General features: G+C 58.2%; 50 protein-coding genes, 5 tRNA genes and 1 pseudogene (1 of these 56 running past the window's edge). 10 read left to right on the top strand and 46 right to left on the bottom strand.

Annotated features, from left to right (window positions below; translation table 11 throughout):
• Positions 1-1,320: the final stretch of an AAA domain-containing protein gene (locus tag ACYYKW_RS07405; protein ID WP_464989756.1), read on the top strand. 5,001 nt of this gene lie to the left of the window's left edge; only the last 1,320 of its 6,321 coding nucleotides appear in the window; the start codon falls outside the window, past its left edge; the stop codon is at positions 1,318-1,320.
• 27 nt (positions 1,321-1,347) lie between these two features.
• Here the strand turns inward: ACYYKW_RS07405 and ACYYKW_RS07400 are convergent, their stop codons facing one another.
• From ACYYKW_RS07400 to thrS, 14 genes are all read right to left on the bottom strand, one after another.
• Positions 1,348-2,070, bottom strand: coding sequence for a hypothetical protein (locus tag ACYYKW_RS07400; protein ID WP_073638904.1), 723 nt, complete (start codon positions 2,068-2,070; stop codon positions 1,348-1,350).
• Positions 2,067-5,357 (bottom strand): hypothetical protein, encoded by a 3,291-nt coding sequence (locus ACYYKW_RS07395; RefSeq protein WP_464989755.1) that lies wholly within the window; start codon positions 5,355-5,357, stop codon positions 2,067-2,069. The genes ACYYKW_RS07400 and ACYYKW_RS07395 overlap by 4 nt, the downstream gene beginning before the upstream one ends.
• Entirely contained in the window at positions 5,350-6,255 is a 906-nt protein-coding gene (locus ACYYKW_RS07390; RefSeq protein WP_029290731.1) for a hypothetical protein, read from the bottom strand. The genes ACYYKW_RS07395 and ACYYKW_RS07390 overlap by 8 nt, the downstream gene beginning before the upstream one ends.
• A 10-nt stretch (positions 6,256-6,265) precedes the next feature.
• Positions 6,266-8,830 (bottom strand): DEAD/DEAH box helicase, encoded by a 2,565-nt coding sequence (locus tag ACYYKW_RS07385; protein ID WP_464989754.1) that lies wholly within the window; start codon positions 8,828-8,830, stop codon positions 6,266-6,268.
• The gene (locus ACYYKW_RS07380; protein WP_464989753.1) at positions 8,818-12,120 is read right to left on the bottom strand and encodes an SNF2-related protein; all 3,303 of its coding nucleotides are present in this window, start codon (positions 12,118-12,120) and stop codon (positions 8,818-8,820) included. Before ACYYKW_RS07380 ends, ACYYKW_RS07385 begins: the two co-directional genes overlap by 13 nt.
• 507 nt (positions 12,121-12,627) lie before the next feature.
• Positions 12,628-12,704: transfer RNA gene (locus ACYYKW_RS07375), tRNA-Pro, on the bottom strand.
• Positions 12,705-12,793: 89 nt separating this feature from the next.
• A complete protein-coding gene (locus ACYYKW_RS07370) occupies positions 12,794-13,150 on the bottom strand; it encodes a MerR family transcriptional regulator (protein ID WP_003179985.1) in 357 nt (118 codons plus the stop codon).
• Complete coding sequence (gene ihfA / locus ACYYKW_RS07365) at positions 13,131-13,433, bottom strand: integration host factor subunit alpha (protein ID WP_002553164.1); 303 nt, start codon at positions 13,431-13,433, stop codon at positions 13,131-13,133. The genes ACYYKW_RS07370 and ihfA overlap by 20 nt, the downstream gene beginning before the upstream one ends.
• Positions 13,434-13,436: 3 nt before the next feature.
• Complete coding sequence (gene pheT, locus ACYYKW_RS07360; protein WP_464989752.1) at positions 13,437-15,815, bottom strand: phenylalanine--tRNA ligase subunit beta; 2,379 nt, start codon at positions 15,813-15,815, stop codon at positions 13,437-13,439.
• 26 nt (positions 15,816-15,841) lie between these two features.
• On the bottom strand, positions 15,842-16,858 hold the full coding sequence (gene pheS, locus ACYYKW_RS07355) for a phenylalanine--tRNA ligase subunit alpha (RefSeq protein WP_090282682.1): 1,017 nt from the start codon (positions 16,856-16,858) through the stop codon (positions 15,842-15,844).
• A gap of 109 nt (positions 16,859-16,967) precedes the next feature.
• Positions 16,968-17,324 (bottom strand): 50S ribosomal protein L20, encoded by a 357-nt coding sequence (gene rplT, locus ACYYKW_RS07350; RefSeq protein WP_002553161.1) that lies wholly within the window; start codon positions 17,322-17,324, stop codon positions 16,968-16,970.
• 27 nt (positions 17,325-17,351) lie between these two features.
• Positions 17,352-17,546 carry a 50S ribosomal protein L35 gene (gene rpmI / locus ACYYKW_RS07345; protein ID WP_002553160.1) on the bottom strand — a complete coding sequence of 65 codons (195 nt, stop codon included), beginning with the start codon at positions 17,544-17,546 and terminating at the stop codon, positions 17,352-17,354.
• A 60-nt stretch (positions 17,547-17,606) separates the two neighbouring features.
• The gene (infC, locus tag ACYYKW_RS07340; protein ID WP_169432615.1) at positions 17,607-18,158 is read right to left on the bottom strand and encodes a translation initiation factor IF-3; all 552 of its coding nucleotides are present in this window, start codon (positions 18,156-18,158) and stop codon (positions 17,607-17,609) included.
• Positions 18,158-20,080: a threonine--tRNA ligase gene (gene thrS, locus ACYYKW_RS07335; protein WP_090282681.1), complete on the bottom strand. Its 1,923-nt coding sequence runs from the start codon at positions 20,078-20,080 to the stop codon at positions 18,158-18,160. The genes infC and thrS overlap by 1 nt, the downstream gene beginning before the upstream one ends.
• Before the next feature lie 370 nt (positions 20,081-20,450).
• Here thrS and ACYYKW_RS07330 point away from each other — a divergent pair, with 370 nt between their 5' ends.
• Complete coding sequence (locus ACYYKW_RS07330; RefSeq protein WP_090282680.1) at positions 20,451-20,753, top strand: hypothetical protein; 303 nt, start codon at positions 20,451-20,453, stop codon at positions 20,751-20,753.
• Positions 20,754-21,043: 290 nt separating this feature from the next.
• Positions 21,044-21,256: a cold-shock protein gene (locus ACYYKW_RS07325; protein ID WP_003179963.1), complete on the top strand. Its 213-nt coding sequence runs from the start codon at positions 21,044-21,046 to the stop codon at positions 21,254-21,256.
• 73 nt (positions 21,257-21,329) lie between these two features.
• Here the strand turns inward: ACYYKW_RS07325 and ACYYKW_RS07320 are convergent, their stop codons facing one another.
• Entirely contained in the window at positions 21,330-21,647 is a 318-nt protein-coding gene (locus ACYYKW_RS07320; protein WP_090282679.1) for an I78 family peptidase inhibitor, read from the bottom strand.
• A gap of 168 nt (positions 21,648-21,815) precedes the next feature.
• Complete coding sequence (locus tag ACYYKW_RS07315; protein WP_090282678.1) at positions 21,816-22,118, bottom strand: hypothetical protein; 303 nt, start codon at positions 22,116-22,118, stop codon at positions 21,816-21,818.
• 129 nt (positions 22,119-22,247) lie between these two features.
• On the opposite strand from ACYYKW_RS07315, the gene ACYYKW_RS07310 reads away from it, so the two are divergent.
• Positions 22,248-22,466 carry a hypothetical protein gene (locus ACYYKW_RS07310; protein ID WP_093102778.1) on the top strand — a complete coding sequence of 73 codons (219 nt, stop codon included), beginning with the start codon at positions 22,248-22,250 and terminating at the stop codon, positions 22,464-22,466.
• Between the two features lie 35 nt (positions 22,467-22,501).
• Here the strand turns inward: ACYYKW_RS07310 and ACYYKW_RS07305 are convergent, their stop codons facing one another.
• The 8 genes from ACYYKW_RS07305 to ACYYKW_RS07270 form a co-directional block, all read right to left on the bottom strand.
• Entirely contained in the window at positions 22,502-23,530 is a 1,029-nt protein-coding gene (locus ACYYKW_RS07305) for a nucleoside hydrolase (protein WP_464989751.1), read from the bottom strand.
• Between the two features lie 32 nt (positions 23,531-23,562).
• Positions 23,563-23,967: a D-ribose pyranase gene (gene rbsD, locus ACYYKW_RS07300; protein WP_090282675.1), complete on the bottom strand. Its 405-nt coding sequence runs from the start codon at positions 23,965-23,967 to the stop codon at positions 23,563-23,565.
• Positions 23,964-24,881: a ribokinase gene (gene rbsK / locus ACYYKW_RS07295; RefSeq protein ID WP_464989750.1), complete on the bottom strand. Its 918-nt coding sequence runs from the start codon at positions 24,879-24,881 to the stop codon at positions 23,964-23,966. The genes rbsD and rbsK overlap by 4 nt, the downstream gene beginning before the upstream one ends.
• Positions 24,882-24,905: 24 nt before the next feature.
• Positions 24,906-25,925, bottom strand: a complete 1,020-nt coding sequence (locus ACYYKW_RS07290) for a LacI family DNA-binding transcriptional regulator (RefSeq protein WP_464989749.1) — start codon at positions 25,923-25,925, stop codon at positions 24,906-24,908.
• Between the two features lie 3 nt (positions 25,926-25,928).
• Entirely contained in the window at positions 25,929-26,906 is a 978-nt protein-coding gene (locus ACYYKW_RS07285; protein WP_090282672.1) for an ABC transporter permease, read from the bottom strand.
• Positions 26,903-28,456 (bottom strand): sugar ABC transporter ATP-binding protein, encoded by a 1,554-nt coding sequence (locus ACYYKW_RS07280; protein WP_464989748.1) that lies wholly within the window; start codon positions 28,454-28,456, stop codon positions 26,903-26,905. The genes ACYYKW_RS07285 and ACYYKW_RS07280 overlap by 4 nt, the downstream gene beginning before the upstream one ends.
• A gap of 56 nt (positions 28,457-28,512) precedes the next feature.
• Positions 28,513-29,469, bottom strand: coding sequence for a sugar ABC transporter substrate-binding protein (locus ACYYKW_RS07275; protein WP_093102793.1), 957 nt, complete (start codon positions 29,467-29,469; stop codon positions 28,513-28,515).
• Positions 29,470-29,670: 201 nt separating this feature from the next.
• Positions 29,671-30,117, bottom strand: a complete 447-nt coding sequence (locus tag ACYYKW_RS07270) for a hypothetical protein (RefSeq protein ID WP_090282669.1) — start codon at positions 30,115-30,117, stop codon at positions 29,671-29,673.
• A 349-nt stretch (positions 30,118-30,466) separates the two neighbouring features.
• On the opposite strand from ACYYKW_RS07270, the gene ACYYKW_RS07265 reads away from it, so the two are divergent.
• The 3 genes from ACYYKW_RS07265 (at position 30,467) to ACYYKW_RS07255 (ending at position 32,717) form a co-directional block, all read left to right on the top strand.
• Positions 30,467-31,555, top strand: a complete 1,089-nt coding sequence (locus ACYYKW_RS07265; RefSeq protein ID WP_093102799.1) for an asparaginase — start codon at positions 30,467-30,469, stop codon at positions 31,553-31,555.
• A 198-nt stretch (positions 31,556-31,753) separates the two neighbouring features.
• A complete protein-coding gene (locus ACYYKW_RS07260) occupies positions 31,754-32,023 on the top strand; it encodes a DUF1654 domain-containing protein (protein ID WP_090282667.1) in 270 nt (89 codons plus the stop codon).
• 4 nt (positions 32,024-32,027) lie between these two features.
• Positions 32,028-32,717, top strand: a complete 690-nt coding sequence (locus tag ACYYKW_RS07255; protein ID WP_093102802.1) for an endonuclease — start codon at positions 32,028-32,030, stop codon at positions 32,715-32,717.
• Between the two features lie 54 nt (positions 32,718-32,771).
• Here ACYYKW_RS07255 and ACYYKW_RS07250 read toward each other — a convergent pair whose 3' ends face one another.
• Both ACYYKW_RS07250 and ACYYKW_RS07245 read right to left on the bottom strand, forming a co-directional pair.
• A complete protein-coding gene (locus ACYYKW_RS07250; protein ID WP_464989747.1) occupies positions 32,772-33,683 on the bottom strand; it encodes a siderophore-interacting protein in 912 nt (303 codons plus the stop codon).
• Between the two features lie 86 nt (positions 33,684-33,769).
• Positions 33,770-34,135 carry an SPOR domain-containing protein gene (locus ACYYKW_RS07245; protein WP_090282664.1) on the bottom strand — a complete coding sequence of 122 codons (366 nt, stop codon included), beginning with the start codon at positions 34,133-34,135 and terminating at the stop codon, positions 33,770-33,772.
• A 249-nt stretch (positions 34,136-34,384) separates the two neighbouring features.
• Here ACYYKW_RS07245 and csrA point away from each other — a divergent pair, with 249 nt between their 5' ends.
• Positions 34,385-34,579 carry a carbon storage regulator CsrA gene (gene csrA / locus ACYYKW_RS07240; RefSeq protein WP_003179932.1) on the top strand — a complete coding sequence of 65 codons (195 nt, stop codon included), beginning with the start codon at positions 34,385-34,387 and terminating at the stop codon, positions 34,577-34,579.
• 225 nt (positions 34,580-34,804) lie between these two features.
• Here csrA and ACYYKW_RS07235 read toward each other — a convergent pair.
• Positions 34,805-34,930 (bottom strand): annotated as a pseudogene (locus tag ACYYKW_RS07235) (DUF2214 family protein); the annotation flags it as partial.
• Positions 34,931-35,335: 405 nt separating this feature from the next.
• Between ACYYKW_RS07235 and ACYYKW_RS07230 the strand changes: the two are divergent.
• Positions 35,336-35,866, top strand: coding sequence for a GAF domain-containing protein (locus ACYYKW_RS07230; protein ID WP_093106850.1), 531 nt, complete (start codon positions 35,336-35,338; stop codon positions 35,864-35,866).
• A gap of 126 nt (positions 35,867-35,992) precedes the next feature.
• Here the strand turns inward: ACYYKW_RS07230 and ACYYKW_RS07225 are convergent.
• Positions 35,993-36,069 (bottom strand) — tRNA-Val (locus tag ACYYKW_RS07225).
• A gap of 183 nt (positions 36,070-36,252) precedes the next feature.
• Here ACYYKW_RS07225 and ACYYKW_RS07220 point away from each other — a divergent pair.
• Positions 36,253-37,536: an NAD(P)/FAD-dependent oxidoreductase gene (locus ACYYKW_RS07220; RefSeq protein WP_093102807.1), complete on the top strand. Its 1,284-nt coding sequence runs from the start codon at positions 36,253-36,255 to the stop codon at positions 37,534-37,536.
• Positions 37,537-37,581: 45 nt separating this feature from the next.
• On the opposite strand, the gene ACYYKW_RS07215 is transcribed toward ACYYKW_RS07220, so the two are convergent.
• The 18 genes from ACYYKW_RS07215 to ACYYKW_RS07130 all read right to left on the bottom strand — a co-directional run bounded on the left by ACYYKW_RS07215 (position 37,582) and on the right by ACYYKW_RS07130 (position 57,180).
• Positions 37,582-38,553, bottom strand: a complete 972-nt coding sequence (locus ACYYKW_RS07215) for an XdhC family protein (RefSeq protein ID WP_464989746.1) — start codon at positions 38,551-38,553, stop codon at positions 37,582-37,584.
• Between the two features lies 1 nt (position 38,554).
• Positions 38,555-39,790, bottom strand: a complete 1,236-nt coding sequence (locus tag ACYYKW_RS07210; protein WP_464989745.1) for a c-type cytochrome — start codon at positions 39,788-39,790, stop codon at positions 38,555-38,557.
• A gap of 2 nt (positions 39,791-39,792) precedes the next feature.
• Positions 39,793-40,332 carry a (2Fe-2S)-binding protein gene (locus tag ACYYKW_RS07205; RefSeq protein ID WP_464989744.1) on the bottom strand — a complete coding sequence of 180 codons (540 nt, stop codon included), beginning with the start codon at positions 40,330-40,332 and terminating at the stop codon, positions 39,793-39,795.
• Positions 40,325-43,156, bottom strand: a complete 2,832-nt coding sequence (locus ACYYKW_RS07200; RefSeq protein WP_464989743.1) for a xanthine dehydrogenase family protein molybdopterin-binding subunit — start codon at positions 43,154-43,156, stop codon at positions 40,325-40,327. The genes ACYYKW_RS07205 and ACYYKW_RS07200 overlap by 8 nt, the downstream gene beginning before the upstream one ends.
• 474 nt (positions 43,157-43,630) lie before the next feature.
• Positions 43,631-43,707, bottom strand: a tRNA-Asp gene (locus ACYYKW_RS07195).
• A gap of 93 nt (positions 43,708-43,800) precedes the next feature.
• Positions 43,801-43,877 (bottom strand) — tRNA-Asp (locus tag ACYYKW_RS07190).
• 55 nt (positions 43,878-43,932) lie between these two features.
• Positions 43,933-44,008, bottom strand: a tRNA-Val gene (locus tag ACYYKW_RS07185).
• Between the two features lie 168 nt (positions 44,009-44,176).
• Positions 44,177-44,953, bottom strand: a complete 777-nt coding sequence (locus tag ACYYKW_RS07180) for an SDR family oxidoreductase (protein ID WP_464989742.1) — start codon at positions 44,951-44,953, stop codon at positions 44,177-44,179.
• Positions 44,950-46,161 (bottom strand): O-succinylhomoserine sulfhydrylase, encoded by a 1,212-nt coding sequence (locus ACYYKW_RS07175; protein WP_093102822.1) that lies wholly within the window; start codon positions 46,159-46,161, stop codon positions 44,950-44,952. The genes ACYYKW_RS07180 and ACYYKW_RS07175 overlap by 4 nt, the downstream gene beginning before the upstream one ends.
• Positions 46,162-46,234: 73 nt before the next feature.
• Positions 46,235-47,740 (bottom strand): amidophosphoribosyltransferase, encoded by a 1,506-nt coding sequence (gene purF / locus ACYYKW_RS07170; RefSeq protein WP_090282656.1) that lies wholly within the window; start codon positions 47,738-47,740, stop codon positions 46,235-46,237.
• 41 nt (positions 47,741-47,781) lie between these two features.
• Positions 47,782-48,342: a CvpA family protein gene (locus ACYYKW_RS07165; RefSeq protein WP_090282655.1), complete on the bottom strand. Its 561-nt coding sequence runs from the start codon at positions 48,340-48,342 to the stop codon at positions 47,782-47,784.
• 98 nt (positions 48,343-48,440) lie between these two features.
• On the bottom strand, positions 48,441-49,106 hold the full coding sequence (locus tag ACYYKW_RS07160) for an SPOR domain-containing protein (protein ID WP_464989741.1): 666 nt from the start codon (positions 49,104-49,106) through the stop codon (positions 48,441-48,443).
• Positions 49,090-50,397 (bottom strand): bifunctional tetrahydrofolate synthase/dihydrofolate synthase, encoded by a 1,308-nt coding sequence (folC, locus tag ACYYKW_RS07155; RefSeq protein WP_464989740.1) that lies wholly within the window; start codon positions 50,395-50,397, stop codon positions 49,090-49,092. Before folC ends, ACYYKW_RS07160 begins: the two co-directional genes overlap by 17 nt.
• Complete coding sequence (gene accD, locus ACYYKW_RS07150; RefSeq protein ID WP_090282652.1) at positions 50,394-51,314, bottom strand: acetyl-CoA carboxylase, carboxyltransferase subunit beta; 921 nt, start codon at positions 51,312-51,314, stop codon at positions 50,394-50,396. Before accD ends, folC begins: the two co-directional genes overlap by 4 nt.
• A gap of 206 nt (positions 51,315-51,520) precedes the next feature.
• Positions 51,521-52,144 (bottom strand): phosphoribosylanthranilate isomerase, encoded by a 624-nt coding sequence (locus ACYYKW_RS07145; protein ID WP_093102831.1) that lies wholly within the window; start codon positions 52,142-52,144, stop codon positions 51,521-51,523.
• A 63-nt stretch (positions 52,145-52,207) separates the two neighbouring features.
• Complete coding sequence (gene truA, locus ACYYKW_RS07140) at positions 52,208-53,032, bottom strand: tRNA pseudouridine(38-40) synthase TruA (RefSeq protein WP_047600206.1); 825 nt, start codon at positions 53,030-53,032, stop codon at positions 52,208-52,210.
• Positions 53,033-53,293: 261 nt separating this feature from the next.
• On the bottom strand, positions 53,294-55,960 hold the full coding sequence (locus tag ACYYKW_RS07135; protein WP_464989739.1) for a motility hub landmark protein FimV: 2,667 nt from the start codon (positions 55,958-55,960) through the stop codon (positions 53,294-53,296).
• A 209-nt stretch (positions 55,961-56,169) separates the two neighbouring features.
• Positions 56,170-57,180 carry an aspartate-semialdehyde dehydrogenase gene (locus ACYYKW_RS07130; protein WP_090282648.1) on the bottom strand — a complete coding sequence of 337 codons (1,011 nt, stop codon included), beginning with the start codon at positions 57,178-57,180 and terminating at the stop codon, positions 56,170-56,172.
• Between the last annotated feature and the right edge of the window lie 491 nt (positions 57,181-57,671).

Below are 57,671 nucleotides of genomic sequence, written 5' to 3'. Positions count from 1 at the left end.
CTTCAGATCAGCCAATTGTTCACCCACCCAAAGACTCTCGAAGCGGTGCTCTTCGGTTATCGAGTAACTACTGAAGGTGTCCGATTCCACATCGATAGTGCAGCCCTTTCTCGATTTGTCGATCATGAGATCGCGGCAATGAGCCCCGATAGTGAAGAGGGCAAGTGGTACCGTCTACAAATGCTGCGATACATCGTTCAGCGGCGTGCACGCAGCGTCGACATGAATAGCTATCAGGCCCAGCGAGCCGCTGAAATTATTGCGGCAGCAGCAGGTAACCCAACTCTGCGCAAGAAACTCCTACAACTGACTAAACTATGGGACAGGCGACGTGTCCGCGAGTTGTTCTTGCAGACCTATCAGGAGGTACTTCATCAGCACCCCTTGCTGTCCGAGCGCCGCACCGAACAGGTCGCGGAGGCTGCGGGTTCACAAGCCTTCCAAGATTTGCTGAGGGAAGTGTTCACCAACCTGGAGAACCCAGAACACTTTAAAATGTATCTGCGCAGCCTTGTGTTGCATAGTCTAGCGATTCGCCTTAAGCACGCTTTTGTTCTGCACGGGCGAGGGGACGAACGCCGTGTAGTCTGTCACGCTAAACTACCGATCCAGTTTGGCATGGCAGCAGACGATATCGTAACGATCGCCGAGAATGGTGAGTATGGAGATGGAACTACACGCACATTCGTGGGACGGTTGGATGATGCCCTCAAGGATCTTGCTGAGGGTTTCCTCACTGAATGTCCCAATGCAGCCGAAGATGCGCTACTAGCACGGGCATGGCAAATGAAGGAGAACCACCCTCAATGGAGACTCCTGAGCCCTCGGGATGCCACAACACTCGATAGTCTTAGGAGAGATCTTCGGCTAGCCGAAAGCGACGAAGTCCCATTCCATACTTTGCTACGTGTGTTGTACGGCGTTGAGTCAATCGGCGACTATGAGTTCGCCTATTACGATCTATGGAGTGAGGCTCGACATATTGAAGATTCGTTGCGAGAACAAATGGGGCGCCAACCCTCGACCTGGGAGTTAGTAAGTGCAGTTGTCGGACGTGCTCGGGAAGGATCTGGGGCAACCCCCACTACGCACGCTCTGCTGCATTGCTACGCCAGCATTGAGGACGCGAACCAGGAAGACAGCTTGTCAGCAGAAGCACGTCTCGCCGATCAGATTTATCGAATAAGTGGCCACCTGTGCGTCGATGGGTGCCAGGCATGCTTGCACACCGGCAGCGATATTATGCCCGCCGGTATAATCGAGGCCGCTGTTAGTCGCCGACTGCTAAAGAAATTCGTAGACGCGAACCTACGACAGTAGGCAGAGATGAAACCGAGGCATTGCCGCCTACGCGCTTAGGGAAATAGTTAGCAATCCGACCGCGTGATGTTGTTCAAGCCAGGGCAAAACGCTACCGTTAATACGTGACAAGGGTAGCGCGCCCTGGCTGATGTCTTGCAAGAACGCTAACACGGCTTCATCGGCACCAAAACTATCGAGTTCATCCCGCATAACTTGGCGCTCAGACCGTAAGCGTTCGACCTCGACGACAACCTGAGTTGCCGAACGTTTGCTTACCTCTTTTGCTTGACGTCCTAACATCTCCATGCGTTTTCCCAACTCTCTTGTCTCATCTACCTTGCTGAGGACAGCGCCAAGCGCCCCTATACTGGCGAACTCGCGCTGGATCATCCTTTCAAACGCTTGGTTCACTGCTCTTTGGAGAGCACCGATCTCTCGCTCAAGGTTCGATACGTGGTGGCGAACGTCAAGATAATCTTCACGACTATCGACGCCTGCCAACCGACTACCAAGCTGCTGAATGCACTTTAACTCCGTCCGCACTTCCTCAGGGAGATCTAGATACTTCGTGCACATGGCGAAGTAGACCTCAACTTCTCGAAGTAGCTCAACTAGAGACTCGCTTTGTACTACTTGCTCATATGCTTTAACTAATGCATTTCCAAAAAAGGTTCGTTCCTTTGCCGCCGGAATATCCTTCAGCAACACCTCCAGTTCCTCCAAAGGTGCGAGTTCGACATCTGTTGCGTTTTCGAGCACTAAATTCACGACATTTTCTCCAAGTCCGTAAGCATCCCTGCAGCAGAGTCCTGCACCTGCAGGCCAAATTGGCGCACCCGCGTAGAATCTCCGCTACTAGTTCCAGAAGTTCCAATAAACTCAAGGGCGTAGTCATAACTCCGCTTAATTGCGTTTTCTCCAAGTGTTAGCAGATCTCGAGCCTGCCGCATGTCGCCTGCTGGTGCTTCAATGCATTTCGCAAGTTTGTCAGCTAACCCTAGTTCCGGTTCGCTGCAATTATCCTCAAGAGAATCCAGCAGAAAGGCTTCTACTCGTCCAGCTGGAGAGCTTTCATTATCATCGAAAAAGTTATCGCTCTTGGCCTTAGTGTAGGCCCCCTTCCAGTCCTTGATTGCATCGGGCGCAGCCTGTGGCAATTGCTTACTAACTTCCACAAGTGCATGGTCGATCCTTTCGACGTGATCGCTCAGACTGCGACCGCGCATCATTGCGAACAGCGCCTGACCACGGTTCTTTAGCCGTTCGCCTTCGTACCGAGGGAGATCCTTTAGACGCCCATCAATCTCCTTAACCAAATCAATAACTTGTGCCATTGCATCTAGCCCTGGACCCACTTCCCGAGGCGTGGGGGAAAGCCGCAAGCTCTCCTGCATCTGCAGAAGAGCACGAACCACCGCACCAGCATCAGCCACGCCATAACCCCTCCCTTCTCCCTGACGCAGCGAGAGCGAAGACCGCAGATTCTCGCGCAGAAGTTTGTGATTTTTATCGGTTTTGGTAAGAACCTCGTTCCAGGAATTAACACGGTCCGTCGGGTTGGTAGTCGGACGGCCTTCATCGCTGAGCAAGCGAACAAATTGTTCAGCTAGCGGTTGATCTGGCTTGACGTCGCCACGGAGCCACGCCCTCGCCAGGAGTACTTGGGCGATATTGCCAGCCACCTGCCAAGGCTCCCCACTATCTAAAGCCAGTAAGCGACGCTCTAGATGTGCTTGAGCAAGTTCGGCCACCCGCCGAAGCATCCGAGAATGAAGGCGGCGATAGGCCTCCTCCACATCGGCTTGCAACTCGGAGCCCGACAATAAGGTGACATGCGCCTCAAGCCCCAGAATGAGCCATTTCTCTTTGGGTACCACAAAGTTACGAACGTCACCTTTGCGCTCGCCCTCGAACTTAATATTGTTCTCAGTGAACACGCGATCAAACAGCCAATCGGAGACGTCGAAACGATGGCGAGGCAGTCCTCTGACCAAGCTGCTGAGCAAACCTTCCCAATCATTCAGACTTCCCAATCGCCCGCCAGACCGCCACTCTGTGAGCTCTTGTACCATCTGCTGCCATTTGTTCCGAATGGAAGCAGTCTTTGCCCCTTGTGAACGATGGGTAGCAGGTTGAGCCGTCCGGGGCGTGCTCGATGAGGGGGTTCGGCGCAAGGCAGGGGGATCAAAGGACTGCCCCAACTCTTCTGTTGTATCGGTCCTTCCAACTTCACTAGCCACCTGGGTCCTGACAGAAATCGTCCCGCTCGCTGCAGGCATGGCGGTCGCTTCCCCTGGCCAAGGAAGTCCAAAACTTTCAAAGATGGGCGCTGGGATTGCTGCAAACGCTAAGCCTTCATTCCACAGAGTTGTACCTTGCGCACCTGGCGCCCCCCAGAGCGTGACAAGCCGCCGTAAGCGCTCTGCGATTTCCGGTTCATTGCTAGCCGCATACGATAGTTGGTCCTCAAGCCTTGCAGTGACTCGCGTAGCTTCCTGGGGGAGCCAATCGCTACTTTCCACCTCAGATGGAGGAAATATTCGATCATCGAGGGTGGAAGGCGTGAGCAGGACGGGGCCCAGAACGCCTTGGATCATCCCACGCGGAGTCTTGAGCGTCATGCGACCCGACGGATCCGATAGAGCCTCATACATCGTCGTAAGAGCTTGCGAAGTTAACGGATAAAGCCCGACCCCCTCACTTGCCCCAAAGGCTTGATGACAACCAAGCCTAACTAGGCATTGATCACATCGATTGGGGATTTGGTCTTGCCTCGCGCCATTATGCCGCCACTCATCCAGAGCGGTGAGGCCCACCCGTATAGCCCGCAGATAGTTCGCGGCGAAGTGCTCCCGACTCTCGGACGTTAGCAATTGGCTGGTCTCAAGAAACTGCCCTCTATCGCCCTCCCGACCGAGTGTCACACGGTGGGTGATCCTGCCAAGATAGTTGCCTCGCAGGGAATTCATATAATTCGGTGTCAAGCCCACTACAGAGATTAAATCGCACAGATCATCACTCTGTCTTGTGGTGCTGTCGGTCACGAGGACGTCGATCAATTGGCTGTCAAGACCCTCCCAAGCAGTGATGTCTTCCAGTAGCAGTACTAGGCGTCGCTCTTCGCTCTTCAGTCGACGACGCAGCGTTAGAAAGATCTCCTTGAGCCCGTCCATAGAGATACCCAATACATTCTGCACGCCATAGTCGCGACGCCGGTTCAGCGCCTCCATGAGTAGGCAGGAATAAGGAACATCATTCTTCAGATCAGCCAGCACCTGATCCGGAGTGTCATTAGCTTCAAGTTGCGCCAATATCGCTCGACTTTCGTGGCGTAGCTTTCTGAGAAACATTAGTGCCCTTGGCGGACAGTCCCGAACCGCAGGCTCAAGCTGACCTAGTTCGGCAATGTCGTACAAGTTAAATCGCGCTACTGCCTGGTCCCGTTGCCCCCCCATACCAGCCATGATTTTAAGCACGCGCTCGGGTCCTTTCCAGCGCTCTTGCACGACAGCCGAATCCAGCAATCGTGCCAGATCATGTTTTCCGCACTCCTTAGCATCATCTAGCGGTTGTTCAAAATGTGCTTCAGCCATGCTAGCGGCAAGTGTGCGCTGAAACACATGAACGCGCCCCTCAAAGCTAGCTTCTAGCCGCTGCCCTAATTGATCAAAGAGGTTGCCATACTCGCCCCCAAGTGCATTTTTTAACTCTCGTAAGGCCCCCGGCAAGCTACCGTCGGCGCGCTGGATAAGCAGCACCATGTCCTTCTTTGGCCACTTGACCTTCATCCAACGAATCAGATGCGACTTGCCAGAACCTGGTTCGCCCTCCACTACACAGAAGACGTGACGATTTTCTGGACGCGCTAGTGCCTGCAGAACGCCTTCATCAGTCCCTTCGTCTACATCACTGGCGCGCGCGCCACCGATCGCAAGATTAGTAATGGACTGGTGTACCGCTAAAAAGGCACCTTCGCGGTTAGCTAAAGCTTCCGTCTGGAGAATTTCACGCGCCGCCTGTGCACTCCAACATGCTTTGTAAGGAAGCTCAGGCATGATTATCGGCTCCCAGTGTAAATCTGATGCTAGTAACGGCCCGAACTGGGTGGGCTTCGCCCACTAGCTCATACATACCGGCCGTATCCCCAACCGCAATTAACTCAATGCGGCCATCGTCATGCAGATCCCTTAGCGCATTACTCAACACTCGGGAAAGCCTCCGGCCCATGGGACGCAACCCCTCCCGCTGGGCAAGGTCGATGAACAATGCTCCCCCGTCGATGTAGGGCATTCGTTGTCCGAGGCTGACGAGAAAGTCTGCGAAAACATGTTCGGTAACCGGTGAAAGCGTGTCGACCAATACAGAAAGCTCTCTTTCTAGACGCTCAGTAATTGTTGGGTATAGCGCCCCACGTGCCTGTTGTGGCATAGCGAGCCCCATAAAAGTTACCCACCGAACCCAAGGCGTCAGCTTTGTACTATTAAACCGGCGCTCCTCCTCCGAGTCTGCTCGCAGCGCCTGGGCAAGGACCGTATCGGCCAATTCAGTGTTGTTTCGCTCACGAATCCAATGGGTCCCACCGTACTTTTCAGTAAGAATGACGATGGCGGCATATGCCTCGAGCACCACGTAGTCGGCATGGCCAGAAGGCAACTGGCAGAGTGTTTGATGTACCGCATCTGCAAAGCCGTCGAAACGAAGAGGTACGTTCTCTAAGAGTAAGCGGTAGCCACCATCGGTGGCAGCAATTAACCCTACACTAACAGCCGCGCCGACTGTCTGGCTTAAAGCGGTAGCGTCCGGACCCGGTGCGACAGAGGATTCAGCCGTAAATTGCGGATTCATCCACTGCGGCACTTCATCGCGCTTCATCCATCCACCGTTAGCGTCAAGCAAACGAAGAAGAGACCAAATGCGCTCGGCGGAACCCTGAATGTCTGACAACAAACTCATAAAAATAACCTCACAAGACTAGTCTCCTCGCCATTGACTCAAGCGCTCGCTCCCGAATCGGTGCGACAACAGAGGCAACCTGCGCCATTGGTCGCCCCTCAACTTGCAGATCAGATGATACGACCAGGACAAAACACTGTTCGCGCGCCACGTCTTCCAATGACTCAAGTCGCTGCAAAAGCTGGCGAGGATTTTTATAGTCAACAGAAACAAGTACTGCAGTAGGCAAATTGGCAATCGCGGCATCCGCACGTTCAAGCGTCTCAAAATCATGCACAAAACCAAATTGGCAAGGTGAGTCCTTCAGCAATAATGAAAGCCGCTCAGCAACCCCGGACGGCGCAACAAACTGCTCAATGCCTGCTGCAGCCAGGCGGATTACGAGATCCCTCAACCCCTCTCCGAAATGCTCATCCAGAGGATGCACAACGCTTACGCCTGCGACGAAAGCATGAGGTTTGAAAAAGCACGGCTCCGACCAACGAGCCTTCAAGCCATGGAACGTGACTTCCTGCGGGGGAGTAAACTCGTTGCGCCGGCAAAATTCGCACCGTCCGCAGGGATCGACGATATTCGAGCCCGCCTCGACTAAATCAAACGTTCCAGTAAGTATGCAATTTGGTTCGCTTCCATCTATTAAGCAACGAAAGTGTTCAAGGTCTTCACGAGATGCTTGCTGCTCCGCGTCGCGAAGCGCTATCACTGGCACCCAGCGCAGGTCCGTGGCTAATGGCGACTCCAAAAGCCAATTTGCTAGGAGGGTAATCCGCCATATAGGCATCTCAGCGCTATCTTCCACCACATCCACTTGCAATAGCCCGCTACGCTGCAGCAGGTTAAGCAAACTCATGTTCCAAAGCCGGTGGTAATCCCCCTTAATGTCGCCCGATTTATTCCGGCCGGCGTCCAGGACCATGGCAAACCTTGGCTCCCCAGTTTTTTCGTCTGGACTGGAAGTCTGTGCATTAGCTAGTAATGTTTGCCACCGTGATGCCAATAGCTCAGGTGTCAACCAACCGGAGACAGCCTGCCGCCGCGCCAATCTCCAGTCATTATCACTGCCGGCGCTACCAACCCACAGGATAACGGCTAGTCCCTGATGTCCGTCGCGGGAAGCGCGACCAATCTCCTGATAGTAACGTGCCGGGCTTTCAGGCACGCAAGCATGGACCACCGCTCGGACATCGCGCTTATCTATGCCCATACCAAAGGCCGACGTCGCCACCACCAGATCTAGTCGGTCGGCCAACCAATCGTCAACAACCCGCTTACGCTCTCCCTCGCTGCCCATTTCACCGGTATATACCGCCAGGCGCTTGTAACCCCTTTTTGCTAACGTATCTCCAAGTTCGAGTGCATCGGTCACCAAGGTCGTGTAAACCAGGGCCGGACGCGGGAGGCGATCCACCAACTCGATTACCCGTCGCATCCGCTCCTGCGCATTTGGACAACGGTAGGTGACAAGATCGAGTTCATAACGTGGCACGCGGGCATCAATAGCGAGGAAACGTCCAGAAACTTCATAGGCACGAATGATCTCGTTTCTCGCTGCATCGCCAATGGTGGCAGAAAGCAGAATCGTTCTAATCTCAGGACTAGTCTTCCGGAGCATATGAACTAATCCGGGTAAGCGCTGAAAGTCAGGCCGAAAACTTCGCCCCCAACTCTCGATAATATGGGCCTCATCGATAAACACACCCATCAACCGAGCATTTAGACCAAGAGGCTTGTCGCTCGAATGGCGCGATGCCTCTATCAGCACCTGTCTCACACTTGTACTTAAAGCCATCTCAGGCGATAAAAACAAAAGTGGTACTTCGCCACGCCGGAAAGCATCAAGCAGCGCTCCCCTTTTTTCACCCGATAGCTCCGATACTAACGCGGCGCTCCCTTTAAGCCCGGGATGGGTGGCAAAATGGCTTGCATGGGCCAACGCCAGTGCAACCGTTGGAACAATCACAACCGCACATGCCCGTTCCAGCCCCATCAGAGTGGTTTGCCACCATGCGGGGGCCAACTCAAACAGCAAACTCTTTCCTGCGCCTGTTGGCATCGTCACCAGCAAGCTAGCCCCACTGGGCATACAAGCTAGGGCTTGTATCGCTGCCTTTTGGGTTGGAGTTCGGTAGTGTAGGTAGCGTGAAAATCGCAGAAGTAGAGCATCGGCCACAGCAGTCTGATAAGGCTGTCGCAGTGACACATCTAGCTGCAAGGCCTCATCGATACATACATGAAGCGGATCATGATCTTCCTTCGCATCGAGCAGCAACACTGGCTGACTCTCGGTACCGCCAAGACGCAACCCGAATCTGCTCAGAAACTCCTGATCTCCTGGGTGCAGCGCTTCACGGCTTATTGGCAACCGCCCCCCCACCAGCCGCACAGCCTCCTGCCACAGCGCACCACGGTCAGCTCTGGCGTCAGCTGCTTGAAGAGCTTTGAAACAACGCAGTAGGCTTCGCAAGCGCCAGCACTCGCTCTCAGAAACCGCCTCGGCAAGCGTGGTTTTACAGACAGCAATTGCCGTTTCCATACTCTGTGCTGTGGCTTTGAACACTACATCTAAATCAGACATATCAACGCCAAGCCTTCTATTTCGGTAATAGGCTGCCTCACACTTTCCAGCAGCGCCTGACGTGCTTCGAGGTCGATTCGTGCTTTGCTAGCGGTCTCTGCGGATCCTTGCTCGGCTTGCCATTTAAGCCAGCCGAGTTCAGATCGCAGATATCCCTTCAATTGCTCTACTCGGACTGCAGCCACATCACGCTGACGCTGGGCAATGACGGAGCGTGCTAGCTCAGCGCCCTGCGAGAGCGCAGAGAAAAGGTCCGCTAAATTCGGCAACTCCGAGAGTTGCTCGCGCTTAATCGGAATGGTTCGGGGTGGCTCAGATGGGGTAGTTAAGAGCTTTCGAACTGAGGAGTTTGTTACAACAGCCGCACCCGGGTCCCGCCCCGGTAACAACGCGACCAATTCGGGTATCACTTCCGGCCAATAGACTGATTCTGCCCGCAGCGCCAACCCTGCGGTCATGCCGTCCTCGGCCCACAGTGCCTCGTTGACTCGCGTTTTCACCAGCACATGCAGCAGCCAAGTTCCTTTGAACTTGGGTTCGAATGGGATGGCAAAAGCCGTAACCCGACCGAGGTCATCACTGCTAAGTGAAGCAAGCATGCTGTCGATCAGTTGATGACCAGGCCCAAAATATTGAAGGTTTTCATGTGCTAGTGCCTGTGACCGATTAAAGGTGCCTTGGAGAAAACCTCCATGGCCACTGGTTAGCCCTGGCAGATCTACCCGGAGGTCATCCTTTTCCCATTTAAACTCGACAGCACCGCTTTCAATTCGACGCGTACGTAGACCAAGCCGGCGCGCCCAGCGGGTCACAACCTCCTCAGCCAGTTGTGAATCACAGGCCTCATCCAAATGCTGCGCTTGCACTGTCGCAAGATCGAGTTGAGGCTTAGTAGCGTCCCAAGAGAGCTCAAAAGCCTCGTCGGTGGCTGCCAGCGCTTCATCAACCCGAGCAGACAACTGGGGCAACAAACCTCTAAGTACCTGCGCACCTTCGCCGTAAGCGATGGCCATATCTCTCTGCAAGCGGGGCAAGATAAATTCAAGACCGCCCACAGAGCGTTCAAACACTTTGAACACCTCAACATGGACTGCAAGCAGAGCCTGCTCCGCCGCGAGCGGGCCAGTTAGGGTGATGGAAATCACTGGGCGATCCGCCGCTCGACCGATCCGATCAAGGCGCCCAACCCGCTGTTCAATCCGGGCAGTGGAAAGAGGCAGATCCAAATGAACAACGGCACTAGCATTTTGAAAGTTACGTCCTTCGCCCCCCAGCTCATCGCTAACGAGGAGCCTGCATTTCGGATTATGCTGGAAGACGAAGGCCACCTCAGCCAAATCTGCCTCGGGCATTTCGGAGTGAAATTCCTGAATTTCGCTTGAACTTAAGCGTGCCCGAAGAATGCCCACCACCTCCTTCACAGCCTGGGCATCCTGAGTAAAAACCAGGACTTGATGCGAGGCCTCTTCGGCCAAGTGAGTCTCAATCCAACGGACCGCAGATTGAATTCGTTCACAAACCCCTGTTTCCAACCAAGCTTCAGCCAACGGGACTGCGATGTTCAACCACGCCCTCTCAGCTTCAAACGGGGGAGTAGCTGCCAGGATCCGATCGATGATCAACTGCTCCTCGCTTGGACCAGGATCAGATAGAAGCCAGTCTAGGCTGCACTCGTTTCTATGGTTGACTCTATCGACTCCTAACGTAGTCAGTGCCTCCTGGCGCTTGCGTAGAAACGCTAGTGCGTTGTCAGCCGTACTTGTAGCGAAGCGCCAATACAAAGATCGCAGCGCGACCGAAGCCAAGCCATCGCCAACCGGCAACGCCTCCATGTGCCCAAGGAAGATCGCCTCATCGCGAGATGGGGCGTATTCAAGTTGGATGTGCTGGCGAGGCGCCCAATTAAGGCCCAATTGCCGCAAGGTCTTTCTTCGGTTGCGAATTACTCGGTGATCCAGTCGGTAGAACTCCTGGACGTAGGCCACCAGTTCCATGGCAGCGTCGGCGTTGCCCGCGCGCAACCGGTCTATCATCCCACAAGCGTTTGGATCATCGGGCAGAACTTCCACCCATTCCTCAGCGAGGAACTCCAACGAGTCTTGGTCTAGTTGCCTGCCCTCGGCCCTGGCTGACTCCAGAATATTTGCTGTAAAGTTCAAGCGGTCCCAGATGCTCTGCTGCTGAACCTGTCGCTGCTCAAGCAGTTCGCCATCTTCCGTTTTATAGACGTCCGGAGCGACCAGCGCCAGAAGCCCTACCAGACTTGCAACGTCGCGCTTGGAAGGCGTTGCTGAAAGTAGCAATACTCCCCAAGCGTTGAGCGCTAGTACTTCCAACAGGCTGTAAATAGGTGTTCCCGGAGGAAACTGGTGAGCTTCGTCGATTACGACAATATCCCACTCTTTGGCGCCCAAAGTCCTGGCAAAGACAGGATCAGTCGTGAGCGCCGTACTCGATACAATTAGCCTCCGTTGCTCCGCGAGGGTTGTTAGTTCAGTTCCGGTGGAGGATAAAAGTCGGTTGGCGTCTATATGGACAAACGCCCTCGCACCAAATTTCAGATAGAGTTCATTAAGCCATTGGCGTGACATGGACCCCGGAGCAATGATGAGGATGCGTAATTCAGGATTTTGTGTAAGCAGGGATTGAAGAACCAAGCCGGCTTCAATGGTTTTGCCAAGCCCAACCTCGTCGGCAAGTATGAAACGAGGTAAACGATCCCACAAGACGCGGCGTGCAGTATAGAGTTGATGTCCAAGAGGTCGGACTCGGGCCCCCAGCATCGCAGGCAAACCGCTGGCCCCCTCACACCAAAGAGAAAAAATATCTTGAAATGCCCATCTCGCAAAATATTCTTTGGGCTGATACCAATTGAATGAGCGAATAGAGGTCAGGGGATCGCCCTTGCCTCCAATAGGAACAAACTGGCCTTCAACCAAAACCAGTTGAACGCCATCTGCCTGTCGAATTAGATAAGAGAAGAGGCCATCATCATTAGGTTCACGTCGCTCGACAACGATACCGAAGGATACCTTTCTAGGATGGTTGGGATCGGGATACCGTACCTTTGCACCCGAACTGACGGCGAACCTGAATAATGGCTGAGCCCGAAATGAAATGAGAAATTCGGTTCGCTCGGTATAAGAGAAAAGCCTGATCTGCCCCCTATCTGCACTCACCAAGCGACAGGTTCCTTTTTCGGGCAAATTTGGAAGGCTCACCAAAGCGCCGACTGGAATTTCCTTTTGATTAGAATCCTGTGGACCCCGATCCTTCCTATCCAACTCCATGACTACTCCATATGAATCGCTGCGCCAGCGCTCGACGCTAGCCTCGAATACCATACTTTTTTTGCGAAAACCTCGTTGGCATCAATGATAGTCAGCCAAATCGAAGAGGAAACTAACAATGCCTGCGAACTACCAATTTTTCGCTGCAGAGGCGATATCGTGATGGCAAGATTTCGTACATTCCCGCGTCAGCGGTTCGACATTTAGCGAATACCCATCCTTGACTGCCTGGTTCATGCAACTGTCCTAGCCTCACTCGTGCTCACGGGGGTACCTATTCTTCCTTACCGCGCCAGACAATCTGGGCTAACCGGAAATAATGCCACTATGATATCAGCGGAGAAAATTCTATGCAGCGCGCATTACCCCCACGCCTATCGATCGAACGACTAGATCCGGCTTGAGTATCGAGAGAGTATTAATTTTTTTGTGGGGGTAAATGTGGGGGTATTTTTCAGACATGAAAAAGCCCAACCTTTTCAGATTGGGCTAAGTCATTGAAATATATGGTCGGGACGGAGTGATTCGAACACTCGACCCCTAGCACCCCATGCTAGTGCGCTACCGGACTGCGCTACGCCCCGACTGATGTTGCATCTCGTTCTTCACCTCGAAGAACGTTCAAGAATATAGCGCAAGCGTTTGAAAACTGGAAGTATTCAAACGCTGCTTTTTATTTCTTGAGTACTACCAGCACGTCTTCGAGCTCGGCAATCATCTGCCGGATCATCTGCTTGTACTGGGTGGTGTCGTCTTTGGCTTCATCGCCGGACAGGCGCAGGCGTGCGCCGCCGATGGTGAAACCCTGATCGTAGAGGAGCGCACGGATCTGCCGGATCATCAGCACGTCCTGGCGCTGATAATACCGGCGGTTCCCGCGGCGCTTGACGGGGTTGAGCTGAGGAAACTCCTGCTCCCAGTAGCGCAGCACGTGTGGCTTTACGGCACACAGCTCGCTGACTTCACCAATGGTGAAGTAGCGTTTGCCCGGGATGACGGGTAGTTCGTCGTTATGACTTGGTTCCAGCATAAGCCTCAACTCGGGCCTTCAACTTCTGCCCTGGACGAAAGGTGACCACACGGCGAGCCGTGATCGGGATTTCTTCCCCCGTTTTCGGGTTGCGGCCAGGCCGCTGGCGTTTGTCCCGAAGGTCAAAATTGCCGAAACCGGACAATTTGACCTGCTCGTTGTCTTCAAGAGCGTGCCTGATTTCCTCGAAAAACAGTTCTACCAATTCCTTGGCTTCCCGCTTGTTCAGGCCCAGCTCTTCATACAGACGTTCCGCCATCTCAGCTTTCGTCAAAGCCCCCATACGTCACTTCCTTAACGTGGCGTTCAACCTTTGTTCGAGCGAGGTGAGGATATTTTGCGTCGTCGAATTCACCTCATCGTCATTAAGAGTGCGCGATGGATGCTGCCAGGTCAAGCCAACGGCGAGGCTTTTTCTATCAGGATCAATGCCTTTACCCTGATACACGTCAAACAGCCTGAGATCAGTGAGCCATTCGCCTGCATTTTCACGAATTACGTCTAGTACAGCCGAGGCTGCGACGTCTTTATGCGCGATCAGTGCTAGGTCACGACGCACTTCAGGAAAGCGCGACAACTCGTGGAATTTCGGCATTTTACCGAGTGTCACTTCAGCCAGAACCAGCTCGAAAACGAAGACCGGACGATCCAGGCCCAGCGCTTTCGACAGTTCTGGGTGAATTGCACCGATGAAACCGACCTCACGGCCTTCGCGTTCGATGCGCGCAGTTTGGCCCGGGTGCAGCGCCGGGTGTTTGCCCGGAGCAAAAGTGAACGAATCCAGCGCACCGGCGAAGCCCAGCACCGCTTCCACGTCAGCCTTGACGTCGAAGAAGTCCACGGTATCGCGACCCTGTGCCCAGCCTTCCGGCAGGCGGCTGCCGCACACCACGCCCGACAACATTGGCTCTTGCTTCAGGCCGTCGAGCTGGCCGACGAAACGCAGACCGCTTTCGAACAGACGCACGCGATCCTGCTGGCGATTGAGGTTGTGTTGCAGCGCTTTGACCAGACCCGGCCACAGCGACGAACGCATGGCCGCCATGTCATTGGAAATCGGATTGGCCAGCAACAGTGGTTCGACACCCGGATTGAACAGTTCGAACTGACGCGGATCGATGAAGCTGTAAGTGATCGCTTCCTGATAACCACGAGCAACCAGCAGACGACGCAGCTCCGGCAGATCGCTACGCGCTTCTGCCTTTGCTTGCGGTGCCAGACGTGCTTGCGGGTAACGAACCGGCAGACGGTTGTAGCCGTAGAGGCGGGCCAACTCTTCGATCAGATCGACTTCCAGGCTGATGTCGAAGCGATGGCTCGGCACTTCAACGCGCCACTGCCCTGCACCATCGGCGGTAATCTTCAGACCCAACCCGCTGAGCAGGCTTTCGACCTGAGCCGAATCCATTTCCATGCCCAGCATTTGCGTGATGCGCTGGGAACGCAGGGTGATCGGCGCGATCGACGGCAGGTGCTGCTCGCTGACGGTCTCGATGATCGGGCCGGCTTCGCCACCGGTGATGTCCAGCAGCAGGCCAGTGGCGCGCTCCATGGCTTCACGGGCCAGTTGCCAGTCAACGCCACGCTCGTAGCGGTGCGAGGCGTCGGTGTGCAGGCCATAGGAACGGGCTTTGCCGGCGACAGCGATCTGGTCGAAGAACGCACTTTCCAGGAAAACGTCGCGCGTAGTCGAGGACACACCGCTGTGCTCACCGCCCATGACACCGGCAATAGCCAGCGCACGGCTATGGTCAGCGATCACCAGCGTATCGCTACGCAGACTGACTTCCTGACCGTCGAGCAGCACGAGCTTCTCGCCCTCTTCCGCCATGCGCACGCGAATACCGCCATTGATTTCGGCGAGATCGAACGCGTGCAGCGGCTGACCCAGTTCGAGCATCACGTAGTTGGTGATGTCGACGGCAGCGTCGATGCTGCGCACATCGGCGCGACGCAGACGTTCAACCATCCACAGCGGCGTCGGCTTCGACAAATCAACGTTACGGATCACACGCCCCAGATAACGCGGGCACGCGGCGGGCGCCAGCACTTCGACCGAGCGGACTTCGTCATGTGCGACAGGTACGGCGGCCACCACTGGACGGGTTACCTGCGCGGTGTACAGCGCGCCGACTTCACGGGCCAGACCGGCCAGCGACAGGCAGTCGCCACGGTTCGGGGTCAGGTCGACCTCGATGCTCGCGTCTTCCAGATCCAGATAAACCCGGAAATCTTCGCCGACCGGCGCATCGGCCGGCAGCTCCATCAGACCGTCGTTACCTTCGCCAATCTGCAACTCGGCTTGCGAGCACAGCATGCCGTTGGACTCGACGCCGCGCAGCTTGGCTTTCTTGATCTTGAAATCACCCGGCAGCTCGGCGCCGATCATGGCGAACGGAATCTTCAGGCCCGGACGCACGTTCGGCGCACCGCACACGACCTGGAAGGTTTCCGCGCCATTGCTGACCTGGCACACGCGCAATTTGTCGGCGTCAGGGTGCTGCTCGGTGCTCAGCACCTCACCTACCACCACACCGCTGAATACACCGGCGGCCGGGGTCACGCTGTCGACCTCCAGACCGGCCATCGACAGACGGGCAACCAGCTCGTCGCGATCTACCTGCGGGCTAACCCAGCCACGCAGCCATTGTTCACTGAATTTCATCCTGCTCTCCTAAGAATTCGTTACGACTAGCGAAATTGCGCGAGGAACCGCAAGTCGTTGTCGAAGAACAGACGCAAGTCGTTCACGCCGTAACGGAGCATGGCCAGACGCTCGACGCCCATGCCGAAAGCAAAGCCGGAGAACTCTTCCGGATCGATGCCGGACATGCGCAGCACGTTCGGGTGAACCATGCCGCAGCCCATCACTTCCAGCCAGCCAGTCTGCTTGCAGACGCGGCAGCCTTTACCGCTGCACATCACGCATTCCATGTCGACTTCAGCGGATGGCTCGGTGAACGGGAAGTACGAAGGACGGAAACGCACGGCCAGCTCTTTCTCGAAGAACACCCGCAGGAATTCTTCGATGGTGCCTTTGAGATCGGCGAAATTGATGTCGCGATCGACCAGCAGGCCTTCGACCTGGTGGAACATCGGCGAGTGGGTGATATCGGAGTCGCTGCGATACACACGGCCCGGGCAGACGATGCGAATCGGCGGCTGCTTCGATTCCATTGTGCGGACCTGTACTGGCGAGGTATGGGTGCGCAGCAGCATGTTGGCATTGAAATAGAAGGTGTCATGCATCGACCGGGCCGGGTGGTGGCCTGGGATGTTGAGCGCTTCGAAGTTGTGATAGTCGTCTTCGACCTCGGGGCCTTCGGCGATGCCGTAGCCAATACGGGTGAAGAACTGCTCGACACGCTCCAGCGTGCGGGTCACCGGATGCAGACCACCGGAGGTCTGGCCACGGCCCGGCAACGTCACGTCGATGGACTCGGCGGACAGTTTGGCAGCCAGTTCGGCTTCTTCAAACAGAGCCATGCGTGCATTGAGAACGCCTGTAACACGCTCCTTGGCAACGTTGATCAGGGCGCCGACCTGCGGACGCTCTTCTGCCGGAAGATTGCCCAGGGTCTTCATCACCTGAGTCAATTCACCCTTTTTGCCAAGGTATTGAACCCGGATTTGCTCCAGGGCATTGATATCTTCAGCGCTTTGCACAGCCTCTAGTGCTTGAGCGACCAGCGCATCCAGGTTTTCCATGTACAGACTCCAGATACAAAATAGGGGAAGAGCTTGAAGGCTCTTCCCCTATTTATGACGTTTAACACCTGACCCCACAAAGATGAGGCCGGGTGACTGTCGGGGGTACTTAAGCCAAGGTGGCTTTAGCTTTCTCGACAATCGCAGCAAACGCCGCTTTTTCGTTCACTGCCAGATCAGCCAGAACCTTACGGTCGATCTCGATGGACGCTTTTTTCAGGCCAGCGATGAAACGGCTGTAGGACAGACCGTTAACACGAGCACCAGCATTGATACGAGCGATCCACAGAGCGCGGAACTGACGTTTTTTCTGACGACGGTCACGGTAGGCGTACTGGCCTGCCTTGATTACCGCTTGCTTGGCAACACGGAATACGCGGGAGCGTGCGCCGTAGTAGCCTTTAGCAAGTTTCAGAATTTTTTTGTGACGCTTACGGGCAATGACGCCACGCTTTACACGAGCCATGAGTTACTTCCTCTATTCTTGACTAAATTAACGAAGGCGCAGCATGCGCTCGACTTTTGCCACGTCAGACGGATGCAGCAAGCTGCTACCGCGCAGTTGACGCTTACGCTTGGTCGACATTTTAGTCAGGATGTGGCTCTTGAAAGCGTGCTTGTGCTTGATGCCGTTAGCAGTTTTCAGAAACCGCTTGGCAGCACCACTTTTGGTTTTCATTTTTGGCATGTTCGGATACTCCGCATTCAGTTGATAAACATAATCAGAAGGCCTGCCGTGCCCTGTTGATTACTTCTTCTTTTTCGGGGCGATGACCATGATCAGCTGGCGTCCTTCCATCTTAGGATGCTGTTCGACCGAACCGTACTCGAGCAGGTCTTGTTCAACCCGCTTGAGGAGTTCCATCCCCAGCTCCTGGTGGGCCATCTCACGGCCGCGGAATCGCAAGGATACCTTGGCCCTGTCCCCGTCACTCAGGAAACGTACCAGGTTGCGCAGTTTTACCTGGTAATCCCCTTCCTCCGTCCCTGGACGAAACTTGATTTCTTTAACCTGAATCTGCTTCTGGTTCTTCTTCGCCGCGGCAATCTGCTTCTTCTTTTCGAAGATCGACTTGCCGTAGTCCATCACACGGCAAACCGGCGGGACTGCGTCTGCGGAGATTTCCACCAGATCAAGCTTTGCTTCTTCAGCGATACGAAGCGCTTCATCAATCGAGACGATGCCAATCTGCTCGCCATCAGCGCCAATTAACCGAACCTCGCGTGCCGAGATATTCTCGTTGATCGGGGCTTTCGGTGCAGCTCGTTTATCTTGTCTCATTTCACGCTTAATAATAATTACTCCGAATCTGGGCGACCACGCCGGGAAACCGCTTGCGCGAGAAACTCAGCGAACCGGGCGACGGGCATCGAGCCCAGGTCAGCACCTTCACGAGTACGCACAGCGACAGTCTGCATCTCGACTTCCTTATCTCCGATAACCAAAAGATAGGGAACCTTGAGCAAAGTATGCTCGCGGATTTTAAAGCCGATCTTTTCATTTCTCAAGTCGGACTTGGCACGAAATCCGCTTTCGTTGAGAGTTTTTTCAACCTCTGCAACAAAATCTGCCTGTTTATCAGTGATATTCATGATCACCGCCTGCGTTGGCGCCAGCCAGGCAGGGAATGCACCTTCGTAGTGCTCGATCAGAATCCCGACGAAACGCTCGAACGAACCGAGGATCGCGCGGTGCAGCATCACCGGGTGTTTGCGGCTGTTGTCTTCGGAGACGTATTCAGCGCCCAAACGGACAGGCAGGTTAAAATCGAGCTGCAAGGTACCACATTGCCAGACGCGACCGAGGCAATCTTTTAACGAGAACTCGATCTTCGGACCATAAAACGCCCCCTCACCCGGCTGCAGATCGTACGGCAGGCCCGCAGAATCGAGGGCTGCAGCCAGTGCGGCTTCCGCGCGATCCCACAGCTCGTCGGAACCGACGCGTTTTTCCGGACGAGTGGACAGTTTCATCTCAACATCGGTGAAGCCGAAGTCGCGATAAACGTCCATGGTCAGCTTGATGAACGCAGCGGACTCAGCCTGCATCTGCTCTTCTGTGCAGAAAATGTGGGCGTCATCCTGAGTAAACGCACGCACACGCATGATGCCATGCAGCGCACCCGATGGCTCGTTGCGGTGGCAGGCACCGAACTCGGCCAGGCGCATCGGCAGCTCGCGGTAGCTTTTCAGGCCCTGATTGAACACCTGCACATGGCACGGGCAGTTCATCGGCTTGATCGCGTAGTCGCGGCTTTCCGACTCGGTGGTGAACATGTTGTCGGCATAGTTGGCCCAGTGCCCGGATTTCTCCCACAGGCTGCGGTCAACGACTTGCGGCGTTTTGATCTCGAGGTAGCCGTTGTCGCGCTGCACCTTGCGCATGTACTGCTCGAGCACCTGATACAAGGTCCAGCCGTTCGGGTGCCAGAAGACCATGCCCGGCGCTTCTTCCTGGGTGTGAAAAAGACCCAAACGCTTGCCGATCTTGCGGTGATCGCGCTTTTCAGCTTCTTCGATGCGCTGAATGTAGGCCGCCAGTTGTTTCTTGTCGGCCCAGGCTGTGCCGTAAACGCGCTGCAATTGCTCGTTCTTGGCGTCGCCGCGCCAGTAGGCGCCGGACAGCTTGGTCAGCTTGAAGGATTTGAGGAAACGCGTGTTCGGCACGTGCGGACCACGGCACATGTCGACGTATTCTTCGTGATAGTACAGGCCCATGGCCTGCTCGTTCGGCATGTCCTCGACCAGGCGCAGCTTGTAGTCTTCGCCGCGGGCCTTGAACACTTCGATCACTTCGGCGCGTGGAGTGACTTTCTTGATTACGTCGTAATCTTTCTCGATCAGCTGCTGCATGCGCTGTTCGATGGCGGCCATGTCGTCCGGAGTAAAAGGACGCTCGAAGGCGATGTCGTAATAGAAGCCTTCGTCGATGACCGGCCCGATGACCATTTTTGCAGTCGGGTACAGCTGCTTGACCGCATGGCCAACCAGGTGCGCGCAGGAGTGGCGAATGATCTCCAGCCCCTCTTCATCCTTTGGCGTGATGATTTGCAGGGTCGCGTCGCTGCTGATGATGTCGCTGGCGTCGACCAGTTGCCCATTGACCTTGCCGGCCAGGGTGGCCTTGGCCAGACCGGCACCAATGGATGCGGCGACCTCGGCTACGGAAACCGGGTGATCGAATGAACGTTGACTGCCGTCGGGAAGAGTAATAGTTGGCATGGCGCCTCCTCTCCTAGTGGTGACCCCTACCAAAGGTCACGTGGGTTGGGATGAGCCAGTACAAGATCCAGTCCAGGCCATTCAATGACGAACGCCTGCCTTACAGCGGCAGGAGCCTTGCGGCCAACCGGAAAACCGAACCAGAGTGACTGGGATTCAAATCAGGATATTCGCACGCTGACCGCGGCCGGGACTGAAGGTCATCCGGCGCTTGAAAACGCATGAGACCGGCATCCTAGCACAGATGAGCGGTCGCTTACGTGCTGATTTGGCAGAAGGCAAACCGTCCGTTTTTATGCCAGAGTGCTGAACTAGATCGGCTCTTCAGCCCTCAGATAACAAGACATTGACCCACAAGGAGCATTCTCGCATGCGTCTGAACACCTTATTCGCCGTCGTCGCCCCTCTTGCTCTGCTGCTGCCGCTGAGCGCTCATGCCGACTGGCCGAAGGGCGAGCGTGAAAAATACATGGCGCAGTGCACCCAGGCAGCCACGCAGCAAATTGGCGCCGCCGCAGCCAAATCCCATTGCGCTTGTGGCGCCGACGCCATCAAGTCCTATCCGGCCAGTGATATTCAGGCATTGATGGACAACAAGGCGACCCCTGAACTGCAACAGAAAGCCCTCGGTCAGATCGCCAAATGCAAGGCGAATCCCCCAGCGAAAAAATGAGAACACCGCGCTTTTTGATCGACTGAAAGCTGGAAAAAAGTGCTGGAAATGAAGCTTTTCAGACGATTTATGCAGGTTTTACAGGTTTTTTTATCGTCTTTACGTTTCGCTGCAAGCCTTTGAAACCGGGGCTTTCAGCAGAAACAGGTGGTAAAGAAAACACGACTGATTGACAAACAGCACGCCCGGGGGGCTCCCAAAGCGAACATTTCGACTATGATACCCGGGTGTGCCCAGTTGGCCTGAGCAGCACAGTACTACTGAAAATATATGTTTCTTGGAGATACACCATGTCTAATCGCCAAACCGGCACCGTTAAATGGTTCAACGATGAAAAAGGCTTCGGCTTCATCACTCCTCAAGGTGGCGGTGACGACCTGTTCGTACACTTCAAAGCTATCGAATCCGACGGTTTCAAAAGCCTGAAAGAAGGCCAGACCGTCTCTTTCGTGGCTGAGAAAGGCCAAAAGGGTATGCAAGCTGCACAGGTTCGCCCAGAGTAATTTCCTGGCGCACTAAAAAAAACCCCGTCCATGTGACGGGGTTTTTTGTGCCTGCAACAAAAGTCGTGGGCGATCAGCCGCAGTTGACGCGGGTAACCACCAGATTGTTGTCAGTGTTCAGGTTCAGGCGATCGGATCGGTATTCCAGAGTGATCATGTCGGTCGGCTTGAGGAATCGCGCATTTTGCGCACCGGCCTTGACGCGCGCCTGCTCCAGGAGTTCCGGCGAAGCCTTCTTGCCGACGGTGAACTGCGCCGCCGTTGCCTCACAGCGACTGTGACCAGCGTCGGTCGCCACGCTTTCCTTTGCCGACTCGCTGGAGCTCGTGCTGCAACCGGCCAACAGCGCAGCAGCCATAAGTGCACCCAGTGTCGCGAACTTCAAAGGCATGAAGCCTCCTTGATTTCAAAATGGTTAAGCTGAGACCGTGCGACCGCCAATCCGGCGTTTGGTTTCGCGAGCAAAGCCGTCACCCGGCCGCACAATCGGAAAAACGCCGAGTGTGCCTGAGCGCACCAACGTTCTCAGCCCGCAATCGTGACTGAATATTAACGGCGCTCAGTAGACGTCGATGTAATCGAAAGGCGGATTCGGCCAGTTGTCCTTGAGCGCGTTGTAGATCTGCATGACCCACACCTCATCACTGGCCGCCACATTGCCTACATATCCCGATCCCTTGGCCCACGTCTCGAGGCGAAACAGCAGATCGTCGATGTCCTGACCACCGGTGACCGTCGACAAATAGGCGATGCCGCCCTTGGTCACGCGCAATTGGGTGTGCACGTCGTCGCTGGCCGAGGCCAATAACTGGCGCACAGCCTCTACCGTCAGGCCGTCGGGAGTGTTCAAATCGATTTGCACAGCACAGCCTCTGGGTCGCTGGAAAAGACCAAGTGTCGCATAGCACCCCGCTCATGCCTAAGTCGCAGTGCCAAGCGCACGACAAAATGGTTAACTCGACGTTCGGACTTTCATATCTTCGAGCGCCCAATGAACACCATCAACATCAGCATCGACGCCGACATAAAAGCCAAATGGGCAGATGGACACAGCTCTTACAGCCCGGGCACCGCCGAGGAGCTTGCGTTGATTGGCATCGATCTGTTGGTCAAGGCTCTGGGCACCGAACCGGCCCAGCAATTCATCAAGCAGATTTTTGAGCGCTACCCTGTCGAGGTCACCGCGCAGGAAGTGACTGAGAAGGGATAAAAAAACCCGCAGGCTGGCACCTGCGGGCTGGGCGTTTACTTCAAGCGCTTGAGACGCTCGGTCAGCAGATCAAAGAAACCCTGGGCATCGCCATTCTCGACCCAGAATGCATTTTTCGGCGCCTTCAGGCCGTCGTACCAGTCAACAATGGTCTGACCAAACGTCGGACCTTCACGACTGTCGACCACGACGTTGACCGCACGGCCGGTGAACAGCGCAGGCTTGAGCAGATACGCGACGACGGTGGCGTCATGCACAGGGCCACCCGGAATGCCGTAGTGTTCCATATCGCCTTTGATGTATTCGTTGAGGATGTTGCCGACAATCTTGCTCGCATTGTTATCGAGCGCGGCAATCTGCTTCAGGCGGGCATCACTGGTGAGGATCTTGTGGGTCACGTCCAGCGGCAGATACGTCAGCTTCACCCCGCTTTTCAGCACCACTTCCGCCGCTTGCGGGTCGGCGAACAGGTTGAATTCGGCCACTGGCGTAATGTTGCCGCCGTTGAAATGCGCGCCGCCCATGATTACCACTTCCTTGATACCCTGTACGATCTCCGGCTCCTGGATCAGCGCCAGCGCCAGGTTGGTCTGCGGTCCGAGCATGGCGATGGTGATGCTGTGCGGCTTGGCCTTTTTCAGGGTGTCGATCAGATAATTGACCGCATTGCCTTCAGCCAGACCCTTTTTCGGCTCGTGCACAGTGACACCCGAGAGCCCTTCCTTGCCATGGATGTTTTCGGCATAGATCGGCGTGCGCATCAGCGGCTTCGGCGCACCGGCGTACACCGGTACATCTTCACGCCCTGCCCATTCGCGAGCCAGTCGGGCGTTACGCGAGGTTTTGTCCAGACGCACGTTGCCGGCCACGGTGGTCAGCGCGCGAATATTCAGCTCGTCCGGCGAGGCCAGCGCGAACAGCAAGGCGACCACGTCGTCAGCGCCGGGATCGGTGTCGATGATCAGGTCGATTTTCTCCGCCGCCTGGGCGCCGGTGGCAGTGATGACGGACAAAAGCAGCAGACTCCGGAGCAATTGGTGCAGTTTCTGAGCATAGCGTTGCATGGCGCATTCCTTGTGCAGATGAAATCGAAAAATCAGAACGTAACTCCCGCGACCAGCACGATGTTGCAGTACGGCTGGCATTCGCCCGTACGAACAATCGCCCGCGCTTGTCGGCTGAGTACCTTGAATTGCTCGTGACCGAGCAGATCGCGACGGCCCAGAGCCCCCTCCCCGTTCAACGCTTCGAGCGCACTCAAGGCGCTCGGTTGTTTATCGAAGATTTCCTTGGCGATTGCGTGGCTCTCCACCTGCATCTCGCTGAGCACCACGTTGAGGGTGCTGATGAAATCCGGGACGCCGTGAGTCAGTGCCAGGTCGATCAGCTCGACACCCGGCGGCACGGGCAGCCCGGCATCGCCAATCACTACCATGTCGCCATGGCCCAGCGATGCGATCAATCGCGACAACGCGATGTTGAGCAAAGGAGTTTTTTTCATACCGGTTCAAAAGCCTGTACGTCGGACATAGTGGGAATGGACGGCTGCGCGCCCGCGCGGGTGACTGACAGCGCGGCGGCGATCTGTCCGTAGCGAATGGCTGAAGCTTCGGATTGGCCATTCGCCAGGGCCGCGGCGAAACCGCCGACAAATGTGTCCCCTGCTGCCGTGGTATCAACAGCCTGCACTTTCGGCGCAGGGAAATGCTCAAACCCGTGCCCATTGGCAAACAGCGAACCTTGCGCCCCCAGAGTGACAATGACTTTGCCGGCCCCCATGGCGATCAACCGAGTGGCCGCGCTTTCTGCGGTCTTCAGCGAATCCACTGGCATGCCGCTCAAGGCGGCCGCCTCGCTTTCATTCGGAATCAGGTAATCGATTGCTGCAAACCAGTCCGCCGGCAGCGGGCGACTGGCCGGGGCCGGATTGAGGATGACAACCTTGCCGAGGGCGCGCGCGCGCTTGAGCGCATGCCCTACGGTGGCGTCAGGAATTTCCAGTTGGCAGATAATCACGTCTGCCGCTTGCAGCACCGCGTCGAATCGGTCGATAACGGTTGGCGTCATTGCACCGTTGGCACCGGCGACGATGACAATGGCGTTCTGGCTGTTGTCATCGACCACAATCAGCGCCACGCCACTGGAACCCTCAACGCTACTCACGGCCTGGCAGTCGATCTGCTCGGCCAGCAGCGCATCGCGCAACTGCACACCGTAATCGTCGTTGCCGACACAGCCGACCATCGCCACCTGCGCGCCGAGCCGTGCAGCAGCCACCGCCTGATTGGCGCCCTTGCCACCGGATACCGTGGCAAACGAATGGCCGATCAGGGTTTCACCGCCGACCGGCAGCCGAGGCGCGCGGGTCACCAGGTCCATGTTCAGGCTGCCTATTACCACTACATTTGCGGGCATACATCATTACTCATCAATTCGGTTTCAGCGATATTCGGTGAACACGCCGGACAGCGGTGCGGTGGATTCGCGCAAGACGATACTCGGGGTAACGATGCGTTGGTCGGTACCCAGATTCGGTGTGGCGATCCTGCGCAGCAGCACCTCGGCGGCCATCTCACCGAGTTGCAGGATCGACTGCCCCACCGTGGTCAGCGCCGGATACACGTAACGGCTCATCTGAATGTCATCGAAGCCGATGACCGACAGCTCGCCAGGCACCCGCACGTTGCGTTCTGCTGCCGCGCGCAACACACCGATGCCGATCATGTCGTTACCGGCAAAAATCGCGCTCGGCGGATTGTTTTCCAACAGCTTCGCTGCGGCGTCGTAACCGCCCGTACTGGTGAAGTCACTTTCCAGCATGCGCTCCTGCCGTACCGCGATACCCGCCTCTGCCAACGCGCGGCAATATCCGGCCTGACGCATCTGCGCAACACTGGTGCTCGCCGGACCACCGATGGTAGCGATGTCGCGATGCCCCAATTCCAGCAGATGACGGGTTGCGAGGTACGCGCCGTATTCATGGTCGATACGCACCAGATCGGCGTCGACGCCTTCAAGACCGCGGTCGACGATGACCATGGGCGTTTTCACCCCGGCCAGCCCCTGCGCCAGGGCGCTGTCACCGCCGGCAGACGCGAAGATCAGACCGTCGATGCGTTTTTCCAGCAATACACGCAAATAGCTGCGTTGCTTGTCGGGATTGTCGTCGGAGTTGCAAAGGATCACGCAGTAGCCGTTACGCTCGCAGTAATCCTCGATTCCACGCGCCAGCTCGGCGAAGTACGGGTTGAGACTGTTCGGTACCAGCAGGCCAATGGTGGCCGTGGTCTTGGCTTTCAGCGAACGCGCCACCGCGCTCGGCACATAGTCGAGGCTCTTGATTGCCGCTTCGACTTTCAAGCGCACTTCCTTGCTGACCGGCCGAGTGTTGTTCACCACATGCGACACGGTCGTGTAGGAAATGCCTGCCAGCGCTGCCACATCCTTGATCGTTGCCATATATTAGCCCCGCCGACTGGCGCGCTGACTGCGGTAAGTGTCGAGCACCACCGCGATCACGATGACGGCGCCGGTGATGATGCGTTTGGTCGGCTCGGTCGCGCCGATCTGCGCCAGCCCCGCCGCCAGTACCGAAATAATCAACACGCCGAAGAACGTACTGATCACCGAACCGCGCCCGCCCATCAGGCTGGTGCCGCCGATCACCACCGCAGCGATCACCTGCAGTTCCAGACCGGAGCCGGCATTTGGATCAGCGGCTTCCAGACGGGAAATCTGAAACAGCGCTGCGATGCCGGCCAGCAGGCCCATCAGACTGAATACCAGAATCTTGTAGGGCTTCGGATTGATCCCCGCAAGCCGTACCGCCTCTTCGTTGGTACCGATGCCGATCAGGTAGCGACCGAATACGGTGCGCGTCAGTACGGCCTGCGCGACGAAAATCACCAGCAAGGCAATGATGAACGACGGCGAAATACCGAACGCGATCGGGTTCGACAGCCAGGCAAACGAATCACCGATGTAGGCAGTACGCGAGCCGGTCATCTGATACGCCAGACCACGGGCCATTTCCAGTACACCGAGCGACACGATAAAAGAAGGAATCCGCCAGGCTACCGTGATGGAACCGGTGACGGTGCCGGCGAGTGCCGCTACCGCCATCCCAAGCAACGCAGACGGCAACACGCCCCAGCCCCAGCCGAGAATCGCCACGCTGACGGTCGAAGCCGCCAGTGCCAGCACCGAACCGACCGAGAGGTCGATGCCGCCGATGATCAATACGAACGTCATGCCGACCGCCAGCACCATCAGATCCGGGATCTGGTTGGCCAGCGTGCTGAAGGTGTTATAGGACAGAAAGTGGCTGCTCAAGACCGAGAACAGCGCAATCATCGCCAGCAAGGCACCGGCCAGGCCCAGATAGGTGCCCAGACCATAGAAGTTGCCACTACGTTTGCCGGCAGGAGATGCAGTTTTCATGGGAGATCCCTAGGCGCCGCTTCATTGAGCAACGCATCACGTTTTTGGTAGCCGGCAAATGCGGCGGCAAGCAAGTCATCCTGGGTCCAGCTGTCGCGCTCGAACGTATCGATCAGACGCCCCGCCGACAACACGCCGATGCGGTCGCAGATCAGCATCAGTTCGCGCAGATCACTGGACACCACCACCAGCGCTTTGCCCTGCCGCGTCAGCTCGCCGAGCAAGGCATAAATGTCGAACTTGGCGCCGACATCGATGCCACGGGTCGGCTCGTCGAACAGCAGCACCGAACAGTCACGCTCCAGCCAGCGACCGATGACAACCTTTTGCTGATTGCCCCCGGACAACTCGGACACCAATTGCGTCGGGCTCGAACTGCGGATGCGCATGGCGTCGATCTGACGCTGTGCGAGGGAGATTTCATCGCCATTGTTGACGAAACCGCCACTGGAAATTTCCGGCATGTTGCCCAGCGCGATATTGGCGCTGATCGATTGACTGAGCAGCAGACCCTCGCCTTTACGGTCCTCGGTAATCAACGCAATGCCATGACGCACGGCATCGACCGGCGAACGCACACTGACTGCTTTCGCTGGCGAGCCGAGGGCGATGCTGCCGCTGTCGGCCGCGTCCGCACCAAAGATCAGTCGCAGCAGTTCTGTACGCCCTGCCCCGATCAATCCGGAAATCCCGAAGATTTCCCCGGCACGCACTTCGAACGAGACATCGCGGACTTTGTCGGCGCGGGTCAGGCCCTTGATCGTCAGGGCCGGGGCGCCGATCTTGCGCGGGCCCATGTCGATGTGTTCGCCCAGTTCGCGACCTACCATGAGCGTGACCAGTTGCTCGCTGTTGTAATTGGCCATCGGCTCGACGCAGACCAGATTGCCGTCACGCAACACGGCAATCCGCTGCGCGACGCGGGCGAGTTCTTCGAGACGGTGGGAAATGTAGATGATCGAGACGCCGCGCGCCTGCAATCGGGTGATCTGCTCAAAGAGCATTTCGACTTCACGGGCCGTGAGCATCGCGGTCGGCTCGTCGAGAATCAGCACATGGCAATCGCCTATCAGGTTGCGGGCAATTTCGACCATTTGCTGATGGCCGATACCCAGCTCGCCGACCAGCGTGTCCGGATCGATCGCATCAAGACCGACCTGCGCCATGGCCTCAATAGCCGCTTTGCGCAGTTGCTTGCGACTGATCCAGCCGCCGTTGCTCGGCAAATTGTCGAGAAACAGGTTTTCTGCCACCGACAGGGTCGGCAACAGATTGAGCTCTTGCATGACCATGCGCACACCGAGCTCTTCGGCCTGGGTGCGACTGCCCGGGCGATAGTCCTTGCCGTGGAATTGCATCTGGCCGGTGGTCGGTGTAACGAGGCCGCCGATGATCTTCGACAGCGTGCTTTTGCCGGCGCCATTCTCACCGGTCAGCGCCAGCACTTCACCGCGCATCAGCGTCAGATCGATGCCGGTAAGCACCGGTTGCGCATAGGTCTTACCGATACCGCTGACCGAGAGGACAGCGTTCGGGGCGGAAACTGACATAGAAAACTCTCCGTGCGCTCGCCCGGACGGACGAGCGCCATTGTGTCGCCAGAAGCTTACTGAGTGACCAGCTCGACCGGTGTTTCGATCACGCCGTTGGCACCGCTATCGACTTTCTCGCCCTTGATGATTTTCAGCGCAGTCTCGATGCCGAACACCGCCTGTTTGGCGGCGAACTGGTCAGCCGTGGCCAGCACGCGACCGTCCTTGAGCATCGGCTTGATCGCATTGATGTTGTCGTAACCGACGACCTTCACCTGACCCGCCTTGCCGGCAGCACGGACGGCGGAAACGGCGCCGACTGCCATGCTGTCGTTGCCGGTCAGCAACGCTTTGACGTCCGGGTATTCACTGAGAATCGAAGCGGCGACCTTGTTGCCCTTGTCGATTTCCCAATCACCGGATTGCAGGGAAACAATCTTGATCTGTGCAGCCTCCATCGCATCCTTGAAGCCAGCAGTACGTTGCTGGGCATTGGTGGTCGTGGACACACCTTCAATGATGCCGACTTCGTCACCGGCCTTGAGCTGCTTGGCCAGGTACTCGCCGACCAGGCGCGCACCCTTACGGTTGTCGGGCCCTACAAAAGGGACGCTGATGTTTTTGCTTTTGACGATTGCAGGATCAAGCTGATTGTCGATGTTGATCACGGTGATGCCCGCATCGACGGCCTTCTTGATCACCGGCACCATGGCTTTGGAGTCCGAGGGTGCGATAACCAGTGCGTCGACCTTGGCGAGGATCATCTGCTCGACAATTTTCGTCTGCCCTGCGGTATCGGTTTCGTCCTTGATGCCGTTGGAGATCAGGTCGAAATCGGCGGAGTGTTCTTTCTGGTAGGCCTTGGCGCCGTCTTCCATCGTCAGGAAGAATTCGTTGGCCAAAGATTTCATGACCAGGGCGACTTTGGGTTTTTCAGGGGATTCGGCGAACGCCGAGGAGACAGGTAGCGCGGCGGCTGTGGCAGCCAGCATAGCGACAGCAAGAAGACGTCCAGCGAATGGCAGCTTCATGGGTTCACTCCGATCTTATGATTATTGTGAGCAACGCTTGCGCTGGCGTAAGCTACATCGCTTGCGAACGGAGCAACAGCACCGCAGGCAAGCGACGCAAACGTTTGCGTAGAGCGAACTATGCGAATCCCGCCGACATTTGTCAACAATCAGAAATCGTCATTTGTTGTAGGGCGAATCCCCCGAGGCGCCCCTTCTGCGTTATACCGTCGTGTTCACCACATTGCCGCTGGTTGAACCCTGGGACATTTCCTTGACCAGTGCAGCAGCGACCTCCGTCATTGCGGCGCTGGTTTGCGCGATCTGCCCTTGAATGGACATGACCGCCTGGGACTTGGCTTCGGGTGTCGGGTAGCTCTTGGCTTGGGCGGCGGCCAACTGCTGCTGTTGCTCTTGAAGCTGTTTTTGCAATTCCTGCATGCGCTTGAGGAGCATTTTCACGGTGGTGTTGAGATTGCTGCTGCCTTCGGTTTTGCTCTCTTCTGGCGCAGCGCCGCCGGTCCTGACCTGATTGCTTTTGTCTTTTTCAACGCCCAGGGCCTCGGCAGAAGCGTCCTTGCCCGCGTCGTTCAACGTGTTGATCGTTGCTGCGGTTTTACCGCCGATGGTGACAGCACCCGGATTTGCAAAGCCGACCGTCAGTGACATGTGTATCCCCAGATTTCAGATTCCTTGAACACCCATCGGCCCTTCGCCGAATTTCTTTAGCAGAAAATCGAAAATCGGCCAGCCGTCGGGCTCGCCAGCGGTCGTAGTCTCTTTCGGAGAGCCGAACACGATAGCGCGCTTTGTTCGGGAAACCGGATAAACCCTTGCGCCCAATTTTTACTTACACCTGAAATGTTGATGTAAATCATCAGGTTAAGCATTTTGGCGGGGCACAGTACGGCTGGTACAGATCCTGCTCCCTTCATCGCACCCCGGGCATTCCAGATCGGCTTGGGGCGCATCTAGATGAACCTGCATCAGCACCGTCTCACTACTAGAGAGAAAAATAATGAAATCTGCTTTCAACACTTTGGTTCCGGGCGCATTGGCCCTCCTCCTGCTCCTGCCCACCGCCCTTCAGGCAAAAGAAGCCGAAACCCAGACCAAGCTCGCCAATGTAGTGGTACTCGCCACCGGCGGCACGATTGCCGGTGCCGGCGCCAGCGCCGCCAACAGCGCCACCTATCAGGCCGCGAAGGTCGGTGTCGAGCAACTGATTGCCGGCATTCCCGAACTGAGCAAGCTCGCCAACGTGCGTGGCGAACAAGTCATGCAGATCGCCTCGGAAAGCATCACCAACGAAAATCTGCTGCAACTGGGCCGCCGCGTCGCCGAACTGGCCGACAGCAAGGATGTCGACGGCATCGTCATCACTCACGGTACCGACACTCTGGAAGAAACCGCCTACTTCCTCAACCTGGTGGAAAAAACCGACAAGCCGATCATCGTGGTCGGCTCGATGCGTCCGGGTACCGCCATGTCCGCCGATGGCATGCTCAACCTGTACAACGCCGTGGCCGTGGCCAGCAGCAAAGAAGCGCACGGCAAAGGCGTACTGGTGACGATGAACGATGAAATCCAGTCCGGTCGCGACGTCAGCAAAATGATCAACATCAAGACCGAAGCGTTCAAGAGTGCCTGGGGCCCGTTGGGCATGGTCGTTGAAGGCAAGTCCTACTGGTTCCGCTTGCCAGCCAAGCGCCACACCATGGATTCGGAATTCGACATCAAAAACATCAAGAGCCTGCCTGACGTAGAAATCGCCTATTCCTACGGCAACGTCAGCGATACCGCCTACAAGGCGCTCGCGCAGTCCGGCGCCAAGGCGATCATTCACGCCGGCACCGGCAACGGCTCGGTGTCCTCCCGTGTCGTCCCGGCCCTGCAAGCACTGCGCAAGGATGGCGTACAGATCATTCGCTCGTCCCACGTCAACGCTGGCGGCTTCGTTCTGCGCAACGCCGAGCAACCTGACGACAAGTACGACTGGGTCGTTGCTCACGACCTGAACCCGCAGAAAGCCCGCATCCTGGCGATGGTCGCGCTGACCAAGACCAACGACAGCAAAGAGCTGCAGCGGATGTTTTGGGAATACTGATAGACCTTCGCCCGGTCCATTCGTGATCGGGTAATTCACGCATCATCCGTCTAAAAAGCGGGTGATGCGCTGCTTACCGCCATCGCGCACTTTTCCTACAAAAAATTCGATACCTCCCACACCAAAATCGGAAACCCACTGTCAGAGGATTTTCTTGAATTTTAAGCAGTTGCGAAAACGCTTACAGTTAAATACTGTATGCACGTACAGCTTAATAAGGATAACCTCGTGGCCACCTCCCCTGATGCTCCTGACGCTTATGAACGCATGGGTATGCGCGTTCAGAAAATCATCAATTCCCCCACCGCCCAAAAAGCCAAAGCCGCACTGATCTTCCGTCTGCCAGACGAGCCGATGGACGACTGGGAGCGCCTGCTCGAGGAAATCGACGAGAACGACAATGTCACCCTCGCTTATCGCGACGACGGTGGCGTACAGATTTTTTGGGTTGTGCCGAAGGAAGATTGATTCAATGAGTGTCCGTTGTTTCGCGTTGCTGCTGTTGTTTATCGCCATGGGTGCTCAGGCTGGCGCCCCCCGAACTTTTTCCGAAGCCAAGAAGGCGGCCTGGAAACTCTATGCGCCCCAGTCCACCGAGTTTTATTGCGGGTGCAAATACACCGGGAACCGGGTTGATCTGAAAGCCTGCGGCTACGTCCCGCGCAAGAGCGCCAAGCGCGCCTCACGCATCGAGTGGGAGCACATTGTGCCGGCCTGGCAAATCGGCCATCAGCGCCAATGCTGGCAGACCGGTGGACGCAAGAACTGCACTCGCTACGACCCGGTCTACCAGAAAGCCGAGGCCGATCTGCACAACCTGGTGCCGAGCATTGGCGAGGTGAATGGTGACCGCAGCAACTTCAGCTTCGGCTGGTTGCCGGTCCAATCCGGCCAGTATGGCTCGTGCTTGACTCAGGTCGATTTCAAGGCAAAAAAGGTCATGCCACGCCCCTCGATTCGCGGCATGATTGCCCGAACGTACTTCTATATGAGCAAGCAGTACGGCTTGCGCCTGTCGAAACAGGATCGAAAATTGTATGAGGCGTGGGACAAGACCTACCCGGTGCAGGACTGGGAGCGCCAGCGCAATCAGAGCGTGGCGTGTGTGATGGGACGCGGCAATGAATTCGTCGGCCCGGTGAACATGAAAGCCTGCGGCTGAATCGGCAGGCAAAAAAGAAAGCCTCGAACGTGATGTTCGAGGCTTTTTTATTGGCTAATTAGCCGCCTTGTTGTGTCGCCAGTAACCCATCAGATTGAGCGATTCGCGCGGTAGGCCGCAGTCCTTGATCAGGTATCTGCGCAAGCTCATCACCGCTGCAGACTCTCCGGCAATCCAGCCGTAAAATCCATCCGGGGCGGTATCGGCGATCTCCCAGAGAATGTCTTTTTCGATATCGACATCAGCCAGTTCAGGTGATTGGGCGACCGAGGCCGTATGGACTGGCAAAACAGCTGTCCGCACGGCTTGCACCATCAAGGTCCCAGCGACCGACTCGCTCGCCTGATCGCGAACCAGCCACTGCACCGACAACCCGGGCCAATCGGGAACGGCTAGCATGTCCTGCATGCTGTCCACTTCGAAAAACGCCTGGACTTGCGGCGGCGCCGAAGACATCGCCAACTGATCCAGTATGCCCATTGCGGCCGGCAGCGCTGTCGCATCGGCAACCAATAGCACCTGCTTGAGGGTTTGCGGTGGCTTCCACTCGAAACCGCCCGCCTCCTTCGCCGAGAACTGCCGGTCAGGCGCAAGGATCTGCATGGTATCGCCTGGCTGCGAATGCAGTGCCCAGCGCGACGCCGGACCGGTCTCGCCGTGCAGGACAAAATCGATATCGACTTCGCCTTGCCCGGCGCGCAAGTGGCGGATGGTGTAGGTGCGCATCGCCGGGCGTCGATCCGCGAGCATCGAGCGAAACCGAGCGTACCAGCCGTCCTCCTGCGCGAGCTTCGCGTGCGAACCATTGGCCGCGGGAAAAAACAGTTTCACCCGCTGATCCGGAGCCCAGGTAGCCATTTCTGCCACTGACGGCCCCGCCAATGTGATGCGCATCAAGTGCGGACTCAGCCGGGTCTTGCGTTGCAGGGTTGTATCAAACAGCTTGTACGGATTGGCGGAGGCCATGGGAGCTCCTTCTGGAAATCATCAGCGACTGCACAAGGAACGAGTCGCGCCTGACAGCCTTTAGCAAGCTCCGCCGAACGGATCGTTTATGGCGCGATCGGATGTTCGACCAGCACCGATTCGATGTTCTGTTTTTTCGCCTTGACCAGCGCCGCGTCCACCTGCACCTTCCGTGCTTCGGCCTCGGCTTTGGAATTGAACGGGCCAATCAGAATCCGCGTTTTACCGCTGCTGTCCTTGATGACCGTCGGCACGAAAGCATGCTCGATCAACCAGCCACTCAGATCACTGACCGCTTGTGGTGTTTCTCCGCGAACTTCCAGATCCCACTGCGGAGCAGCCGCGACTGCCGGCGCTGCGACAGCCGTTTTCGGCGTCGGCAGATCACCTTGCTTGCCCTCTCCACAGCCCGCCAGTACAAGTGCTGCGATTACCCAGACCAATTTGCGCACAACGCTTTCCTCGAAAATCCCAAAGCCGCGATCTTATCATTCATAAATCTTCGCGAGCCCCGCAAAATGGGCACAAAACAACGAGATTGATGCTTGCAGCCTCTGTATAGTTACGCCCTGGGAATTAATGCCGCTTCTGCGCGTCAGAAAGAGGCACCCAAACCGTGAGACTTCGCACTAATCTATACGTACCACCGACCTCTGCACTGTCTGAATCAGGTGCCCTACAAAGCAATCAAGGAGAAGACCATGCTGATACTCACCCGCAAAGTCGGTGAAAGCATAAACATTGGCGACGACATCACTATCACCATTCTGGGCGTTAGCGGCCAACAGGTCCGCATTGGCATCAACGCACCGAAAAACGTGGCCGTGCACCGTGAAGAGATTTACCAGCGCATCCAGGCTGGCCTGACCGCTCCGGACAAGCCCCAAACGCCTTGAGTCGCATCGCAGTCAGTAGCCAGTCCGTTTACCTCGTGGAATGACTGGCTAGAGCTTTACGCGCCGTTTTGCCATCCGCTTCCCACATCGCTGGGCACGGCGCCTGACACGCAAGTCCCGCCTTCACTTCAACACGCCATTCCCCCCGTTGCCCGCCAGATACTACCTGCCATCTCAAAGACTGGCTGTCGGACGTTTCCGATAGAGCGCAGGGAATTCGCACCGCTAAACAAATGTCACGCCACGCGCCATTCCGGTCGCTACGATCACCACCAATACCAATACCAAGACCTCGACATGACTGATGGGCGCGCCTGTCGCGAGCGCTTCGCCGCGCGCCAAAGCTGTCCGTTCGGAAAATCGTCAAACGCGTAGCGTCCTTGTCGAACCGAATCGTCACGAAAGAAAAAGCCAAATCGCAGGCAAAAAAAATCCCAAGCAGCTGATGGAAGCATGGGATTTAAAAATGCATAAACCGTGGTGGTGAACGCGGGGCGGATGTTACTCAATCCCACCTGCCGTCACAACAATTTTCTGATAACCGGCTGGTTCAATACGACCGTAACCCCTTCAATATCCACATTATTTTAGTGGATGCTGGACTAACGTACCTGAAAGCGAACGGTCAATGCAGGAAATGGTCCTGTGACAAAGGCCCGCGAGGAAGGCTACGCTAACGCCGCTGGCAAGAACCTTGGTAAATACGATGTCAGGGACAGACCCGGCAACGCAGAAGCAATCCGGAGATTTGAACGTATGGAAATGAGTGAGACTGTTCTCAAAGCATCCCTGAGTGCAGAAGAGCGCTCGGCGATTGCCGAAATCGAAGCAACAACCAATATCTTGCAGCTCGTAACGCGCTTGACCGGAACACGCTTTGCCGGGATCGCAAAATTTACCGAAACCGAATGGATAGTTTGCTCGGCGTACGATCCGATCGAGCTGGGTATCAACGTCGGCGATACCCTGGATCTGGAGACCACGCTTTGCAGCGAATTTCGGCGCGATCCCAAGGTGCTTTTCCTGCCGAAAATCAGTGAAGACGGTCGGCTTTGCTCGCGTCCAGTGGTGAAACAATTTGCGATCGAGAGCTATGCAGGAGCACCTGTTTTCTTGCCGGATGGCCGGCTGTGGGGTGCTCTATGCGCGCTGGACTCTCGGGCGGTGCTGTTCGATAACCCGGACCTCGCCGAAACACTGACGCTGTTCGCAAGGCTGATAGGCTGCATATTCTTCACAAATCTGGCGGGAGAAGAAAACGGACGCAGTAATCCGCAGAGCGCCTGACCGTACACGCCTGAAAGCCCTTTCATTTACGTAGGTCACCAAGCGGATTTGGCAAATTCCAGACAACAAAAAAGGGCTCACCTTTCGGTGAGCCCTTTCAGACCGCCCAGCAGAGCGGATTTTGTTTGGTAGGCGCGATTGGACTCGAACCAACGACCCCCACCATGTCAAGGTGGTGCTCTAACCAACTGAGCTACGTGCCTGCTGTGAGGCGGCATTCTACGGAATTCCGGAGGGGTGTCAACACCTTTTTTTCACCTAACCCTATGAATATGCAAAATATTTGATTTGCCCCCGGCAACACGGTTTTTCCGGTGGCTGGCGGAGGTTTTTCAACTCGGGTAGGATCGGCGCACTCGTAAAATATATTAAACAGAGGCGGCAGGATGGCGAACACCCCTTACCCAGAATCGTATTACGCTGCGTCGGCCAACGCCGCGCCGTCCCGTCCGGCGCTACAGGATGATGTGGAGACGGATGTCTGTGTGATTGGCGCCGGGTACACCGGGCTGTCCTCGGCGCTGTTTCTGCTGGAGAACGGTTTTCGCGTAACCGTGCTGGAAGCGGCCAGGGTCGGCTTCGGCGCTTCGGGGCGCAATGGCGGGCAGATCGTCAACAGTTACAGCCGGGACATTGACGTGATCGAACGCAGCGTCGGTCCGAAGCAAGCGCAATTGCTTGGGCAGATGGCCTTTGAGGGCGGTCGGATCATTCGCGAGCGTGTGGCCAAATACAATATTCAATGCGATTTGAAGGACGGCGGCGTGTTCGCCGCGCTTACACCCAAGCAGATGGGCCATCTGGAATCGCAGAAGCGCCTCTGGGAGCGTTTTGGCCACACCCAGCTTGAGCTGCTGGATCAGCGTCGTATTCGTGAAGTCGTCGGTTGTGAGCAATACGTCGGCGGCATGCTCGACATGAGCGGCGGGCATATCCATCCGCTGAACCTGGCGCTCGGCGAAGCGGCAGCCGTTGAGTCCCTCGGCGGCATTATTCATGAACAGTCGCCGGCAGTGCGTATTGAACGCGGTGCCAATCCGGTTGTGCATACGCCGCAGGGCAAGGTCAGGGCCAAGTTCATCATCGTTGCTGGCAATGCCTACCTCGGCAACCTGGTACCGGAGCTAGCAGCCAAATCGATGCCGTGCGGCACTCAGGTGATCACCACCGAGCCGTTGGGCGATGAGTTGGCCAAAGCACTGCTGCCGCAGGACTATTGCGTTGAAGACTGCAACTACCTGCTCGACTACTACCGCCTGACGAGTGACAAACGCCTGATCTTCGGCGGCGGTGTGGTGTATGGCGCGCGTGACCCGGCCAATATCGAGGCGATTATCCGCCCGAAAATGCTCAAGGCTTTTCCGCAGCTCAAGGATGTGAAGATTGACTACGCCTGGACCGGAAACTTCCTGCTGACGCTGTCGCGTTTGCCGCAGGTCGGACGCCTTGGCGACAACATCTATTACTCGCAAGGTTGCAGCGGCCATGGCGTCACGTATACGCACCTGGCGGGCAAGGTGTTAGCCGAAGCGTTGCGCGGTCAGGCCGAGCGTTTCGATGCGTTCGCCGACCTGCCGCATTACCCGTTCCCCGGCGGGCAGCTGCTGCGCACACCGTTCGCCGCACTCGGCGCGTGGTATTACGGATTGCGCGACAAATTCGGAATGTAAAAAAAGGGGCCGCTGAACAGCGGCCCTTTTTTCATGAAACGTGACTCAGAGCTGGTCCCGAGGAATCCCGCTACGAATCCGCACGATATCCGCCAGCACCGCCAAGGCGATTTCCACTGGGGTCTTGCTGCCAAGATTGAGACCGATCGGCGCATGAATCCGCGCCAGCTCGCCCTCCCCCAGTCCGCCAATCCGACGCAAACGCTCGAAGCGCTTTTGCGAAGTCTGCAGTGAACCCATCACGCCGATGTAGAACGCTTCGGTGCGCACCGCTTCCATCATTGCCAGATCGTCGATGCGTGGATCATGAGTCAGCGCCACCACCGCGGTATCACGATGACAGCCGCCGTCAGCAATGAACACCGACGGCAACTGCCGGCGAATTTCCACGCCATCGAGTATGACTCCCTCAAGCACTTCATCGCGCGGGTCGCAGAGAATCACCTCGAAGCCCAGGCCTACGGCGAACTCGGCGCACGCCTGCGCGACGCTGGAATACCCGGCGAGCAACAAGCGCTGCGCCGCGCCGATACGAATGCGTACCCGATCAAGCTCGCGCTCGATCCGCGCGCCCTGCTCGCGGTCAGCGAACAGTCTGCGCGCACCATCGGCCAAATCGACCTCACGAATCAGACGACGCTGACCGAGCAGCGCCGATTGCAGTTCGCGCAGATGCGCCTGCACCTCGCAATCGGCATCCAGTTTTTCCACCAGCACATCAAGAATGCCGCCACAGGGCAGACTGACCCGCGAGCGCGGATCGCCACCCTCGCCGTAACGCACAACGTTGACGGGATCGTGAAACGCACCCTCGGCGACTCGCTGGAGAAAATCTTCCTCGACGCAACCACCGGACAGCGATCCGATCCACTGCCCGCCGTCATTCACCGCCAACAGCGAACCCGGCGCGCGCGGTGCCGAGCCATAGGTCGCCAGCACCGTGCACAGCCAGATGCGCTGCCCGGCCTGTGACCACTCCAGCGCCCGGCGCACCACTTGCAGATCGAGATGCTGCATGTCAGTGCGCCTTGTGCTCGATCGACGGTGCGTCGGCTTGCAGCTTCTGCACCTCGCTCACCGCCAGCTCTGCCGATTGCCCGCCCCAGCCTTGACGCAGGTAGTTGAGCAGATCGGTCAGTTGCTCAGGACTGAGCTTGCCGGCAAATCCCGGCATTGGTTGCATGTGCTCGAACCCGGAAAACTTCTGTTCGCCGATGCCGTCCTCGATCACCCGCAGCAGGTTACGCGGGTCTTCCAGACGCAACGTGGTGTTGCCGCGCATGGCCACCGCGATGTGCGGCTTGCCTTCGCCGCCCGCCGCGTGACAACCGGCGCAGACGTTCAGGTATTCCTGACGACCGCGCTGGGCACTGGCACCGAGCTGCTCGACTGGCACTTCAACCAGCGCCTTTGCTGCCGGCGGTTGCTCGCCCAGCAGGAAAGTCGCCATGGCCGCCAGATCCGGATCCTTGAGACCCTGGGTGCTGTTGTGAAACACCGGGAACATCTCGTTGAACATCGTGCCCTGCGCACTCATGCCGTGCTTAAGAAACGTCGCCAGATCCTGCTGGTTCCAGCCGCGCGCAGCCAGATCGGTGGCGAGCAGGCTCGGCGCCAGGTAGCCGTTGAGGATGCCGCCAGTCAAGCGCTTGTCCAGCTGCATTGCGCCCGGCAGGCCGCGCGGGGTATGGCATTCGCCGCAGTGGCCGAGCACTTCGACCATGTACTGGCCGCGCTTCCACGCTTCGCTTTTGCCTTCGGCCGGTTCCAGCTTCAGAGCGCTGCCATAGAGCATGTTCCAGCCCATCAGGCCCGGGCGCACGTTAAACGGAAAACTCAGGCTGGTGACCGGCGCGGCACGCTCGATCGGCTCGATGGTTTTCAGATAGGCATGAATCGCATCGGAGTCTGCGCGCGGCATCAGGTGATACGAGGTATACGGCATCGCCGGATACAGGTTCGCCCCGTCGCGCCGCTTGCCTTCGGTCAGCGCAGCGAAGAATTCGTCATCGTTGTACAAACCGATGCCGTATTTCTTGCTCGGAGTGATGTTGGTGCCGTAGATCGTGCCGAACGGCGAGACGATCGGCAGTCCGCCGGCAAATGGCGCACCACCGGCGGCGGTGTGGCAGGCCATGCAATCGGCGGCGCGGGCGAGGTATTCGCCGCGTTTGACTTGCTCATCGGCATGGGCAAACAACACTGGCGCGGCAAGGCCGACCGCCAGCGTCAGGCGGGTCAGTAAACGCTTCATGTTCAACCCTCCTTGACCAGGCCGAGATCGGTCAGCACGTTGCGGGTGGCGTTGTAATAACGCACGTACCCGGTGCAACGGCAGACGTGATGGCCGAGGCTGTCCTCGATGACTTGTTCCAGCTGGCTTTTGACGATTGGCTGACGCTGCAGCTTTTCCACCAATACCGTCGCGGCGTTGACGAAGCCCGGCGCGCAGTAGCTGCACTGGAAGGCGAACTCATCGACGAAGCGTTGCTGGATCGGATTCAGCTCAGTGACCTGGCCCTGCTCGTCACGCTTGGCGTGGGCCTCGATGGTGCGAACCTTTTTGCCCTCGAAATAATGTGCGCCGGTGATGCAGGTGCGCACTTCTTCGCTGGTGCCGTCCGGGTTGTCGACGATCACCACGCAGGCGTGGCAGATGCCCTGGCCACAGCCCAGACGCGAACCGGTGAGGTTTTTGTATTCGTGCAGATAGTCGATCATCGGCAGGTCATCAGGGATGTCCACCGGGCCGACGGATTGACCATTGAGGATCAGTTGAAGCGGACGGTTAGCCATTGAGGGCCTCCTTGATGCGCGCAGCAGTGATGGGCAGGTCGCGAACACGTTTACCGATGGCGTGTGCCACGGCGTTACCGATGGCGCCGACAATCGGGATCATCACCACTTCGGCGATGCCCTTGGACGGATCGCTCGGTGACAGCGGCGGCAGAATTTCCGCGGTCTGCTTCCACACCGCAACGTGACGGGCCATCGGCAAGCGATAACGGTTGAAGTTCCAGTCACCCTCCCCCGGCCCGCCTTCGTACAGCGGCATTTCTTCCATCAAAGCGTGCCCGATGCCCATGGCGATGCCGCCTTCGAGCTGGCCCTTGACCAGTTCTTCGACCAGCACGCGGCCGCACTCGACCCACGAATGGTGGTTGAGCACTTCAACTTCTGCAGAACCTTTATTGACCTTAAGCTCGACCAGCGTGGCGACCGGGCTGTAGTACGTCACCGCGGCGTTATTCAACTGCACCACCGGGTAGTTGATGTTCTGGCGATCGAGCAAATGGAAACCGGCGCTGTTCATCTGCGCCTTTTTCGCTTGCGGCGCGCCATCACCGTACTTCACCGCCAGACCGTCAAGCGGCAGGCGCTCGCGTACACCGTCGATGCTGTATTCAGCCTCGGCCCAGCTCCAGCGGTTGAAACCGTGCACGGTGGCCGCGGTGACCAGACCGCGTTCGTGAGCGCGCTTGGCCAGTTCTTCGAAGCTCAGCGGTTGCATGCCGTTGGCGGTCAGTTTGCCGTCGACCCAGTGCGCATCTTCGCGACGCACCACGTAAGGGTTGGCCTGGCCGCCATGCGGGCCCTGACGCCAGATCTCCAGCGCCGCTGGCCACAGTCCATGATTGAACAGCACGCGCGCCGCTTCCCGGGTGGCGTGGCTGAAGTAGTAGGCCGAGTTGGTCGCCGACGATGCCGAAGCCAATTTGCCGACCCAACGCGGGTTGCGCAGCAGGTTGTCCTGCTCGGCCTGGCTCATGATGTAAGGGTTGCCACTGGTGATCAGCTGCATTTCCTTCCATTCGGTTTCGCCGGTTTTCACTTCATGGGCCGGGCTGCCGAGGAAATCGGCAACCACCAGCGCTTGCGAGGTGGACATGCCAGTGCCGATTTCGATGCCGATGTGGCGAAGGCTGATGCGCCCGTCAGCGTTGAACTCGATGCTGGCCATCGGCGCTTCGGAACCGGTGCCGAAGTCTTTCTGGCAAATGGCGAAACCGACGCCGTACCAGTTGTCCGGGTCTGCCGCTTCGCGCTGCTGCTTGATCGCGTTGCGGTTTTTCCAGACTTGGTGCACCGCGGCCTTGTCGAGAATTTCGTGCAGGCGCAGTGCACCGGCAGGAATCGCGCCCTGGGTGTTTTTCATGCCCGAACGCAGGGCGTTCTTGCGCCGCAGATCAATTGCGTCGACGCCGAGGCGATCGGCGATTTCATCGACCATCATTTCGGTCGATGCCATGCTCTGCAATGTGCCGTAACCGCGCATCGAGCCTGCTTCCACCGCACGTGAGTGGTACGCCGTGACCTGCAGATCGTTCTGCGGCATGTAGTAGATCGACTGCGCCGCTGTTGCACCAACCGCCGCCACCGACGGGCTGTAGTTGACCCGACCGCCACCGTCGACGCTCATTTCAGCGCGGAAGATCTTGAAGGTGTAGTCGTTCTTGTCCACGGCCAACTGGTAGCGGATGTCGAACGGGTGACGCTTGATGCCGCTCTGAAATTGCTCGTAGCGGTCGTTGGCCAGACGCACCGGCACCCCAGCGCCATACAGCGCAGCGAGGGCTGCGTAGTAGACGAAAATGTTGTGGTCCTTGGAGCCATAACCGACGGTGTAACCCGGGTGCATGTTCAGATTGGCGAGGCCAAAACGCGACGGCGCGATCATTTTCGCGGTCTCGGTCGCTACTTCCAGCGGGCACTGGGTGGCCACGACGAAGTGCAGGGTCTTGGTCTGCGGATCGTACCAGCCGTTGCCGTTGTCCGGTTCCAGCGCGGCCGGCTCGATCGATGGGGTCTTGTAGCGCTCGTCGAACACCAGCCAGTTGTCCGGCGGCGTATCGATCTCTTTCTTCATGCGCTCGGCGTAGAACAGGCCGCGCTCGGTCAGGTTGCCGTGCAGGTTCGGCTGGGAATTCCACACCGGGCGACGGTTTTTCAGCATCGGGAACAGGATCGAGTCCTTCAGGCTGGCAAACTCGTCTTCATCCGCCGAGGTCGGGCCGCCGACACGTACGTAGCGGAAGCTGCCGTAGGGATCGCCTTCGTAGAACGGCACCTTGTCGCCGTAACGAATCGCTTTGTCGTTGAATTTGAGCTGGTTCTTGGCCTGACGGAAACGCTCGAAATCGTTCCAGATCAGGATCGCCACCGGGTGGCCGATGAACATCGGTACCTTGCCTTCCGGCAGCAGCGGATCAGGGGCGTGCTCTTCGGGGAAGACGATGCCGTCCTTGTCCAGGTCAGCGGCGGTGACGATGCGGTCCGGCTGCAACTCGGTGCCGAGCCAGGACAGGTCGAAGCCGTTGTAGATTCGGTCAGCCTTGATGGTTTTCAGCAACATGGCGTGGCCTTGCTGGTGCGGCCAGCCCGGCATGTCTTTGGAGCGGATGTCGCGGGCAAACACTTTGCTGCCGCAGACCTTGGACAAGGCATCGTTTCGCTGACGCGCCTTGCCATTGTGGCCGAGCCACTGCTCGGACGGCACAGTGACGCTGTTTTCCATCAAGGCAGCCAGCGCCTGACTGCTGAGCGGCGTGAGCGTGACGCTCACACCCGCCACCAGCCCGCCCTGGAGGAACGAGCGCCGGGATATTTCACGGTTGGACATGGATCATCCTCTGGGCGGTTATATATCCGCCCTTGTGGTTATCTACTGGGGATCTCGAGTCTTGCAGAAGCCCTTTCTGGCGAAGCAAAGAGCTGTGTTGACAGTGCAAAGCTGACCGAAAGGTTAACTTTAAAGGTTTCCGAGGCCGCAGCAAACAACCAGACACAAAAAAGCTGACCAAATAATCAAAAAATCAATGCGGCGTGGTATCGCAGCAACTGATTTGAAAATCGAATCCTGTAGGAGTGAGCCTGCTCGCGATTGCGATTCTTCAGTCACAAAGTTGGCGACTGGACTACCGCGATCGCGAGCAGGCTCACTCCTACAAGGGATTTGCGCTGGATTCAGGAGGGAAGATCAAATTTCAGACACAAAAAACCCCGGTCTTTCGACCAGGGTCTTTGCTATCGATTCCGAATCAACCGTTGGCTGACTTCGGTGCTTCAAGGCGTTCAGTGGTCCTTGGAGCAGATATGGCGCAGCGGACGGGACTCGAACCCGCGACCCCCGGCGTGACAGGCCGGTATTCTAACCGACTGAACTACCGCTGCGTATCGCTTTGAGCTTGCGCTCAAGTAACTCGTTTTGACTGCAGGCTTCGGTGCTCTGCAATCGCGAACCAGATTGCTCTGACTCGTAAAATATGGCGCAGCGGACGGGACTCGAACCCGCGACCCCCGGCGTGACAGGCCGGTATTCTAACCGACTGAACTACCGCTGCGCGTCGGTGCAGGCACTTTCAGCCTACGCTCTTGCTTGCGCAAGTTTCTCGGGAGTGGTGGGTGATGACGGGATCGAACCGCCGACATTCTGCTTGTAAGGCAGACGCTCTCCCAGCTGAGCTAATCACCCGTTTGCATCTCCGAGGCCGCGAAATTTACGCAGGTAGCGAACCTAAGTCAATAGCAGGATTGAAGTTTTTCTGAAAAAGACAGAATCGAGTCATTCCCGGAATAAAGCATCAACCCTGAAACCGCTATCGCGAGCAGGCTCGCTCCTACAGGATCGCGGCTTCGCCCATTATTCCGTGTAAATCATTTTCTTGGTCATGCCGCCATCGACGACGAATTCCTGCCCGGTGACGAACCCGGCATTCCTCGACAGCAGCCACGCCACCATCGCCGCGACGTCTTCGACCGTGCCTACCCTGCCCGCCGGATGCTGGGCATGATCGGCATCTGCCAAGGGTTCGGCGCGCCGCGCAGAGGGGTCGCGCGCATCGATCCAGCCGGGGCTGACGGCGTTGACGCGAATCTCCGGGCCGAGGCTGATTGCAAGCGCGTGAGTCAGTGCCAGCAGCCCGCCCTTGCTTGCCGCATACGCTTCGCTATCTGCTTCGGACTGACGGGCGCGGGTCGAGGCCAGATTGACGATCGAACCGTTGTGCGCGCGCAGGTACGGTGCACAGTGCTTGGCCAGCAGCATCGGCCCGCTGAGGTTCACCGCCAGCACGCGATTCCAGTACGCCAGATCAAGGCTTTCCAGGGTGATGTTATGGGGGTCAGCCACAGCGGCGTTGCAAACCAGCGCATCGAGCCGGCCAAACTGCCCCAGCACCTCAGCTACGCCGAGGGCGACCTGATTTTCGTCGGCGACATCCATGGCGATGAACCAGGCATTTTCACCCAACACCTTCGCCACTTTCGAGCCGCGCGTGCGATCGAGATCGGTCAGCACCACTTGCCAGCCTTCGCTGATCAGCCAGGCCGAGATCCCCAGACCGATGCCCCGCGCGGCCCCCGTGACCAGCGCAACGCGGCCATGGGTGCCTGCGGTCGGCGTAGACAATTCGATCACAACGCAGCCAGACCGCGCGCCAGATCGGCCTGCAGGTCAGCCACATCTTCCAGACCGACCGCAATGCGGATCAGGCTGTCACGAATACCCGCCGCTTCGCGCTCCTGCGGCGCCAGACGGCCGTGGGAGGTGGTGCTTGGATGGGTAATCGTGGTCTTGCTGTCGCCCAGGTTAGCGGTGATCGAAATCAGTCGAGTGGCGTCGATAAAGCGCCAGGCGCCCTCCTTGCCCCCCTTGACCTCAAAACTCACCACCGCACCGAAGGCCTTCTGCTGGCGCTGTGCCAGTTCGTGCTGCGGATGGCTTTTCAGACCGGCGTAATGGACCTTCTCGATGCCTTCCTGCTGTTCCAGCCATTCGGCCAGCTCCTGCGCGTTGGCGCAATGCGCCTTCATGCGAAGGTTGAGGGTTTCCAGACCCTTGAGGAAAATCCATGCATTGAACGGGCTCAGCGTCGGCCCGGCGGTACGCAGAAAGCCGACAACTTCTTTCATCTGCTCGCTGCGGCCAGCGACTACACCGCCCATGCAACGACCCTGGCCGTCGATGAATTTGGTCGCCGAATGCACGACGATGTCCGCGCCCATCTTCAGCGGCTGCTGCAACGCCGGGGTGCAGAAGCAGTTATCGACCACCAGCATCGCGCCTTTGGCGTGAGCGATTTCCGCCAGCGCGGCAATATCGACCAGCTCGGCCAGCGGATTGGAGGGCGACTCGACAAACAGTAGCTTGGTGTTGGACTTGATCGCCGCATCCCACGCCGACAGATCAGCGAGGGGCACGTAATCGACTTGCACACCGAAGCGCTTGAAGTACTTCTCGAACAGGCTGATGGTCGAACCGAACACACTGCGCGAAACCAGCACGTGGTCACCGGCACTGCACAGGCTCATGACCACTGCCATGATCGCCGCCATGCCGGTGGCGGTCGCAACGGCCTGCTCGGCACCTTCCAGCGCAGCGATGCGCTCTTCGAATGCGCGCACGGTCGGGTTGGTGTAGCGCGAGTAGACGTTGCCCGGCACTTCTCCGGCAAACCGTGCGGCCGCATCGGCGGCGGTACGGAACACGTAGCTGGAGGTGAAGAACATCGGATCGCCGTGCTCGCCTTCCGGCGTACGGTGCTGACCGGCGCGTACGGCCAGAGTATCGAACGCTACGCCTTCGAGATCGCTGTCCAGCCGACCGGCATCCCATTCCTGACTCATGCTGTCACTCCTTGCCCTGTTCTCGAAAATTGACTATCAGATACAAAACCGGCCCCTCAGGGCCGGTAGAAACTCAGTTGTTGTACAGATCGATGATCGCACTGACCGCCTGGGTCTTGACCTTCGAGGCATCGTTGCGTGCCTGTTCGATCTTGTTCAGGTAGGCCTCGTCGACGTCGCCGGTAACGTACTTGCCGTCAAACACCGCACAATCGAACTGCTCGATCTTGATCTTGCCGCCACCGACCGCTTCGATCAAGTCCGGCAGATCCTGATAGATCAACCAGTCAGCGCCGATCAGATCCGCCACGTCCTGAGTCGAACGATTGTGCGCGATCAGTTCGTGCGCGCTCGGCATGTCGATGCCGTACACGTTCGGGAAGCGTACCGCCGGCGCCGCCGAGCAGAAGTAGACGTTTTTCGCGCCGGCTTCGCGGGCCATCTGGATAATCTGCTTGCACGTGGTGCCGCGCACGATCGAGTCGTCAACCAACATCACGTTCTTGCCACGGAATTCCAGCTCGATGGCGTTGAGCTTCTGGCGCACCGACTTTTTGCGAGCCGCCTGGCCGGGCATGATGAAGGTCCGGCCGATGTAGCGGTTCTTGACGAAACCTTCGCGGAATTTCACGCCCAGATGATTGGCCAGTTCCAGTGCCGCGGTACGGCTGGTGTCCGGAATCGGGATGACCACGTCGATATCGTGCTCCGGACGCTCGCGCTGGATCTTTTCGGCGAGCTTCTCACCCATGCGCAGACGCGCCTTGTAGACCGAAACGCCATCAATGATTGAATCCGGACGCGCCAGGTAGACGTGCTCGAAGATGCATGGGGTCAGCGACGGGTTGGTCGCGCACTGACGGGTGTGCAGCTTGCCGTCTTCGGTGATGTACACCGCTTCGCCCGGCGCGAGGTCGCGAATCAGGGTGAAACCGAGCACATCCAGCGAAACGCTTTCCGAGGCGATCATGTACTCGACGCCTTCGTCGGTGTGACGCTGGCCGAACACAATCGGACGGATGCCGTGCGGATCGCGGAAACCGACGATGCCGTAACCGGTGACCATGGCCACGACCGCGTAACCACCGACGCAGCGGTTGTGCACGTCAGTCACGGCGGCAAACACGTCTTCTTCGGTCGGTTGCAGCTTGCCGCGCTGGGCCAGCTCGTGGGCGAACACGTTGAGCAGCACTTCCGAGTCGGAACTGGTGTTGACGTGACGCAGATCGGACTCGTAGATTTCCTTGGCCAACTGTTCAACGTTGGTCAGGTTGCCGTTGTGCGCCAGGGTGATGCCGTAAGGCGAGTTGACGTAGAACGGCTGGGCTTCGGCCGAAGTCGAGCTGCCCGCCGTCGGGTAACGGACGTGGCCGATACCCATGTGGCCGACCAGACGCTGCATGTGACGCTGCTGGAACACGTCACGCACCAGGCCATTGTCCTTGCGCAGGAACAACCGGCCATCATGGCTGGTCACGATACCGGCAGCGTCCTGGCCGCGGTGCTGGAGCACGGTTAGCGCGTCATACAGCGCCTGATTGACGTTCGACTTACCGACGATACCGACGATGCCACACATGCGACGCAACCCCTACTTAATGGATCTGAACTGAACAACACTCACTGAGGCGTTTTCGCCGCCGGCAAGAGTTGCTCCTTGAACGGAATATCAGCGGGTACGCTGATTCCGCTGGCAAGCCACTGACTGCTCCACCCGAGAATCAGGTTTTTGGACCAGTCGGCGACCAATAGAAACTTGGGTACGAGCTGTGATTCTTTCCACCACCCGTCCTGCTGTACCGGCCCCAGGCTCAACAGCCCGACCGCCACGACCACCAGCAACACGCCACGCGCTGCGCCGAAGGCCATGCCGAGGAATCGATCGGTCCCGGACAACCCGGTGACGCGAACCAATTCGCCGATAAGATAATTGATCATTGCGCCCACGATCAGTGTGGCGACAAACATGATGGCACAGCCCGCGATCACGCGAGCCGATGGAGTTTCGATGTATCCGGCGAGGTACTCGGACAATGAGCCACCGAACATCCAGGCGACGGCTCCTGCGATGATCCAGGTCACCAGCGATAATGCTTCCTTGACGAAGCCGCGGCTCAGACTGATCAAAGCGGAGATGGCGATGATTGCAACGATCGCCCAGTCAACCCAGGTAAATGGCACAGTGCAGCCTACAGACGGATAAGGCGGCGCATTTTAGCAGAGCGCATGCCTCTCGGTAAGCTGCGATTTCCTGTGCTTTTCAATCGAGGCGATAGTTTTTAACCGCGCTCGGGCTGGAAACGCACGACAAAGCCCTTGAGGTTCTGCTGGCGACTGAGCAGATCGCGCAGACGATCGGCTTCGGCACGCTCGATCAGCGGGCCGACGAACACCCGATTCTTGCCGTCGGCAGAACGGATGTAGGCGTTATAGCCCTGACTACGCAGATTTTTCTGCAGGCTTTCGGCGCTGGCGCGGCTCGACAGACTGGCCAGTTGCACCGACCAGCTCACGGATAGACCGTTGGCATCGACGCGACTTTGCGCCGGATCAGGCTTGGTCGACGATGAAGTGATCGGCTGCGCCGGTGCCGGAATCGGCTTGGACACCGCAGGCGGCGCTGCCGGCTTGGCGATGGCGATAGGCGCAGCGGGTGCCGGCGCTGGTGCCGCGGGCGCTGCTGGAGCTGCCGGCGTCGTGTCTGCGGCGACCTCTTCATCGGTTGGCACAGGCTCTTGCGGCAAGGCTTGTGGTTCCGGCACGGCCACCGGCTCCATCTGCACCTGCGGCACGACCGGCGCTTGCGGCGCAGCGGGCGCATCGACAGTCACCTGGCGCTGCTCGTCCTGACGAGAAAACAGCATCGGCAGGAAAATCACCGCCAGCGCCACCAGCACCAGTGCGCCAACCATGCGCTGCTTGTACGCTTTATCCAGCAAAGCCATTTGCCGCTTCCTCCGTGGAGCGCCGGGACAGCCATTCAAGGGCCTCGGCGACACAATAAAATGAGCCGAACAACAGAATCTCGTCGTCAGCGGTCGCGAGCGCGCACTGCCCTTCCAAAGCGGCGGCGACACTGTCGTAAGACGTGACCGAGGCGCCAAGCCCCTGCAGCGCCGCGTGCAATTCGGCAACCGGACGCGCACGCGGCGAATCCAGCGGCGCCACCGCCCAGTGCTGGACACTAGCATTCAATTCGCCGACAACACCATCCAGATCCTTGTCGGCCAGCAAACCGAACACCGCCAGACGCTTGCCGAGCGGCGGACGCGTGGCCAGGCGACCTGCCAGGTATTCAGCGGCATGCGGATTGTGGCCGACATCGAGCAACAGGTTCAGACGCTTGCCGTTCCACTCGAAGGTCCGCCGATCGAGGCGCCCGACCACGCGCGTTGCCTGCAACGCGGCCACGATCTGCTGCGCATCCCAGGGTAACCCAAGCAACAGGTACGCCTGCAAGGCCAGCGCCGCGTTCTCCATCGGCAGATCGAGCAGCGGCAAATCGCGCAGCTCAACCACTTGCCCCTGCGCATCGGTCCCGCGCCACTGCCAGAACCGGTCAGTGACACCGAGATCGAAATCACGCCCGCGCAAGAAGAACGGGCACGCCAGTTCACGTGCCTTGTCGAGCAGCGGTTGCGGAGGATTGAGATCGCCGCACAAGGCGGGCTTGCCCTGGCGGAAGATACCGGCCTTCTCGAACGCCACGGACTCGCGGGTATCACCCAGATAATCAGCGTGATCGACGCCAATACTGGTCACTAGCGCGATGTCGGCATCGACCACGTTGACCGTGTCCAGCCGCCCGCCCAAGCCGACTTCCAGCACCACCGCGTCCAGACCGGCCTGTTGAAACAGCCAGAACGCCGCCAGCGTGCCCATTTCGAAGTAAGTCAGGGAAGTGTCGCCACGCCCGGCCTCGACGGCGGCAAACGCCTGGCACAACTGTGCATCAGTGGCTTCGACGCCATTGAGCTGCACCCGCTCGTTGTAACGCAGCAGGTGCGGAGAATTGTAGACACCAACGTCCAGGCCTTGCGCACGCAGCAATGCAGCCACGAATGCGCAGGTGGAACCCTTGCCATTGGTGCCGGTAACCGTGATCACCCGAGGCGCCGGCTGGCCCAGCCCCATGCGGGACGCTACCTGTTGCGAACGCTCCAGCCCCATGTCGATGGCCGATGGATGCAACTGCTCAAGGTAGGCGAGCCATTCGCCAAGGGTGCGCTCGGTCATAGGCCGGCAGGGACCGGCGGTACGACGATCGGCTCGACGGGCGCAGCGACGAATTTCGGCGTCGGCTTGCCAGTCATTTGCGCCAGCAGGTTGCCCAGACGCGGACGCAGTTCCTGACGATGGATGATCATGTCGATCGCGCCGTGCTCCAGCAGGAACTCGCTGCGCTGGAAACCTTCCGGCAGTTTTTCCCGCACGGTTTGTTCGATCACGCGCGGACCAGCGAAGCCGATCAGGGCTTTCGGCTCACCGACGATGACGTCGCCGAGCATCGCCAGACTGGCGGAAACGCCGCCGTAGACCGGGTCGGTCAGCACCGAGATGAACGGAATGCCTTCTTCGCGCAGACGCGCCAGCACGGCCGAAGTCTTGGCCATCTGCATCAGCGAGATCAGCGCTTCCTGCATGCGCGCACCGCCGGAAGCGGCGAAGCAGATCATCGGGCAACGGTTTTCCAGCGCGTAGTTGGCAGCACGGACAAAGCGCTCACCGACAATGGCGCCCATCGAACCGCCCATGAAATTGAATTCGAAAGCCGAAACCACCACCGGCATGCCCAGCAACGTGCCGCTGACCGAGATCAGCGCGTCTTTCTCGCCGGTCTGCTTCTGCGCTGCGGTCAGGCGGTCTTTGTATTTCTTGCCGTCGCGGAATTTCAGACGGTCAACCGGCTCCAGATCGGCGCCCAGTTCATTGCGACCTTCGGCATCGAGGAAAATATCGATGCGCGCGCGTGCGCCGATGCGCATGTGGTGGTTGCACTTTGGGCAGACATCCAGGGTCTTTTCCAGCTCCGGACGGTACAGCACAGCCTCGCACGAAGGGCATTTGTGCCACAGACCTTCAGGCACCGAGCTCTTCTTGACCTCCGAGCGCATGATCGAAGGGATCAGTTTGTCTACTAACCAGTTGCTCATGCTTTCTTTCTCCAGTACCGGCGGCCCGAACGCTCTGGTTCGCAGCCCCGCGTATGCCCTTGAGCTAAATTCATGTGTGTGGCGATGATTGCCGCTAGCCACGATCAGCGCGAAACATGACCTGCGTGCGAAACGGCAACCCTCAGCCGCGCCTGCTGTGTGCAGGTGCATTGATGGACGGCGGCAGACTGCCAGCCGTCACATCCTTATGGTGCTTTGCGTACCGCCTCGATGAATGCCCGAATCCTGGCGTGATCCTTGATGCCCTTGCTCTGCTCCACCCCGCCGCTGACATCCACCGCGTAAGGTTTTACCCGTGCGACCGCGTCGGCAATGTTCTCGGGAGTCAGCCCGCCCGCCAGAATCAACGGCTTGCTCAAATGCTGCGGGATCAGTGACCAGTCGAATGCTTCTCCGGTTCCGCCGGGCACGCCTTCAACGTAAGTGTCGAGCAGCACGCCGCTGGCGCCCGGATAGGCATCGCAGGCCGCTGCGATGTCATCGCCCGCCTTGACCCGCAGCGCCTTGATATACGGACGATGCCAGCCTTCACAGTCCTCGGCGGCTTCGTCACCATGGAACTGCAACAGGTCCAGCGGCACCGCATCGAGGATTTCCCCCAATTCGCAGCGGCTGGCGTTGACGAACAGACCGACCGTGGTAACGAATGGAGGCAGCGCCTGAATGATCGCCCGGGCCTGCTGCACGCTGACCGCCCGCGGACTTTTGGCATAGAACACCAGGCCGATCGCGTCGGCCCCGGCCTCAACCGCGGCGAGCGCATCTTCGATGCGGGTAATCCCGCAAATCTTGCTGCGAACGGCTGACATGTGGAAACACTCCGAGGCTAAAACCGGGAAAGTCCCGGATGGTAACAAAAGCGTTCGAAGGCGTCAGCCGTCAAGTTCGGAGAAACCCGTAAGGAAATGTGGCCCGATGAAACGTTCCGGCAGCGGGAATTCATCGTGGTATTCGACTTGCACCAGGTACAAGCCGTAAGGATGCGCGGTCACCCCCCCGGAGCGCCGCTCACGGCTTTCCAGCACTTCCTTCATCCACTCGACCGGGCGCTCGCCCGCACCGATGGTCATCAGCACACCGGCAATATTGCGCACCATGTGGTGCAAAAAGGCATTGGCGCGGATATCCAGCACGATCATTTTGCCGTGCCGGGTCACGCGCAGGTGATGCATCTTCTTGATCGGTGACTTGGCCTGGCACTGGCCGGCACGAAACGCACTGAAATCGTGAGTGCCAATCAGGTACTGCGCGGCCTCGGCCATGCGCTCGACATCCAGCGGACGGTGATTCCAGGTGATTTCTTCATTGAGATGCGCCGGGCGGATCTGGTCGTTATAGATCACATACCGATAACGCCGGGCGATCGCCTTGAAGCGTGCATGAAAATGCGCCGGCATCACCCGCGCCCAGCTGACGCTGATGTCATGGGGCAGATTGATGTTGGCGCCCATGACCCAGGCCTTCAGCGAACGATCGACCTGAGTGTCGAAATGCACCACTTGCCCGCAGGCATGCACGCCGGCGTCGGTACGCCCGGCGCACTGCAGGGAAACCGGCGAGTTGGCGACTTTCGACAAGGCCTTTTCGAGTTCTTCCTGCACCGTAGCAACACCCGTCAGCTGCCGCTGCCAGCCGCTGTAGCGCGAGCCTTTGTACTCGACGCCCAACGCGACGCGGTAAAAGCCGTCGGGGGCCATTTCGGCGACCGGGTTATCTATGTTAGCCAAGGTGGGACAGCCTGCTGTGTTTGCAAAGGCGGGCATTATAAGGCGGTGGTTCAGGGATGCCAGACTTCTCTATCGCCATCAACGGCCCCATCGCGAGCAGGCTCACTCCTACATTTGGAATGCGTTCCTGTAGGAGTGAGCCTGCTCGCGATAGCAATAGTCCAGACAACACACCATCGGGCACAAACAAAAACGGCAGCCTATGGCTGCCGCTTTGCTTCAACGCAGAACCTACGCCAGGTTGGAAAGCATATCCTTGGCCTCGCCCCGCTGGGTTTCATTACCCTCGGTCAACACTTCATTGAGGATGTCGCGCGCGCCGTCGGCGTCGCCCATGTCGATGTAGGCCTGAGCGAGATCGAGCTTGGTCGCCGCTTCGTCAGTACCGGCGAGGAAGTCGAAATCGTCTTCGCCCAGATCGTCACCCAGCGCCGCGTCGGACTCGGTGAAGGTCGGCTCGGCGATGCTTTGCGACAGACGATCGAGCTCGGCGTTGACATCATCCAGTTCGGTGGTAAAGGCGTTCGACTCGGTGGCTGGGTTGCTGTCCATCTCGTCGGCCAGCGACAGATCGAAGTCGGCTGGCAGCTCCAGATCGTCCTGCGGTACGTCGGCCACCACTGGCGCTTCGACTGGCGGCAGATCCTTCACACCTTCATCCAGATCAAGCAGGAACTCGTCTTCAGCCAGGGTTGCTGGTGATGGCTCGGCGCCGAGGTCCATATCAAGGTCGAAGTCCGACAGATCGTCGAGGTTCTCTTTCGCTTCGGTCTGCTGTTGCAGCACCGACTCGAAACTCAGGTCATCGTCGGCCGGAAACGCGTCCAACTCGACCGGTGCTTCAGGCTCGACCACTGGCGCCGGTTCAACCGGGGTGATGTTGTCGAGATCGTCCAGGCTCAGGTCGAAGGCACTGTCCAGGTCATCTTCAGCCGGCGCAGGCGCTTCAGGCTCGTCCAGCAGCAGGTCCTTGACGTATTGCGCGTCCAGCTCGGCGGCGACCGCCGCAGCGGCCAGACCGCCCGCAGCCACCAATGCCATCGCCGGAAAGCGGCTTTTCAGCGCTTCAACTTTGGCGAAGTTGTCGCCGTTGGCCACCAGTTGCCGCTCCTGCGCGACGAACGCGTCGCGATCGCCCTGCTGACCGTAGACTTCCATCAGTTTCAGACGCAGGTCACTACGCTCCGGCTCGAGGCTGACGCCCTCCTCCAGCAGAGCGGCAGCCTGATTCAGGCGCCCGGCATTGATATGCGACTGAGCCTTGTCGAGGACGTCATCGGAGCGATCCGCGGCCGGCGCGATCAGCGGCGCGGCAATCGGCTCGGCCATGACCACCGGCGCCACGATCGGCGCAGGAGTCGGCGCGGGCGCAGGTGCCGGGGTATTGAGCTTGACGCTCGCCGCCGGTGTTTCCAGACCTTCAAAGCTGCTTTCCGGCAGATCCTGTTCGGCGGAGAACTCCTGCTCTTCAGCCAGCGCACGAGCCATGCGCACATGCTTCTCGGCTTCCTGCTGGGCTTTGCGGCGACGGGCCAGCAGCAGCAGCAGAAGCAGCAGCACCACTGCACCACCACCGATCAGCCCGAGCAGAATCGGATTGGTCAGCAGTTCATTGAAGGTCTTGTCGCCATCAGCGGCCGGCGTGGTTTCGACAACCGGCTCGACCACTGGCTCGACTGGCGTCTCTGCCGGTGGCGCGATGGCCGATTCCGGAGTGGGCGATGCCGAGGCGGCGTCAGCTGGAGTGGCTGGCGGTGTCGCCGCCAATTCAGCGGTGATTGCCGGTACCGGCGGCACCGCGCCATTAACCCCAGGCGCAGCGCCAGGAGCAGCAACAGCGCCGTCGGCCTGCATCTTCGCCAGTTGATTGTTCTTCAGCTCGATCAGCTTTTGCAGTTTGTCCAACTGGCTTTGCAGATCGGCCATGCGGCTTTTCAGTTCCTCATTGTCACGACGGGTCGTGTCGAGGTTTTCCTGAGTGATTGCCAGTTTGTTGCTCAGCGCCTGAGCGTCGCCGGCGGGGCCCTTGCGGCCAGCCTTGGCGCTTTCGGCGGAGACCAGGCTCAGGTTGTCCTGCGCATTGGGCGCAGCACCGGTATTGACGCGACCGCGATTGGTCGCATCGAGTTGCTGTTGACCGCTGCCCGGCTTGGCCACATAACGCCGGCCCTGACGCCAGGCTTCGTTCTGCGCCGCGACTTCAGCGATGGCTGCGGACTGCGGCAACGCCGTGCTTTGTACCTGATCTGGCAGACGCAATACCTGACCGGTTTTCAGGCGGTTGATGTTGCCACCGATAAACGCATCCGGGTTCAGGGCTTGAATGGCCAGCATGGTCTGCTGCACCGAGCCGCCATTGCGCGCCTTCGCGGCGATTTCCCAGAGGGTATCGCGCGGCGTGGTGGTGTATTGCCCGCGGTGCGTGGCGCCCGTGGTCGGTGCCGCGATGGTTTGCGACGGCGCCGGTTGGGCTGCGGCGTCAGCGGTCTGCGGCGAGAACTTCGATGGATCCAGCAACACGCTGTAATCGCGCAGCAAGCGGCCGTTCGGCCACATCACCTGCACGAGGAATTTCACCATCGGTTCCGACAGCGGTTTGCTCGAAGTCACCCGCAAAACACTTTTGCCGCTGGCGTTGAGCACCGGGGTGAACGTCAGATCATTGAGGAAAGCCTGGCGGTCAACGCCGGCCTTGGCGAAATCTTCAGGTGACGCCAGGCTCGGCACCACTTCTGCCGCGGTGAGGTCCTTGACATCGAGCAGCTCGATTTCAGCCACCAGCGGCTGGTTCAGGGTCGACTTCAGGGTCAGCTCCCCGAGCCCGAGGGCATGCGCCATACCGGAGGACAGCGCCGAGGCGGCCGCTATTGCTAACACCAGTTTGCGAACTTGAACCATAGCCTCATCCTTTGTTTGAACGTTCCTCGGCCAGCGAGAAGCTTTTGAATAGCGCTGCCGTAAGGCATTGCGCGCGACGACGACAGATGTCGCGCGCGATCATTTCTTTGATGCCCCGGAAAGTCCCGGAGGGCTGACACGTCATCGACGTTTCGGATCAAGCATAGCGCTGACCTAGAATCAGTCGACAAATTGTTGCCAAGTATCTTTTACAGCAGGTCTTTTATCAACAATTCAGCCACCTGCACAGCATTGAGCGCTGCACCTTTGCGTACGTTATCTGACGTCAACCACAGATTTAGTTCCGCCGGATCGTCAACACCGAGGCGCACGCGACCGACATACACCACATCCTGCCCCACCGCGTCGCCGACGGCGGTCGGGTAATCACCGGCCTCGACCAGCTCGATGCCCGACGCCGCTTCCAGCGCAGCGTTGACCTTTTCCAGGTCGACAGCCCGTGCGGATTGCAAGGTCACGCTAAAGCTATCGCCAAAAAACACCGGGGCTTGAACGCAAGTTGCGGAAATCTTTAGCGAAGGCTGCGCGAGCACCTGACGCAACTCGCGCACCAGACGCTTTTCCAGCAGCGTGTGGCCCTGCGCATCAGGCGTACCGACCTGGGCCAGCAGGTTGAACGCCATCTGCCGATCGAAGAAGGTCGGCTCAAGCGGACGCATATTCAACAGCTCGGCGGTCTGCCGCGCCAGCTCGGACACGGCTTCGCGACCTTGCGCGGAAACCGCCAGATTGGCGGTGACGTTGACGTATTGCAGATCGAGCAGATCAAGCAATGGCGCCAGCACCACGGCCAGCGACGTCGCCGAAGGGCTTGGGCTGCTGACCTGAAACGGCGCGCTCAGCGTGGCGAGCAGTTCGACATTGGCTTCCGGCACCACTTGCGGCGCCTGATCGGCCGGCAAGGCACCCGACAGGTCGATCAACGAACAACCAGCGGCATGCGCACGGGCCGCATAGCTCAGAGAGACCGCTGCGCCAGCGGCGAAAAACACCAGTTTGACCTTGCTGAAATCGAACTCATCGACTTCCCGCACGCGTACGTTTTTATTGCGAAACAGCACCGAACTGCCAGCCGATTCACTGCTGGCCAGCAGGTGCAGATTGCCAACGGGAAAGTCGCGCTCTTCAAGGATTTGCACGAGGGTTTCGCCGACAGTACCGGTGGCGCCGATCACGGCAATATCTAAGGTCTGGGTCATGCTGCGAGCCTCTGGTGAAACGGGGGGAGCGGCACTTTACCGGGTGGCTGGCGTGCAGGCAATTTTCCCCAGGATTTGCGGTGCGTGTGCCGGCCCCGTTGCGAAGGATGCTGTGGGAGCCAGCCTGCTGAAGATGGCGATGGCTCAGTCCAAAAGTCAAAAGCCCCTCACCCTAGCCCTCTCCCGGAGGGAGAGGGAACTGACCGGGGTGGATGCGGGAGTTACGCCGACATGCAATACCGAGTCGAATTCAGACTTTGAAAAGCACAAGGATCGGCTCCCTCTCCCTCGCGAGAGGGCTGGGCGGGCGGCGTTCCGATGAGGGGCAGCCCCACCACAAATCCAAAGCCAACCACCCGCTTCCAACCACTCAACAATGAGCGTTAGCTCGCGTGCTCTTGATCTTGCTTTTGACTCACCGGCGACATCGGAAGGCTGAGTGGAGGGATTGATCCGGGCGTGGGAGCGCAGCGACCGTCTGGCGCAGCCAG

This window comes from Pseudomonas sp. 15C (assembly GCF_055484735.1).
Note: the sequence above shows the minus strand (reverse complement) of the source record. Positions and strands in the feature narration are given on the sequence as shown.

Bases quoted from the DNA above. Each gene is read 5' to 3' on its own strand.
- ACYYKW_RS07385 (WP_464989754.1), bottom strand. From the start codon at position 8,830: ATGTCTGATTTAGATGTAGTGTTCAAAGCCACAGCACAGAGTATGGAA.
- ACYYKW_RS07220 (WP_093102807.1), top strand. From the start codon at position 36,253: ATGGCGAACACCCCTTACCCAGAATCGTATTACGCTGCGTCGGCCAAC.
- rbsK (WP_464989750.1), bottom strand. From the start codon at position 24,881: ATGCCCGCAAATGTAGTGGTAATAGGCAGCCTGAACATGGACCTGGTG.
- pheS (WP_090282682.1), bottom strand. From the start codon at position 16,858: ATGGAAAACCTGGATGCGCTGGTCGCTCAAGCACTAGAGGCTGTGCAA.
- rplT (WP_002553161.1), bottom strand. From the start codon at position 17,324: ATGGCTCGTGTAAAGCGTGGCGTCATTGCCCGTAAGCGTCACAAAAAA.
- rbsD (WP_090282675.1), bottom strand. From the start codon at position 23,967: ATGAAAAAAACTCCTTTGCTCAACATCGCGTTGTCGCGATTGATCGCA.
- ACYYKW_RS07310 (WP_093102778.1), top strand. From the start codon at position 22,248: ATGAACACCATCAACATCAGCATCGACGCCGACATAAAAGCCAAATGG.
- accD (WP_090282652.1), bottom strand. From the start codon at position 51,314: ATGAGCAACTGGTTAGTAGACAAACTGATCCCTTCGATCATGCGCTCG.
- ACYYKW_RS07210 (WP_464989745.1), bottom strand. From the start codon at position 39,790: ATGAAGCGTTTACTGACCCGCCTGACGCTGGCGGTCGGCCTTGCCGCG.
- ACYYKW_RS07230 (WP_093106850.1), top strand. From the start codon at position 35,336: ATGGAAATGAGTGAGACTGTTCTCAAAGCATCCCTGAGTGCAGAAGAG.
- thrS (WP_090282681.1), bottom strand. From the start codon at position 20,080: ATGCCAACTATTACTCTTCCCGACGGCAGTCAACGTTCATTCGATCAC.
- rpmI (WP_002553160.1), bottom strand. From the start codon at position 17,546: ATGCCAAAAATGAAAACCAAAAGTGGTGCTGCCAAGCGGTTTCTGAAA.
- ACYYKW_RS07205 (WP_464989744.1), bottom strand. From the start codon at position 40,332: ATGGCTAACCGTCCGCTTCAACTGATCCTCAATGGTCAATCCGTCGGC.
- ACYYKW_RS07285 (WP_090282672.1), bottom strand. From the start codon at position 26,906: ATGAAAACTGCATCTCCTGCCGGCAAACGTAGTGGCAACTTCTATGGT.
- ACYYKW_RS07250 (WP_464989747.1), bottom strand. From the start codon at position 33,683: ATGGCCTCCGCCAATCCGTACAAGCTGTTTGATACAACCCTGCAACGC.
- ACYYKW_RS07175 (WP_093102822.1), bottom strand. From the start codon at position 46,161: ATGAGTCAGGAATGGGATGCCGGTCGGCTGGACAGCGATCTCGAAGGC.
- ACYYKW_RS07290 (WP_464989749.1), bottom strand. From the start codon at position 25,925: ATGGCAACGATCAAGGATGTGGCAGCGCTGGCAGGCATTTCCTACACG.
- ACYYKW_RS07135 (WP_464989739.1), bottom strand. From the start codon at position 55,960: ATGGTTCAAGTTCGCAAACTGGTGTTAGCAATAGCGGCCGCCTCGGCG.
- ACYYKW_RS07265 (WP_093102799.1), top strand. From the start codon at position 30,467: ATGAAATCTGCTTTCAACACTTTGGTTCCGGGCGCATTGGCCCTCCTC.
- ACYYKW_RS07270 (WP_090282669.1), bottom strand. From the start codon at position 30,117: ATGTCACTGACGGTCGGCTTTGCAAATCCGGGTGCTGTCACCATCGGC.
- ACYYKW_RS07330 (WP_090282680.1), top strand. From the start codon at position 20,451: ATGCGTCTGAACACCTTATTCGCCGTCGTCGCCCCTCTTGCTCTGCTG.
- ACYYKW_RS07395 (WP_464989755.1), bottom strand. From the start codon at position 5,357: ATGCCTGAGCTTCCTTACAAAGCATGTTGGAGTGCACAGGCGGCGCGT.
- csrA (WP_003179932.1), top strand. From the start codon at position 34,385: ATGCTGATACTCACCCGCAAAGTCGGTGAAAGCATAAACATTGGCGAC.
- ACYYKW_RS07130 (WP_090282648.1), bottom strand. From the start codon at position 57,180: ATGACCCAGACCTTAGATATTGCCGTGATCGGCGCCACCGGTACTGTC.
- ACYYKW_RS07370 (WP_003179985.1), bottom strand. From the start codon at position 13,150: ATGCTGGAACCAAGTCATAACGACGAACTACCCGTCATCCCGGGCAAA.
- ACYYKW_RS07380 (WP_464989753.1), bottom strand. From the start codon at position 12,120: ATGGAGTTGGATAGGAAGGATCGGGGTCCACAGGATTCTAATCAAAAG.
- folC (WP_464989740.1), bottom strand. From the start codon at position 50,397: ATGACCGAGCGCACCCTTGGCGAATGGCTCGCCTACCTTGAGCAGTTG.
- ihfA (WP_002553164.1), bottom strand. From the start codon at position 13,433: ATGGGGGCTTTGACGAAAGCTGAGATGGCGGAACGTCTGTATGAAGAG.
- ACYYKW_RS07320 (WP_090282679.1), bottom strand. From the start codon at position 21,647: ATGCCTTTGAAGTTCGCGACACTGGGTGCACTTATGGCTGCTGCGCTG.
- ACYYKW_RS07260 (WP_090282667.1), top strand. From the start codon at position 31,754: ATGCACGTACAGCTTAATAAGGATAACCTCGTGGCCACCTCCCCTGAT.
- ACYYKW_RS07200 (WP_464989743.1), bottom strand. From the start codon at position 43,156: ATGTCCAACCGTGAAATATCCCGGCGCTCGTTCCTCCAGGGCGGGCTG.
- ACYYKW_RS07280 (WP_464989748.1), bottom strand. From the start codon at position 28,456: ATGTCAGTTTCCGCCCCGAACGCTGTCCTCTCGGTCAGCGGTATCGGT.
- ACYYKW_RS07160 (WP_464989741.1), bottom strand. From the start codon at position 49,106: ATGGCTTTGCTGGATAAAGCGTACAAGCAGCGCATGGTTGGCGCACTG.
- ACYYKW_RS07145 (WP_093102831.1), bottom strand. From the start codon at position 52,144: ATGTCAGCCGTTCGCAGCAAGATTTGCGGGATTACCCGCATCGAAGAT.
- ACYYKW_RS07390 (WP_029290731.1), bottom strand. From the start codon at position 6,255: ATGAGTTTGTTGTCAGACATTCAGGGTTCCGCCGAGCGCATTTGGTCT.
- ACYYKW_RS07215 (WP_464989746.1), bottom strand. From the start codon at position 38,553: ATGCAGCATCTCGATCTGCAAGTGGTGCGCCGGGCGCTGGAGTGGTCA.
- purF (WP_090282656.1), bottom strand. From the start codon at position 47,740: ATGTGTGGCATCGTCGGTATCGTCGGTAAGTCGAACGTCAATCAGGCG.
- ACYYKW_RS07325 (WP_003179963.1), top strand. From the start codon at position 21,044: ATGTCTAATCGCCAAACCGGCACCGTTAAATGGTTCAACGATGAAAAA.
- truA (WP_047600206.1), bottom strand. From the start codon at position 53,032: ATGGCCCCCGACGGCTTTTACCGCGTCGCGTTGGGCGTCGAGTACAAA.
- ACYYKW_RS07255 (WP_093102802.1), top strand. From the start codon at position 32,028: ATGAGTGTCCGTTGTTTCGCGTTGCTGCTGTTGTTTATCGCCATGGGT.
- ACYYKW_RS07275 (WP_093102793.1), bottom strand. From the start codon at position 29,469: ATGAAGCTGCCATTCGCTGGACGTCTTCTTGCTGTCGCTATGCTGGCT.
- pheT (WP_464989752.1), bottom strand. From the start codon at position 15,815: ATGAAATTCAGTGAACAATGGCTGCGTGGCTGGGTTAGCCCGCAGGTA.
- ACYYKW_RS07305 (WP_464989751.1), bottom strand. From the start codon at position 23,530: ATGCAACGCTATGCTCAGAAACTGCACCAATTGCTCCGGAGTCTGCTG.